Origin of the sequence: Lentzea sp. DG1S-22, from assembly GCF_036321065.1 — a bacterium.
Lineage (GTDB): Bacteria > Actinomycetota > Actinomycetes > Mycobacteriales > Pseudonocardiaceae > Lentzea > Lentzea jiangxiensis.
The window spans coordinates 2,685,552-2,743,222 of record NZ_CP143276.1; the positions used below are offsets into that span (position 1 = coordinate 2,685,552).

Sequence of the window (57,671 nt, forward strand, 5' to 3'; positions counted from 1 at the left end):
GTCTGGTCACCACCGACGTGCTCCCCGACAGCGGGTGGGCGGACCGAACAGCCCGCCGGATCGCTCATCTCTTCCCGTGCCACCACCTCACAGTGCGTCCGGTCGAGGTGCTGTCGCCGTTGACGACGTTGAGCGGAGACCTCGGCTGGAAGCTTTCCCGGGTGCTCGATCTCGGGGACACAGGGGCGTGGAGCCGGCTGCCGGCGTCGATGAGCCACGTGGTCAAGGAAACGCTCGAGTCGCGAGGAGTGCTGAAATGCCCGAGATGACTGACCGGGAGAAGTACGAGTTCGTGCTCGGGGTCTACTTCCGCACCCAGGCGGCCATCGAGAAGTACATGGGACGCGAGCGGCTTCCGGAGTGGACGGCGCACGTGGCGCGGATGAACACCGACGCCACCAAGAAGCGGCTCCCCGAGCGGATCGACCAGGAACGCAGCGTCCTCGGCTCGCTGGCCAAGATGCTGGACGTCTACGATTCGGACGAGACGCTGACCGAAAACGACGGCACGTACCGGCTCGAGGTCCGGCGCTGTGGCATCTTCGACTACCGCGAACGGGCGCGTGACCAGGGCGTGGAGTTGACCCTGCCCGTCCCGTGCGAGTTCTGCGTCGACCTGCGCTATCACACTGCGGCCAACCTGGGCATGGTCGTGTCGCACCAGTTGGGCCACCGGTCTTGCAGCTGGGAGTGTCATCCGAGCCCCGCCGAGGATTCCACCGGTGAGGAAGCGGGTTCGCCGTGACCGCGACCCGAACGGAACCGCCGTTGCCCTACCGGCGAGAGCCGGCGTACCCGTGCAACCCGGCGAGCGAGCTTCGCGAGGCCGCAGCGGGGCAGCCGGTCGTGCGGCTGCCGCTCACGAGCGGGGTTCTGGTGTGGCTGGTGACCGGGTACGACGAAGCGCGGCAGGTGCTGGCCGACCCGAGGTTCAGCAGCAACCTCACGACACCGGGCACGGCGCTGCCGAAGCCGGGGGAGCGGACTCTCGCCGAGGAGTTGCAGGATCGGCAGCCCGGCACGTTCCTCGAGTACGACCCGCCCGACCACACCAGGCTGCGCGGCATGGTGGCCGGTGAGTTCACCGCGGGAGCCATGCACCGGCTGCGGCCGCGCATCGAGGCGATCGTCGAGGAATGCCTCGACGCGACCGAGGCGGCCGGCCCGCCCGCGGACCTCGTCGAGACGTTCGCGCTGCCCATGCCATCCAAGGTGATCTGCGAGATGCTCGGTGTCCCGTACGAAGACGACTTCGACTTCGCCGGGCACACCCTCGTCATGACCGACCTCATGGCCCGCCCGGAAGACACCTTGGAAGCCCGTGATGCCCTGCGCGGGTACATGCGCCGCATCGTCGTGGACCGGCGCCGGAACCCGACCGACGACGTGCTGGGTAGGCTGATCCGCAACCACGGCAACGATGTCACGGACGAGGAACTGGTCGGCATCGGCAACCTGCTGTTGATCGCCGGCCACGAAACCACGGCGATGATGCTCTCCCTCGGCACGCTCGCGCTGCTCCAACACCCCGCACAGCTCGCGATGGTGCGGGACGAACCATCGGTGGTGCCCTCCGCTGTGGAGGAACTGCTGCGGTACACGTCGATCGCGAACCACGGCGCCGTCCGCACCGCCACGACCGATGTCATGATCGGAGATCGGCTCATCAAGGAGGGAGACGCGGTGGCCGTGTCGATCCCCATGGTCAACCGTGATCCCGTCCGGTTCGACGACCCGTACCGGTTCGACGTCACCAGGGACCCCAAGGCGGGGCAACTGGCTTTCGGCTACGGTGTTCACCGCTGCATCGCCGCCCCGATGGCGAGACTGGAGATGCAGATCGCCTATCCCGCGCTGCTGCGCCGGTTTCCGGCGCTGCGCCTGGCAGTACCTCTCGAACACGTCCCGGTCCGCACGTCCAATGCCACCCATGGTCTGCACGCGCTGCCCGTGGCGTGGTGAAGGAGGGCAAATGTCCAACATCACCGAGGTGATCGTGAGGGTGTTCGTCGACGATCTCGACGCGGCGTTGCCGTTGTACTTTCGGCTGGCAGGTGTGTCCGAGGCGAAGCGGTTCGAGTTCGGTGAGGTCCAGCTCGCCGGCGTCGGGTCGTTCCTTCTGCTCAGCGGTAACACCGCGCCATACCGCGACCGCGTCGCGACGCTCGTCGTCGCTGAGATGGAGCAGGTGATCGCCGCGCTGCAGGACACCGGAGGCACGATCCTAGACGGTCCGTCGCCGACTCCCAACGGCAACCGGCTGATCGCACGACACCCTGATGGCTCAGTGTTCGAGTACATCGAGAAGGTCCCGGCGCCCTGACGCGCAGCCCTGTGCCGCTCGAAAAGTCATCGCTGCACGTCATGCGACGTATCTGTGTCATTGATGAGTCCGCCTGGGAACAGGCTGCGCAGCAGCTTGCGGGTTGTGCGGCCGCGGGTCTGTCAAACGAACGGCTCTGTCCATGATTGCGTGATCAACTGACTGTGCCCGGGATCAGGTGTGCGGCGACGGTTTGTGATCATGTTTGGTGTGTGATCGTCAGTGGTTGGACGTGCTCCTGCGCACCTGGCGGGTGTGGTGGCCGAGCGGATCGAGCAGACCGCATCAGGCGTGCTGATCTGGGCGCGCGCCAAGGCGCAGGACGGTGTCCGCCCGTCCTGCGGCAGCCGCTCCCGCCGGGTCCACAGTCGTTGTGACCGTGGGCTGGCCGATGTCGCTGTGGCTGGTCAGCCGGTGGTGCTGCGATTACGCGTGCGTCGGTTCTTCTGCGACAAGACCAGTTGTCCGGCCGCGACGTTCGCTGAGCAAGTCGGCGACCTGACCGCCCGGCACGCTCGCCGGACCTCGTTGTGCCGCAGCGTGTCGGAACAGATCGGGCTGGCGCTGGCCGGCCGAGCCGGATCGCGCCTGGCGGCCAAGCTCGGGCTCGTGGCGAACCGGGGAACGCTGCTGGGACAGGTGCACGCGCTGCCCGATCCGAGGTCGGGACGGTGACGGTGCTCGGTGTCGACGACTTCGCGATCGCGTGGCCGCAAGTACGCGACCGTGCTGATCGACGCGGTCACCCATCGCCGCGTCGACGTGCTGCCGGACCGCAAGGCCGCCACCCCCGCGGCGTGGTTGCGTGAACATCCCGGGGTGGAGGTGGTCTGCCGGGACGGCTCGGCCGCCTACGCCGAGGCGATCCGCCAAGCCGCCCCGCACGCGGCGCAGGCCAGCGACCGGTGGAATCTGTGGCACAACCTGGCCACCGCGGCGGAGAAGACCGTCGTCGCCCGCTCCCCCTGCTGGAACACCACACCCAGCCCGGCGGACTCGGCGGTGGCGGCGCGCACGCGGGAGCGGTTCACCGCCGTGCACGACCTGCTCGCCCAGGGTGCCGGGCTGCTGGAGTGCGCGCGGCGGCTGGGCTGGGTGTTGCACACGGTCAAGCGCTACGCCCGCGCGAAGCGCGCGGAGGACCTGTTGCGACCGCCGCGCTACGGCGCCTGCCTGGTCGACTCGCACCGCGACCTCGTCCGGCAGCGCCTGGCCGAGAAGGTCCCGGTCACCCGGATCCCGGCCGAGATCCGCGAGCACGGCTACACCGGCAGCGCGAACCTGCTCGTGCGCTACGTCAACCAGCGCCGGGCGATCCCGAGTGCGTCGCACCCGCACCACGACACCTGGTCTCCTGGCTCCTGAGCCGCCCCGCGGACCTGCTCGACCATACCCGACGTCATTTCGACGACCTGATCGCCGCCTGCCCCGAGATGACCACCCTGGCCGCTCAAGTGCGCGAGTTCGCCGCCATCCTCACCGGCCGCCGCGGCCAGGACCTTCCCGACTGGATCGCCACCACCCGCGCGAACACGCTGCCCGGCTTCGAGTCCTACCTCAACGGACTGGACAAAGACCTGAATGCGGCGATCGCGGGCCTGACCGTGCCCTACAGCAACGGGCCCGCCGAAGGCGTGAACACGAAGATCAAGCTACTCAAGCGACAAACCTACGGCAAAGCCAGCATCAGTCTGCTACGCAAGAGAATCCTTCTCATCAACTGACCACGCAGCCGCGTCGAGGTCATCCTTGATCACGCAATCATGGACAGAGCCGTTCGTTTGACAGATCCCTCTGCCGAACCGGCCTGGCCGGAATTCGTCAGGCTGTCCGTAACGCTCCGGCAGCCGGTGCGCAACCGAGGGGGCGGCGAACACGAACGATCCCTCGCGGACAGTGTGGCCGCCCAGTTCAAGTTCTTGAGCGGCCACCCGGCCTGGATGTAAGTCACTGGATGCAGGCGCTCGGTCTCGTGCGTTCGTCCGGCGCATCTCGGCATTTGATGACACGATCATCATGACTCGATGACATCGAGCTATGACGTCCAACTCTCCGGCAGAGATGCGGTCAAGTAGTTCTCGGTCGCGAAGGCCGAAGGGGTCAGGTCCGCAGTGACACCGAACGCCTCGATGAGTTGGTGGAGGTGCGGTGCCAGTTCCTCGATGAGTTGCGCGTGGCGGCCCTCCAGCTCCCGTACCTCTGCAGGCTCGACAGTCCCGTGAACGATGTGCCAAGACGCGGTCCGCAGCACTTCTCCGGTTCCGTACAGCTCGGCGACATGCTCCAGCAAGCTTTGAGCACCAGCACGGTCCTGGCAGGTCGAGCGCAATTCATGAGCCGCCCACGCGGCTGCACTCGCTTCTGCGATTTCCATCGCCTGCTGCCCGCCTCGAGAGCCTTGCCTCTCGGCCAGGACACGGGCGCGCAGGTCCAGCAGTCGTTGCCAGGCCGGAACCCGACCGGCCGGCCGAGGGAGCAGGGCCGCCCGATTGGCGGCCAGGGTCAGACCGGCGGCGACCTGGAGGACCTGGTTGTCCCCTTCCGCGGTGATGGCGCCTTGAGTGATCCCGATGTAGTCGACGATCATGTTGGCGCGGAACATGCCCTGTGCGCCCATGCGTTCCCGGCATTCCTGGAGGACATCCAGGGCCGTCCACGTCAACATCGGTTTGGCCAGCATCGCCAAGAGGGAGCTGGCCCCGTCGGGTGAGGTGTTCTCCCCCGGTTCGATCGCTGCCCAGGCCGCGTTGCCCAGCGCAGAAGCGGCGTACACCCTCGCGACGGCTGCGGTGAGCGGCAGGCGGACGTTGTCCCGGTCGAGCATCCACTTGCCGCCGGCGGTTCGGCGCTTGGTCGCGTAGCGAGCCGTGAGCGACAGAGCCGCGCGGGCAGCGGCGACCGTTCCGGTGGCCAAGGCCACGCGCCCGGTCTGCAACTGCCCGATGGTGTGGTGGAAGCGCTTCCGCCGCGATGGCACCGAACTGTGGAACCTGCCGGACTGGTCGAACGATGCGATACCCCCGGACAGCCAGCCGCCTTCTGGCACCACAGCGCCGTCGAAACGCGTGGCGGCGTTGTCCATCGGACAGAAACCTTTTTCCGGCAACCGGTGGGTCTCGACACCCGGAACGGTTCCCGAATGGTCGCGCAGCGAGAACAAGAAGGGGAAGACGCCTTCGTCCCGGCCCTCCACGATCAGACGAGCCGCCACGATCGCGACTTTGGGCACATCGCCATCGGCCACGTTGGGCATGAACTTCACAGCCGCAGGATCCGGCGTGTGCAATGTGAACTGCCTCAGCAGCGGGTCCCATCTGGCTTCGGTCTTCATCTCCAACACGTTGCTGCCGTAGCCCAGTTCCGTGAGCAGGAACACGCCAACGTACTCCGCGTCGTCAAGTCGGGCCAGCGCACTTCTCTGCTCGGAAGAAGCGGTGCCCAATCGCTGAATTGCGCCAGCGGTCAGGACAAAATGGCCACTCAACACGGCGAACAGGTCCGGCGTGACAACAGCCGACCACTCGAACAAACTCCGCACCACGGCCGGATCCATCGCGATCCGGCTCGATGCGCCGAGTTCGGCGACTACAACTCGCAACTGCTCATAAGCTGCCCTGGCCCGGTCCTGATGCGAGCTTGTCGGCTCCACCTTCCGTCGTGCGGAAACGATCGCGGCACGAGCCGGGTTTTCCAGGTCGGCGGAGAAGAGCGCTGATCGTAGTGCTGCGACGGTGTGGTCATCTAGCGCGGTCGGGAGCATTGCACTTGCCCTCTCATAATGATGTGCCAGGGAGAACCAATACTGCTGAGACAGGGCATCGGCGATGCAGGCCCGCATTCCTGGACCGGCTCGTCCGCGGCCATGAGGCCCGGTGGCTGGAGCGGCTCAAGACGCCGCGTCGTGACCGGGCACTGCCGTTGGCTTGCGCGCGCCGACGCCTTTCAGGTCTCGTCAACGCCTACGCCCGCCGGCCCCACCATCCCCCGGCCGGTGATCACAGCAGCACAGCGCATGCTCATGCGGCGACCTTGCGACTCATCAACGCGGCGAGATCGGCGATCGTGACGACCGACGTGATCTCTTCATCAGAGAGGACAGTGTTGTAGCGCTCTCCGATGACCACGCCGAACTCGACCACGTCGAGAGAGTCGGTCAGCACCTCTTCGAGCACGGTGTCCTCGGTGATCGCGTCCGCCGGAACGGCGAACTTGGTGGTGAGGATCTCGACGATCGTGCCATGCAGAGTGGACAAGGCCATTCCTCCTACAGCAACAGGTGCTCGCACAACGGGTGGGCCGTGGCGAGAACCACCCTGCGTCAGGAGAAGCAACCGGAACCTGCGGAGAACCGCAGCAACGGCAACGTGATCCCGCAGCGGCGTCACGCGGCGCTGTGGAGAGATCTCGCTGTTCGGGCCGCCTTCGGCGAACCGCAACACGACCCGCGCCCGCAACGCCAACACCTGCACCGTCTTGCGGGGCCGCGTCCAGCCGTGCAACACGCTCGCCCAGGCCTTGCCCGTCAGCTCACCACGTCCGAACGGCCGAGCCTCGCGCCTGCGCAGGCGGCGTCATCGGGCCTGATCAGCCGGGCGTCCACTGTGGACCTGCCGACCAGTTCCGACAGCACTCCCACTCCAGCTGATGACGCAAGTGCCCTGCGACGCATTGCGGTCGAACGCAGGAGCTGGGCACAACGGATCCATCAACAAGTCCGGATCTCGTTACGGGTTCACGGCCAGGAACAGGAACGCCGCCAGCAGGACCAGGTGCACACCGCCCTGCAGGCGGGTCGCGCGGCCGGGCACCACGGTCAGCACGCTGACGAGGACCGTGAGCAGCAGCAGGATCATCTGCGTCGAGCCGAGGCCGAGCAGGAGCGGGCCGTCCAGCCAGATCGTCGCCAGCGCGATCGTCGGGATGGTGAGGCCGATGCTCGCGATGGCCGAGCCGTAGCCGAGGTTGATGCTGGTCTGGATGCGGTCGCGCAGGGCGGCGCGGGCGGCGGCGATGGTCTCCGGCAGCAGGACCAGCAGGGCGATGACGACGCCGACGAACGACTGGGGGAAGCCGGCGGCGCGCACGCCCGCCTCGATCGCGGGCGACTCGATCTTCGCGAGGCCGACCACCGCGACCAGCGCGACGAGCAGGAGGCCGAGCGAGGTGAGCGCGGCCTTGCCGCTCGGCGCTTCGGCGTGCTCGTCGGCCTCGATCACGCCCGCCTCGTCGACGGGCAGGAAGAAGTCGCGGTGCCGGACGGTCTGGGTGAACACGAACATCGCGTACAGGCCGAGGGACGCGAACGCGGCGAACGCGAGCTGCGGTCCGGAGAACTCCGGGCCGGGCGTGCTCGTCGTGAACGTCGGCAGCACGAGCGTGAGCGTGGCGAGCGTCATCACCGTGGCGAGCGCGCCGCCGCTGCCCTCCGCGTTGAACAGGATCGTGTGGTGCTTCAGCGCGCCGAGCAGCAACGCGATGCCGATGATGCCGTTCGTGGTGATCATGACCGCGGCGAACACCGTGTCCCGCGCGAGGGACGACGCCTCCGGCCCGCCGGACACCATCAGCGTGACGATCAGGGCCACCTCGATGACCGTCACCGCGACCGCGAGGACCAGCGACCCGAACGGCTCCCCCACCCTCAGCGCGACGACCTCCGCGTGGTGCACGGCCGCGAGCACGGTCGCGGCGAGGACCACGGCGACGAGCGCGACGAGCACGCCCCCGAGTTCGCGCCCCCACGTCAGGACGAGCAGGAGCACGCCGAACGCGGGGGTGATGGTCGTCCAGTGGAGCAGCGGGAAGCGCGGAGCGGCGGCCATGATCCAACCCTCGCACACCGGGCGGGCCGCCCGCCATTCGACGGAGCACTGATCCCGAATGCGAGAAAATGTGGAGCGGAGCGCCCCTGCCGCGCCCCGCTCCACATTTTTTTGGTGCCGTGTCCGATCCCTAGAAATCGAAGAGGGCACCGGTGTGCGCCAGCATGACGCACGAGTTCGGGTAGGTGTGCACCTCGTTCACGGGCGCACCTCGCCAGAAACCGAACATCCTCACCTCGACGGGGGCGTAGTGGAACGTGCACGCCCTCCCGTCGGCCTGCATGACCTGCAGGTCGGCACCGGCGGACGCCAGCGTCGCGCAGGCGAGGGCCCCGCGCGGGTGCTGGTCACCTCGTCCGCAGGTCAGGACGGTTGCCTTGACGGCGTTGCCGTCGAAGTCCGAGTACTGCGCGGACAGGATCAGCGCCGTGCCCCGCTGTGCGGGTGGGGCGGACGGAGCGGCCTGCGCCGTGCCGGCGAAGGCGAACAGCGAAACGAGCAGAGCGACGAACGCACAAATGCGGCCGGACATGAAAGCGGTCCTCCTGAGACCTCATGAAAACGGGCCGGTTCTCGGCCGCCGCAGATGTTGCCACCCGGATCGGCGGCGGCGAAAGGGGCCAGAAATCGTTCACTGATCACATCTGCGCACCCCGGTGAAAACCAGGCTGGTCCGAACGGATGTGTCGCTCGCCACATTCGCCGGTACACAGCTGCCGAAGGACTGTTACGGGTTGCTGACAGACACCGCCGCCGTCCGACGTATTATTCGAATCATGTCCAAGACCTCCAGACGCGTCGTGTCCGGCGTTCTCCTGATCGTCACACTCGTGGTTTCCACCGGCGGCGCGCTGGGTTACCTGGGCAGGCTGACGCTCGCGTTCGACCGGCACGCCGGAAAGCCGCTCGCGATAATCGAGGAAGTGCCCGGACCGCCGGGAGGACCGCCCTGCCCGATCGACGCGCGGTACTACGACGAGGCCCCGGAAGGCCTTCGCCCCGAGGTGCTGCAGGCGTGGCTCGCGCTGCGTTCCAAGGCCTCTGAACAGGGCGTTCAGCTCTGCCTGAACGACGGCAAGCGCAGCCGCGGACAGCAGCGGGCCGAGTTCGACGAGGCTGTGGAGAAGTTCGGCACCGAAGAACTCGCGTCGAGGTACGTGCTGAACCCGCCGGACCGCTCGATGCACGTGATCGGATTCGCGGTCGACATCCAGCCGATCGAATCCGCGAAATGGGTCGAGAAGAACGGCGGCACCCTCGGCTGGTGCCGCCGTTACGAAAACGAGCAGTGGCATTTCGAGTACAACTCCGGTTATTCGACCGGAGGCTGCCCCGCCCTCATCCCCAGCGCGACGGGCAGCTGACCCTTGCGCAAAGGTCCAGACGCGTGACATGCGCGGCAGGTTGCGCCGACGTAATCTGACAACCCTAGTTACCAGATGGGAGCACCACCGGTGGCCCGTGCCTACGGCGGCATCTCACCCGAGCAGCGCAAGGCCGAGCGCCGGGCGAAGCTGCTCCAGGCGGGACTCGCGCTCTTCACCGGCACGGGCTTCGCGGCCACCCGGATCACCGGGCTCTGCGCCGAGGCCGGCGTCTCCACGCGCAACTTCTACGAGGAGTTCGCCTCGAAGGAGGACCTGCTGCGCGAGCTGCACGACCTGATCAACGCCACCGCGTTCGAGCGGGTCCGCACGGCGCTCGCCGAGCTGGAGACCGACGACGTGGCCGTCCGGGTCTCGACGCTGCTGGACGCGTTCGTGCGCAGCGTGACGGCCGATCCGCGCGCGCCGCGCCTGAACTACGTCGAAGCCGTGGGCGTGACCGCCGAGATCGAGCAGCAGCACGTCCGCTGGGTGACGACGTGGGCGGAGTTCATCGAGTCGGAGGCCCTGCGCGCCGCGGACGCGGGGATGGCACCGCGCCGGTCGTACCGGCTGACCGCGATCGCACTGGTCGGGGCCATCACGGGGCTGCTGCGCGAGTGGCAGGCGCACGAGCCACCGCTCGACGTGGACGAGATCGCCGCGGAGATCCGGGCGCTGGTGCTGGCGGCGATCACTCGGCCGTGAGGGTGTCCGGCCGCGGAAGCGCCCGTGGCCGCCCCGAGCCGCTCGTACGGTTCGGGCATGGTCGAGACTCCCGGCTCCGCCCGGTGACCCGCCTCGTCACCGCGGTCGCCGTCGTCACCGTCTACGTCGCCCTGGTGCTGACGATCACCGCGAGCACCGAGCTCCGCGTGCGCGACGGCTTCCGGGACGCGCCCGTGCACCACTCGGCCTTCCTCGCCGCCCTCGACCGCGGCTCGGCGCGGGACACCGCCGAGGCCGCCCGCTGGTTCACCGGCAACGGGGCCGCGTCCAGCCGGACCCGCGCCTCGATCTCGCTGGCCACGAGCGCCACCGAGGACGGCGAGTTCGACCTGGCCCGCCGCTTCGTCCGCGACCTGCCGGCGGCCGTCGAGCGCGACCAGGCGAACCTCGACCGCGAGACCCGGCAGGCATGGTCGGCCGCCTGGCCGTGGCTGGTCGTGGGCAAGCTCGGCTGCGCGGCGTCGTGACCGGGCAGTGGACGTCAGCGGTCGTCGTGTTCGGCCAGGACTGGAACCCGCACGTGGAAGGCGTGGGACCGTTTCCCGGCGAGAAGAACGACATCGGCCCGCCGGTGTTCCACATCGGCCGGGCGGTGCAGAGGGCGCTGGCGTCGGTCGGGACGCGCAAGCGGGCACTCGGGCCGCGCAGCAACCGGGCGGTGCTCGCGGTGTTCGCCAAGGCCGCGCTGCTCGTCCCCGCCGGGTTCCTGGCTGTGCACTTCCTGCGGTTCGTCTTCCTGTGGTGAGGCTCGCGCTGAACCGTCCCCCGGCCGCCATCCGTAAGCCCGGGCGTGAGCCGCATCGCCGTCTTCGCCCTGCTCCTCGCCTGCCTCGGCGCCTGTTCGGCCGAACCCCCGCAGGAGACCGCCTCGCCGGAGGCGCCGGAGGCCGCGGCCGGACCCGTCGCGGGCCCGGCGGTCGTGCTGCCGGGCGACATCGCGACGCTGCGGGTGGAGCAGTCGCCGGCGGTGGGTCCCGTCGTCGCCGACCGCCAGCGCTACACGCTCTACTTCACCACCGACGACGGCACCGACCCGCCCAAGCCGACCTGCCTCGAACCCGAGTGCACGCTCGTGTGGGTGCCGCTGCTCGCGAAGGGCGGCCAGTTCGACGCCCCCTCGCTCGACCGGAAGCTCCTCGGCACCGTGCGGCGGCCGGACGGCACGGAGCAGGTCACGATCGGCGGCAAACCGGTGTACCGGCACGTCGACGACGAGCAGGCGGGCGACGCGGTGGGCCACGGCGTCGACGGCAAGTGGTTCGCCATCTCACCTGCCGGAACGCCGGCCGCTCGTTAGCACGTCGAGATCTCGCCACGCCCGGCCGCGACAGCGCGTCACACCCGCACGACACACCGGAACCGGCTGCTCCGCGGAGTAGCCGGTTTGTCGCGTTCGTGTTGCTGGAACGATTCGTTTGTACCGGAAATCAAAAAACCGGTTTCGCCCGGAACCGGTTTCAGGTATCAACTGTGAGAGCGCTCCCATAGACGCTGCCGCCGCACGAGCCCTCTCGGAGACCACATGGATCGCGACGACGTGCCCTACCTCGACGCCACGCTGCCGACCGCGGAGCGGGTCGCGGACCTGCTCGGCCGCATGACACTGGCCGAGAAGGTCGGCCAGATGATGCAGCTGGACTCGAGGGAGGACCTGGACGACCACGTGCTGCGCAAGCACGTCGGCTCGATCCTGCACACCTCGCCCGAGCGGGTGCTGCGCGCCCAGGACCTCACCACCCGGACGCGGCTGCGCATCCCGCTGCTGATCGCCGAGGACTGCATCCACGGCCACTCGTTCTACGAGGGCGCCACGATCTTCCCGACGCAGCTCGGCATGGCGGCGAGCTGGGACCCCGGGCTCGTCGAGCAGGTCGCCCGCGTCACCGCCGTCGAGGCCGCCGCGACCGGCGTGCACTGGACGTTCTCACCGGTGCTGTGCATCGCCCGCGACCTGCGCTGGGGCCGCGTGGACGAGACGTTCGGCGAGGACCCGGTGCTGATCGGCGAGCTCGCGGCCGCCATGGTCCGCGGCTACCAGGGCGACGGCCTCGCCGACGAGACGGCGATCCTCGCGACCGCCAAGCACTTCGCCGGGTACTCCGAGACCCAGGGCGGCCGGGACGCGAGCGAGGCGGACCTGTCGCGGCGCAAGCTGCGGTCGTGGTTCCTGCCGCCGTTCGAGCGGGTCGCCCGCGAGGGTTGCGCCACGTTCATGCTCGGCTACCAGTCCACCGACGGCGTGCCGATCACCGTCAACTCGTGGCTGCTCGACGAGGTGCTGCGCGGTGAGTGGGGGTACCAGGGCACCCTGATCACCGACTGGGACAACGTCGGCCGCATGGTCTGGGAGCAGAAGCTGCAGCCCGACTACATGCACGCCGCCGCGGCTGCCGTGAAGGCCGGCAACGACATGATCATGACGACGCCGCGGTTCTTCGAGGGCGCGCTGCAGGCCGTCGAGGAGGGCCTGCTGGCCGAGTCCGACCTCGACCGCGCCGTCACCCGCATCCTGACGCTGAAGTTCGACCTCGGCCTGTTCGAGAACCCGCGCAGGCCCGACGCCGAACGCCAGCGCACGATGATCAACCACGACGACCACGTGGCGCTGAACCTGCAGGTCGCACGGCGTTCGCTGGTGCTGCTGCGCAACGACGGCGTGCTGCCGTTCGCGAAGTCGAAGGGCAAGATCGCGGTGGTCGGCCCCCTCGCCGACGACGCGCAGACCCAGCTCGGCGACTGGGCGGGCTCGTCCGGCCAGGCCGACTGGCTGCCGAACGGCCACCCGCGCGAGATGATCACGACCGTCCTGGACGGCCTGCGCGAGCTGTCGTCGCAGGAGGTCACCTACGCGCGCGGCGCCGACATCCTCACGCTGGAGCCGGACCCCGAGGGCGACACGTTCCCGGACGGGCAGCCGCGCCCGAAGGTCGTGCGGCCCTGCGCGCCCGACGCCGCGCTGATCGCCGAGGCCGTCGCGGCCGCGCGGGACGCGGACTACGTCGTGGCCGTCGTCGGCGACCAGATCGAACTGGTCGGCGAAGGCCGCTCCACCGCCACGCTGGACCTGATCGGGGGCCAGATCGCGCTGCTCGACGCGCTCGCCGAGACCGGCACGCCGCTCGTCGTGGTGCTGCTCGCGTCGAAGCCGCTGGTCCTGCCCGCGTCGGCGCGCAACGCCGCGGCGCTGCTGTGGGTCGCGAACCCCGGCATGCAGGGCGGCCGCGCGATCGCCGAGGTGCTGCACGGGCTGGTCGAGCCCAGCGGCCGCCTGCCGATCTCGTTCGCCGCGCACGCCGGCCAGCAGCCGACGTACTACAACCAGATCCGCGGCCAGCACGGCACGCGCTACGCCGACCTGACGCAGGAGCCGGCGTTCGCGTTCGGCGAGGGCCTGTCGTACACGACGGTCGAGTACGGCGATCTGCTGGTGGAGACGGCGGTGCTGCGCCCGGACGAGACCGTCAAGGCGTGCATCGAGCTCACGAACACCGGGTCACGGCCGTCGCGGGAGACCGTGCAGGTCTACGTCAGCGACGCCGTCACGTCGGTGAGCTGGGCGGACAAGGAGCTGAAGACGTTCAAGCAGGTCGACGTCGAGCCCGGTCAGACGGTGAAGGTGGACCTGGAGCTCCCCGTGGCCGCGTGCACGATCGTCGACGCGGCGGGCAACCGGGTGGTCGAGCCCGGCGAGTTCGTCCTGCTGGTGGGCCCGAACTCCAAGAACCTGCGCCGCGCCGAGTTCACCGTGAAGCCGCTGTGTTGAAGGGACCGGGAACGATCGTGAGGTAGCGGGGAGGGACCTCCACCGCCTCCGTGATCGCCTTCTTGACCGCCGGGACCAGGTCCGCGTCGACGAGTGCGACAGCGGGCCTGCCCGGCGGGTCGATCAGCGTGCTCGCCCCTCGCGCGCCGGCCAGGAGAGCGGTCCGCACCACGGCGTCCTGCTCCGGGTCCGGGTCCTGGGCCCGGTGGTACGCCGTCAGAGCGGCGCCCAGGTCGCCGAGGTCCGCGGTGAACGGCCGTTCCCGCTGGGGTTCCCCGCGCCTGATCCTGGTGTCGACGACGAGCAGCCGTTGCCCCGGCAGGTCGAGCGCTGCCGCGCGGGGTTCTTCGAACGGCGCGCCCGCGAGGTCGCGCAGTGCCAGCCCCACCGCGGTCCTCAGGGCCTCGGCGGCGGACAGTCCACTCCCCTGCGGCAGGTCCACGCTGCACATCAGCGTGGCGCCGCCGGTGGCGTCCACCCCCGCAGCCCACGCCGGGACGTCGCCGGACGGCAGCAGGGCGCGTTCGACCGGCCGGTTCACCGACACGAGCTCGAGCAGGCCGTCGTCCCGCCCGTCCCCCGCCACGATCGCACCCCACTTGGCGGGCACCTTCACCGCGCCGCCGAGCAGGTTCAGCACCCCCGGTGCGTACCAGACGCCCCGGGCGGGCCTGCCGAACGTGCGCCGGAACGCGTGCGGCACCAGCCTGAGCTCCGGCGCCAGTTCGGGCCTGTCCGCGAGGTCCGTCATACCCGCGGGGTCTTCCGCGCGAGCAGCCGGTAGGCGTTGCCGTTGCCGGTGCGGTGGGCCAGGAACCGGTTCACCGTCTGGTCCAGCAGCATCGCGGCGAAGAACGCCGGGATGCCGAACGTCCACACCAGGAAGCTGCGGGTCCGGCGCAGCCGCACCGCCTCCGGACGCCACGGCGCCGGCGTGCGCGGTGCCCTGTCGCCGAGCCACAGCAGCAACGCGAGCGTGAAGTCGTTGCAGAGGTGGGCTTCCTTGCGCTCGGTGGCCACAGTGGTCAGTCCTCGTTCGGCGAGCGTCTTCTCGAGGTTGCCGATCGGCATCATGTGCTGGTGCTGCGGCTGGAACCACGGCATCCAGTACTGCCCGAAGAGCCTGCCCAGCCGCCATTCCGGGTCCGGCAGCTCGATCAGCAGGTAGCCGCCGTCGGGCAGCACGTCCGCCGCGATGTCGAGCTCCTCCCACGGATCGCGCACGTGCTCCAGGTAGTGGTGCATGCTGATCACGTCGTAGCGGCCTTTGAGCTCGCCCGCGAAGTCCTTGAAGCTGCCGCGGTAGGCGTTCTCGATCCGGCCGAGGCGGGCCGCGTCCTCGATGGCCGCGCCCTGGTCGAGCCCGTCGAAGCTCGTGCCGGGCAGCACCTCCTTGGCCCCCAGGCAGAAGTGCGCGTGCCCGGAGCCGACGTCGAGCCACCGCCCGGGTCGCACGAACGGCTCCACCATGCGCGCCCGGCCGTAGTACGGCTCGGTCTTGCCGGAGAACACCGCCTCCGCCGACGTCTCGCCGAGGCCGTCGTAGAAGTCGCGGTAGTAGAAGCCCAGGCCCTCCTCGGTCAGCCGCGGGTTCTGCCAGACGTGTCCACATCGGACACAGCGGTCCATGGTGAACGTGCCGGGCTTGCGCTGCACCAGATCGTGCGCGGTCACCCAGCGGCGCAGCTCGGTGCCGCCGCACGAGGGGCAGTTCTCGCGCCGCGACTCGTGGAAGTTCCGGTCGCGGTTCTGCTCGTACCAGGGCGCGGCCTGCTCGAGGTGCGCGGCCTGCCGCTTCTCCGCCGTGGACTTCCTGCCGCCCGCCGTCTTGAACCACAGGTAGGGCGTGCGCAGGACCCGCGGCACCCACAGGTCGCGTGGCCGCAGCGGCGTGCCGGCGAACACCAGGAGGGGGTGCGCCGAGTAGGCGGCCAGCGCGACGAGACCCCACCGCCAGTCGGTGACCAGGGCGCCGAGCACGGCCGCGTAGCCGATGACCGAGCCCGCGATCCACAGCGACGGCCTCTTGCCGATCTGCCGCAACGTCGCCGCGCGGCAGCCGAGGTCGTACGGCCCGGCCTCCAGCCCCGGCGCGACCGCGATGTCGACCTCCGCGTGCACGTGGTCCTTGACCCGCCGCACGTACGCGACGAACTCCGTCGGGTCGTCGGGGTTCACGTCCTCCCGGTACTTCTCACGCACCAGCACGGCCTGCGACGCACTGATCCCGCGCGCCCACCGGTCCTCGCGGTACCTGCCGGGGTCGACGGCGCCGAGCAGGTCGAGCGCCGCGACCACCGGCAGGTCGCGGGGCACGAGGTCGACCAGGTCGTCGTCGGTCGCCCACGAGCCCTCCGGGTGCACCCCGGTGGCGGTGAGCAGGGTGTGCTCGCCCGCTCCCCGGGAGAGCACCCGCAGCTTGGACGCGCGGGCTCGCAGGCGCACCACGTCCAGCAGGACGACCAGCACCACCACCACGCTGAGGATCACCCGGCCACCACCTTCTCGAGTCGGTCGGCCGCGGCCGCCGCGCCGCCCGCCGCCAGGAACGATTCGCGCACCGACCCGGCGGCGGCCGCGTACTCCGGCTCGTCCAGCACGGACCGCAGTGCGCTGCGGATGTCCGCCGCCCGTGCCCGCGAGTAGGTCAGCCGGACGCCCGCTCCGGCCGCGACGACCTGGGCGGCGACGGTCGGCTGGTCGTCGCGGATCGGGGCCACGACGAGCGGGAGCCCGTGGGCGAGCGCTTCGCAGACCGTGTTGTGGCCGCCGTGGGTGACGACCGCGTCGAGGTGCGGCAGGAGGGCGAGCTGCGGGACGGACGGGACCACGAGGACGTTCTCCGGGGCGGGCCTCGGCGGCGCGACCACCACGGCCTGCAGGTCCAGTCCCGCGACAGCGTCCAGCGCCTGGTCCACGAAGCGCTCGCCGGCGGGCCCGTTCAGCGTTCCCAGCGAGATCAGGAACCGCCGTCCACCGGCCAGCCGTTCCCACGGGAAGCCCACCCGTTCGACCCGGTGCGCCAGGGCGGGACCGACGAACGCCACCTCGTCGCCGAACTCCCCCGCCACCAACGCCTTCGAGCTGTAGACCAGCACCAGCTCCTCGGAGAAGCGGACGTCCCCGCCCGCGAAGCCGTGCAGCAGGCCCCGCACCCAGGCGTCGACCTTCGGCATCGTCCTGAGCGGGTTGACCAGCTCGGCGGACGTGCTCGCCGACGTCGCCCACGGCAGCCCGGCGCCCCTCGCCACCACCGGCCCGGCCAACGCCTGCTGGTCAGCCACGACGACGTCCGGCCGGAACGCGCGCACCGCCGTCTCCACGCCGGGCACCATCGAGTGCCCCAGCGGGATCAGGAACTCCTCCCAGAAGAACTTGAGCACCGCCATCCCGCGCAACGCGAGCCAGCGCTCCCGTTTCGCGCGGATGCCGGCTTCCAGGACGTCGTCGATGGCCGGGAAGGTCCTCGCCCCGTCCGGGAGCAACGGCGCGAGCGTGCCGGGGTGCCCGACCCACGCGACCTCGTGCCCGCGTGCGAGCAGCTCACCGCCCACCGAGGCGGTCGGGTTGACGTGGCCGGTCAGCGGCGGCACCACGAAGAGGAACCGGCTCATGACGGCAACCAGTCCAGCAGCACGTCGAGCAGCTCGGCGGTGGCCTCGCGCAGCACCGTGTGCCCCAGGCCGGGCACGACGTGCAGCCGGGCCGACGGGATCCGCTCGCACAGCTCCGCAGCGGCGCCGACCAGCTCGGACTCGGCGCCGTAGACGCCGAGCACCGGGCACCGCACCCGCGTGAGGTCGAGCTTCGCGCCGCAGCCGAGGTCGTCGATCAGCGTGGTGCCGTTGAGCAGGGCATCGGCGTTCACGGCGAGCTTCGCGATCTTGCGCTGCCCCAGCGCCATCAGCTGGTCCTGCGTGCGGTCGAACTCCAGGCCCAGCGCCGCGACGGTCAGCGTGTTCGTGATGTCCTCGAACCACGCGTCGCCGACCACTCCCCCGGCCGCCGACTCGACGAGCACGACGCCGCCGACGCGTTCGGGCGCCCGGACCGCCGCGTGCATCGCGACGACGCCGCCGTAGCTGTTGCCCAGCAGGAAGACCGGCTCGGTCACGCCGATCCCGTCGAGCACGGCCACGAGGTCCAGCGCGCTCTCCTCCGGCGTGTACCCGGACGGCGGCCGCTCGGACAAGCCGTGCCCGCGCAGGTCGAACAGCACGGTGCCGAACCCGGCCCGGGCCAGCGGAGCGGCGAGCGTGTAGTAGAAGCTCGACAGGTTGTCCATCACCAGGCCGTGGACGAACACCACGGTCGGCGCGTCCTGGGGCCCGAGCCGTTGCACGTGGAAGCGCAGCCCTCGGGCGTGGACGTCAGACACGGGCCGTGATGTGGTCGACGAGGCGGCCGACGGACATCGCCATGATCTCGTCGATGTCCATGTCCGCCAGGAACGCCACGAGGTCGACGCCGTAGTGGGCGTGGAGCTTGTCCGCCAGCGCCACGAACTCGATCGACTCCAGGCCCAGGTCGTCGCTGAACGTGGTGTCGCGGGTGATCTCCACGCCCAGCAGGAAGTCCGGCCCGACCACCTCGGTGATCAGCTTGGCGACCTGCTGCAGCACCTCGTCCATCACTTCTCCGTTCGCACTCGGGCGGCGGCTCGCCCTGGTTCGGATGTCACGTCGGTGTGCGGGACGGCGAAGGCCCCGCGGACCCGCGTGTCCGCGCCGACGGTCAGCTCCGCCGGGTAGACCGGCCCGGCCCCGCGGTCCCAGAGCCAGGCGCGCACGGCGTCTTTCAACGCGATGACGCGCAGCAGCCAGTCGCGCTGGGCCGGCACGTCCAGTCCGCCGTAGTGCAGCCGTTCGGCGGAGTTCAGGTAGCGGCGCATGATCAGGTCGCGCGTCGCGCTGTCGGACCAGTTCTCGGCGACCCGCAGCCACTCACCGTCCCGTGTGGACAGCATCTCGGTGCCGGGCCGGAGCTTGACCTGCCAGATCCGGTCGTCGGTGGTGAACCGGCGGGTGGTCCAGCCGGTGATGCGGCACCACAGCTCCCCGTCCACCCGCAGCTCGGCGTCGGCGGTCATCGTCTGGGCGGTGACCTCGCGGATCCACGCGGTGCAGTGGACGTCGCCGGCCGGCGCCGGGCCGTGGAAGACGACCTGCTCGATGCCGGTCGGCAGCACGGTCTGGTCCTCGGTGCGGCAGACCTGCATCCAGTGGCCGATCAGCTGCCCGGCGCTGTCGAGCAGCGCACCGGGAGCGGGCAACGGCGTCAGCACCCCCGAGATCCCGTTGTCCGCCAGGCACTCGATCTCCTTGACCCCCGCGAACGCCGGACCGTGGAACATCCAGTTGTCCCGGTACAGCTCGGCGGCCGTCACCGGGGCGTCGCGGACGCCTTCGAGTCGCCTGCCGACCGGCTGGGGTGTCCGCGGTGCGGTCAGCACGACACCTTCGGCGTAGTCGCCGACCTTCACCAGCACGCGGCCGGGTCCTTCCACCCCGGCCGAGATCTTCACCGTCGTCGCGGGCAGCGCCGTGAGCCAGCGCTTGGCCCTGACCCGCGCGAAGCCGTGCACGGTGCCGCCGGTGAGCCGGCGGGCGGCGTCGGCGAAGACCTCGAGCAGCCCGGTCGCGGGCACGATCGGGAACCCGTCGGCGAGGTCGGGCCAGCCGGGCGCCTGCGGGAACACCGAGTGGTCCACGAGCTCGGGCATGGTCCGCAGCGAGAACTCGCGGGTGAAGCCGGCCTCGTTCGGCCTGAGCGCGCTGACGACCTCGCGGGCGACGGCGGTGGTGTGGGCGAGGAGCTTGTTCACGGCCGCGGACATCGGGCTGTCGTCGGCCACGGCAACGGGTTCGGTGCCGAGCGGGTCGAGGTGGATCTTCGGCGTTCCGAGCCGCAGCTTGACCCTGTGCGCGGTGCCGCGCTTGAGCCCGAACGCCCACAGCGCTTCCGGTGCGATGTCGGCGTTCACGGCGAGGTGCGGCCTGTCGTGCAGCGTGTCGCCGACGAAGCCCGGCAGGCTGCCCTGTCCGATCTGGACGAACGCGCGGAATCCACCGCCATGCAGCTTCTCCAGCAGCGGGCGGAAGCGGACCGGCTCGACGAGGTGCCGCAGGACCAGGTCGCGCACCTCCGCGGCGGCCATCGGTTCGAGGGAGTTCGCCGACCACACCGGGATGTCCGGGGTGCGGACCGGCAGGCTGTCGAGCATCTCCCCGGCGCGCCCGAGGTACGGGGCCAGGGCCGGGGTGTGGAAGCCGGTGCGGAACGGCATCAGCTGCGCCATGACGCCGTGGGCCTTGAGGGTGGCGAGGACTTCTTCGAGCCGGTCGAGCGGTCCGCAGATCACCGACTGGTGCGGGCAGTTGTCGTGGCTGAGCGTGACGCCGTCGGCGAGGTGCCGCTCGGCGACGTCCGCGGAGCAGCCCAGTGCGGCGTAGGCGATGTCGACGACCGCGACCGCGCCGGGTCCGAGCGCGGCGACGAACTCGTCGATCGTCGGGTAGATGCCGCCGACGACCATCGCGGTCCACTCGCCCATGCTGTGCCCGGCGAGCGCGCCGGGGGTGATGCCGAGCGCCATCAGCTCGCGGGCTTCGCGCCTGCCGTCCCGGAGGAGCCCGACGGCGTGGTCGACGACCTCGCCGGTGAACTCGCGCTCGAAGCCGGGGAACAGGAACGCGACCTGGTCGGTGCTCGTCAGCAGCGGCTCGGGCGAGAACCAGATGTCGTGCCTGCCGGGCCACGCCTTGCCCTGTGCCAGGACGCGTTCGGCGAGCTCGAGCTTGCGCTCGTCCGGGTTGCCGACGGTGAGCCGGAACGCCCTGTCGGCGTGGGAGGTGCGCCGGTCCCTGAGCGCTTCGGCCAGCGCCTCGGCGGTGTCGGCGGCGAAGGTCATGACCGGCTTGCGGGGCTTCGCGATCGTGTGGCCGTCCAGGACGGCGTGCGCGTTGATGCCGCCGAACCCGAAGGCGTTGACGACCGCGCGGTGCCGCCCGGCCCACTCGCGGGCCTCCCGGACCGGCGTGAACCTGGTGTCCCGCAACGCGGGGTGCGGGTTGTCGACGTGCAGGGTCGGCGGCAGGGTGTTGTGGTGCAGGGCGAGCGCGGCCTTGATCAGCCCGGCCATGCCGGCGGCGGGCATGGCGTGGCCGATCATCGACTTGACCGTGCCGATGCCGATCTCGTCGCCGTGCCCGCCGAACGCGTTGATCATCGTCCGCAGCTCGGCGGCGTCCCCGGCGGGCGTGGCGGTGCCGTGGGCCTCGATCAGCCCCGGCGGGTTCTCGCGGGGGTCGAGGCCCGCGTCGGCCCACGCCCGTCGCACCGTGAGGAGCTGGCCCTCGGGGTTGGGCGTCATCATGCTCGTCGCGCGGCCGTCGCTCGCGGTGCCGATGCCGCGGATCACCGCGTAGACGCGTTCGTCGCCGACGTCCTCCAGCCGCTTGAGCACGACCATGCCCACGCCCTCGGACAGCAGCGTGCCGTCCGCGCTCTCGTCGAACGGCCGGATGCGCTCGGTCGGGCTGAGCGCGCGGAGCTGGGTGAAGACGCTCCACAGCGTCGGGTGGTGGCAGACGTGGACGGCGCCGGCCAGCATGGCGTCCGCGCGGCCCTCCTGGAGTGCGCGGACGGCGTGCTCGACGGCGACCAGCCCGGACGCGCACGCGGCGTCGACCGTGTACGCGGTGCCCTGGAGGTCGAAGCGGTTGGCGATCCGCGACGCCGCGAGGTTCGGCACGAGACCGATCGACGACTCCGGCTGCTCCGGCCCCATGCGGTCGCGGATGGCCCGGCGGACCGCGTCGAGCTCCGCGCCCGCCAGGTTCGGGAAGAGGTCCCCGACCACCGACACGACCTCGTCGGCGAGCCGCACCCGCTGGTCGAGCCGTGCACAGCCGGGCGTGAGGTAGCCGCCGCGCCCGACGACCACGCCGACGCGGTCGCGTGCGGGCAGCGCCGCCTCCCCACCGGCGTCCGCGATGGCCTCCGCGGCCGTGGCGAGGGCGAGCAGCTGGTCCGGCTCTGCTCCGTCCACAGTGGACGGCATGATGCCGAACCGCGTCGGGTCGAACTCCGCGAGGTCGTCGACGAACCCGCCCCTGCGGCAGTAGAACCGGTCGCCGCCGGTGCCGCCCCGGTCGTAGTAGGTGGCCGGGTCCCAGCGCCCCGGCGGGATCTGCCCGACGGCGTCGACGCCACCCGCGATGTTGCGCCAGAACGTCGCCGCGTCGGGGGCGCCGGGGAAGACGGCGCCGATCCCGACGATCGCTACGCCTCCCATCGGTAAACCACCTGCACGTCCTCACCGCCGGCGATCTCGTTCAGCAGCGCGTCCACACCCCGCTCGGGCTCGATCAGCGGGATGCCGCGGCACACGTACTCCCCGGCCAGCCCGACGGCCATGCCCGCACCGGCCCAGGGACCCCAGTCGACGGCGACGACCCGGCGCTGCGCACCCCAGAACCGCGCCATCCGGTCGAGGGCGTCGTTCGCGGCCGAGTAGTCGGCCTGACCGCGGTTGCCGAACACGCCGCTGACGCTGCCGAACAACACGAGGAAGCCGTCTTCGAACGCCTTGGCGCCGTTGACCTTCGTGGCCCAGACGCGGTCGAACGACTCCTGGGTCTTGTCCTCGATCAGCTTGTCGTCGAGCACCCCGGCGCCGTGGACCACGCCGTCGAGGCGGCCGAACCGGGCCTTGACGTCGTCGACGACCCTGGCCACGGCGTCGGCGTCGGTCACGTCGCACTCGTGGTACCGGACGCTCGACGCGGTGGTCCTGAGGCGTTCAAGGGTGGTGCGGACCTCGCGTTCGGCCAGGACCCTGCGCGCCTTGGCCGGGACGTCGTCCCTCTCCCCTTGCTCGAACAGGGCCTTGACGAGCTCGGCCTCGGTGGTGGCGTGGCTGAGCCGGTGGTCCTCGGGCGCGATCGGGGTCCGGCCGAGGAGCTCGACGTGGCACCCGGTGCGTTCGGTGAGTGCCTGCGCCGCGAGGGCGGTGATGCCGCGGGCACCGCCGGTCAGCAGCACCACGCTGTCGGCGTCGAGGCCGAGGGGCTTCGCCTCGAGGTCCTGTTCGACCGCCTCGACGACCTGGCGCCTCCCGGCGTGGTACCCGACGACCGCCGGGCCGGGCCCGATTTCGGCGAGCAGCGCGGTGGCGATGTCGCGGTGGCTCTCCTTGGGGTTGACGTCGACCGAGCGCACGACGAGGTCCGGGTACTCGAGCGCGGCGGTGCGCACCAGCCCGTGCAGGCCGATGTCGGCCGGCAGTTCGTCGGGCTGGTGGTCGAAGCCGAACGTGCCGCCGCCCGTGGTGACGACGAGCAGGTTCACGCCGTTCGTCACGCAGGCCTTGACCTCGCTGAAAGCCTCCGGCAGCCGCGCGCCGAGCCTCACCACGACGTCGACGCCCCGCAGGTCCGCCGGGAAGGCCGGTTCGACGCGGGGGCGGGCGGTGTGGCGTTCGAGGAGGTCGGCGAGCTCGAGCCCGATGCCGTTGTCGTCGATGATCAGGACGGCGGTGCCGGTGAGGTCGGTGGGGGCGGCCGGGTCGACGGGGACCACCCGGGGAACGAGCCGGACCAGGCGTCCTGGGGGCTGCGCGGGGGGCGGAGAGTCAGGGGTTGCGGCTTGTGCGGTGAGCGCCCGTGGCGAGGTGGTCTCTTCACCGGAGGTCTCGCCGAACCACGCGACGATCCCGTCGATGGTCTTGAGCTGCGCCAGCTCGTCCACCGCGCCGGTCGCACCCAGCTCGGCCACCAGCTCGCCGACGATCTCGGTCCGCTTGATCGAGTCGATCGACAGGTCCGCTTCCAGGTCCAGCCCCGGCTGCAGCATCTCCACCGGATAACCCGTGCGCGTGCTGATCGTCCGCAGCACGACCGTCGCCACGTCCTCCCGCGGCGCGGCACCGGCCTGCGAGACAGTCCCGGCCGGAGCGACGACGCCGTCGGGCACCGCCTCGACCACCTGCCGCACCGCCGGTACGTTCCCCGGCACGGAAGCGGGCGCGGTGCCGAGGTAGCTCAGCAGCACGTCCCGCTGAGCGCTGACCGCGTCCCGCATCCCGTCCAGGAACTTCTCGACGATCTCGTCACGCCCCACCCCCGGCCCGACCCCCACCACGGGCATCTCGGTCGCCGGTCGGAGACCACCGGGCAGTGCGTCGCCGTTCGCGTCGCGCACGAGTCCTCCATCCACGTACCAGGACGCCCGTCGCGGCACGGTCGTCGCCGGTTCGGCCCTGTCCTCGAACAGCGGTGCGGTGTCCACCTCGACACCGGCGACCGCCAGTGCCGCCAGCGTGCGCAGGAAGGTCACGTGGCCGTCGCAGCGCAGGGCGGTGTGCGGGCGGTCGCCGAGGGTCTTGGCGACCAGCGAGCCGAGCACGCCGCCGGGGCCCGCCTCGACGAAGATCCGCGCGCCCGCGGCGTACATCGACTCGATCTGCTCGACGAAGCGCACGCGCCCGCAGAGCTGGGCGGACAGTCCGTCGAGCACGTCCACGTGCGGCGCGGCGGACACGTTCGACCACACCGGGAACCTCAGGGAGCCCCAGGACACGCGTCGGAGACGGGCGGCGAAGCGGTCGCGGGCGCCGGCCATCAGCGGGCTGTGGAACGCGGCGGCGACGGGGATGTCCTTCACGACGAACCCGGCGCCCGCCATCACCTCGGCCGCACGACGCACAGCCTGCGTGGTACCGGAGATCACGACCTGCGCGGGCGCGTTGTGGTTGGCCACCACGACGTCCGCGGGCAGCAGGGCCTCGACCTCGTCGAGCGGGGCGGACACCGCCGCCATCGTGCCGGGGTCCTCCCCCACGGCCTCCAGCATCGCCTCGGCGCGGGCGGCGCTGAGCTCCAGCAGTTCGGAGGCGTCGAACGCGCCCGCGGCCGACAGCGCGACCAGCTCGCCGTAGCTGTGGCCACCGGCCAGGTCCGGGCGCACGCCGACGGAGTCCAGCAGCGCGGTGACCATGAGCCCGGCGATGCCGAGCGCCGGCTGGGCGTTGCGGGTGTCGGTGATCTCGGCGCGCTGGCGGGCGACGTCCTCGGCGGTCAGCGCGCCCGGCGGGTACATGACCCGCTCGTAGCGCGCGTCGAGGAAGTCCTGCAGCCGCGGGAAGGCCGTGACGAGGTCGAGCAGCATGCCCGGCCGCTGGCTGCCCTGGCCGGGGTACAGGAACGCGATCTTCGGCCGCTCCCCCGTGCGCAACGACACCACGTCCGACGCGCGCCAGGCCTCGACGTCGGACAAAGCGCGGCGGAGCGACGCGTGATCGCTGACCACGAACGCCGCCTGCACCGTGCCCGAGCCGCACGCCGCCGCCAGCGAACGCAACGGGGTGCGGTCGTCGACCAGAGCCGAGAGGCGAGCGGCTTCCCGTTGTGCCGCGGCGGGATCGGAGCCGCGGACCAGGAACAGCTCGGCGGGCCACGCGGTCAGGCCGTGCCACGGCTCGTCGGCACCGGTGTAGCCGGCCAGGACGGTGTGGAAGTTCGTGCCGCCGAAGCCGAACGCGCTGACGCCCGCGACCCGGTTGCTGCTCGCCCACGTGCGGTGGCCGAACGCGAACGGACTGGTCGCCGCGTCCCAGAAGGCGTTGGGCTGCTTGACGTGCAGCGTGCCGGGCCGGACTCCGGTGTGCACGGCCAGAGCCGCCTTGATCACGCCCGCGAGCCCGGCAGCGCACTTGGTGTGGCCGATCTGCGACTTGACCGAGCCGATCGTGCACGTGCCGGGCTCGACGCCCGCGAACATCTCCGTCAGCGACCTGAGCTCGGTGCGGTCGCCCACCACGGTCCCGGTGCCGTGCGCCTCGACCAGGCCGACCTCGGTGACCGGCACCCCGGCGGAGGCGTAGGCGCGGCGCAGGGCCCGTTGCTGGCCTTCGGGACGGGGTGCGGTGAGGCCCATCGACCGGCCGTCGCTGGACGCGCCGATGCCCTTGACCACGGCGTAGATCCGGTCGCCGTCGCGTTCGGCGTCGGCGAGGCGCTTCAGCACGACCGCGGCCACGCCCTCCCCCAGCGCGATGCCGTCGGCCGCCGAGTCGAACGTGGCGCAGCGGCCACGGGCGGACAACGCCTTCACGGAGGCGAACATCTGGTAGTCGTGCGCGCTGTTGTGCAGGTCCACCGCGCCGCACAGGACCATGTCGCTGGTGCCGCCGACGAGTTCCTTGCACGCCACGTCGAGCGCGGCGAGGCTGGACGCGCAGGCGGCGTCGACGGTGTAGTTCGCGCCACCGAGGTCGAGGCGGTTCGCGACGCGGCCCGCGATCACGTTGCCGAGCACGCCGGGGAACGAGTCCTCGGTGAGCGCGGGCAGGTGGTCGTCCAGGCCGCGGATCCCCAGCGCGGGCAACGCGGTGCGCACGGTGTAGGCGTTCGCGAGGTCGGCTCCGGCCTCGGCGCCGAAGATCACCGACGTGCGCTCGCGGTCGAACACGCGGGTGGCGTAGCCCGCGTCCTCGAGCGCCTTGGCCGACACCTCCAGCGCCAGCAGCTGCGCGGGTTCGATGGACGTCAGCGAGGCGGGCGGGATGCCGTAGGCGAGCGGGTCGAACGCCGTGCGCGGCAGGAAACCGCCTTTGGTGAACGGGCTCCCGTAGCGTTCGGGCGACCAGCGCTCCGGCGGGACCTCGGTGATGGAATCGGTGCCCGCCAGGACGTTCGCCCAGAACTCGGCGACGTCGCGGGCGCCCGGCATGATCGCGGCCATGCCGACGATGGCGACGTCCAGCGGCGCCGAGCCGGTCGGCTCCTCGTCCGTCCCGGGGAGCACGCCGGAGACGATGTCCTCGTGCAGCCGGGCGATCGTGGTGCGCTCGGACCGCAGCGTCGCGACCTGGCCGATCATGAACATGCCCTCGCGGCGCTGCTCGTCCTCGCCGGCCTGCCGGAGCCCGTCGTCGTCTCGGACGAGGCCGCGGCTCGCGAGGCGCAGTCGGCCGAGGTTGAGCTGTTCGAGCCGCTCCCAGCTCTCCTGCTTCGACAGGCCCGACACCTCGGCCCGCGCGCGTTCGAAGGTGTCCACATAGGACGTCTGCGCGCAGCGGACCGCGTGGCCGGGCGAGGTCTCCAGCAGCGCGGTGTCCTCGCACTCCAGCGCGACCTGCTGGAAGACCGGCTGGATCGCGCCGTGCGTGACGGCTTCCTCGGTGAACAGGTAGGCCGTGCCGACCAGGACGCCCACGGCCGCACCCCGTGCCGCGATCGGCGCGGTCATGGCGGAGATCATCGCGGCCGAGCGGGCGTCGTGGATCCCACCGGCGAACAACGCGACGACGTCGGCCTCCCGGCCGCGCAGCACGTCGATCTGCTGCTGCCACAGGGTGAAGCCGGACCGCGGACCGGTGTGCCCGCCGCACTCCGAGCCCTCGAAGACGAACTTGCGCGCGCCCTCGTCGAGGAACCGCCGCAGCAGGGCGGGGGACGGCACGTGCAGGAACGCCTCGATGCCGGCGTCCTCCAGTTCACGGGCCTGCGTGGGCGTGCCGCCGGCGACGATCGCGTACTTCGGCCGCACCGCCAGCACGGCCTCCATCTGCCGCGCCCGCAGTTCCGGCGGCGCGAAGCCGAGCAGGCCGACGCCCCACGGCCGGTCGCCGAGCCTCGCGGCGGTGTCCTCCAGCAGCGTGCGGACGGCCGGACCCTCCATCAAGGCGAGCGCGAGGAACGGCAGCGCACCGCCTTCGGCGACGGCGGCGGCGAACGCCGGTTGGTCGCTGACGCGGGTCATCGGGCCCTGTGCGATCGGGTAGCGCAGGCCGGGGACGCGGTCGCAGAACGGTCCGGCGGGCCGGATCGGGCGGCGCTCACCCGCCAGGGTGAGATTCTCGCGAATCCCGCGCACAATCGCGCCCACGACACCACCGACGGTGCCGTACGAGCTACGGTAGAAATCGGCCAAGCAACCTTCTTGGCCGATTTCGAGCGCGTTTTGACGAACATGCACCCGCACCCCGTCGATCACGACGGTGTCGGCGCCGTCCATCATCCGGATCGCGTTGACAAATTCGCCGGAAATGTGTTTTCGAGCTTCCGCGACGAGCGCGAGCTGCCCTTCCAGCACCACTCCGCGAGCACCGCCGGCGACGGCCGCGGCAGCCGTGTCGGGGCCGATCGACCCGGCCGCCCAGACCGGCAGATCGGTCAGCGCGAGCACCTGCTGGAGCAGCACGAACGCAGGAGAACCACCCGCTCGGCCGCCGGACTCGGCACCCTTGGCGATCAGTCCGGTGGCCCCGTACTCGGTCGCCGCAACGGCCTCCGCCACCGAGGTGACCACCACCAGGACGCGGCGTTCACCCAGCTCAGCGCGCTCGGGCCGGTGCCGGGCGAGATCAACCACCACCGTGTCGACGGCCTCGGGCAGCGGCACTGCCAGCGGTCCGTGCAGCCTGACGCCGAACGCGTGCGGGTGCCGCGCACAGACGCGGTCGAGGTCGGCGGCAGCCTGGGGCCCGAGGTCGAGCACACCGAGCCCGCCCGCTCGTTCGGCGGCGACCACGAGGGCCGGGTTGGGCGTGCCGAAGGGACTCAGGCACAGCACCCGTTCACGATCCGACAGCATGTTCACTGCGCTCACTTCCTCACCCGGCAGGGGTGGGGAGAAAGGAATTCAGCTAGGGTTCCTACTGACCGGTACGGTGACAACGCGCTCACCGTACGCACAAACCCGAGGCGGCGTCGAGAGGGTGCTGAAACTTTCTCACGTACGTAACCTGACGAATGGATCCGGATGGCGGGGCGCCTTACTCCGGTTCGCGGCTAGCGCGATGTGCTATGGCCGCGGGAGCACTTCCGCGACGTCCACCCGGACAGACACCGCCCGTTCACCACGATCAGCGGGCGTCTCCGCGTGGTCGGAGTCGATCCGCACCAACCGAGCGCTTGGCAGGGCGCGGACGACGGCTCGACTACCGGTCCGTCCTCCGCGAACCCGTCGAGTGCGAACGACCCGTCCACAGTGGACTTCAGGCCGAAGGCGCCGGCGGTTCAGCCCAGTTCCCTCGTGGCACGAGGCCGCCTTCCCGGAAGTCGGGAAGGCGGCCTCGTCTGCCGGGACCGGACGCATCCACTTCGTCCGCTACTGGCGCACGCTGCTCACGATGGCGCGCAAACCCTCCACCACCACGGTGTTGAAGTTGAAGAGGAGGACGCTGGCGCCGCGTTCTCGCCACTCGCCGACCTTGCCGGGATGATCCACCAGGGCGCACAACGCGCACTGCGGCGCCGACACCACCGCCTCGACCACCCGGTCGACGGCCGCTCGGTAGTCCGCATGGCCGAAGTTCCCCGGCACGCCCAGGGAAAGCGACAGGTCGGTCGGGCCGATCCACACGGCGTCGACGCCGTCGGTCGCGGCGATCGCGTCGCAGTTCCGGACGGAGTCCCGGTCCTCGGCCTGGACCACGACCACCGTCTCGCGAGCGGCCTCGGCCAGGTGCTCTTCCAGGGTGCGGGTGCCGTGCCGTCCCGCCCGGGTGCTCACCGCGAGGCTGCGAATTCCCCGGGGCGGGTAGTGGGCGGCGCGGACCGCGGCTTCGGCGTCCGCGGCGTCCGACACGTGGGGCACGACGATTCCGGCCGCGCCGGCGTCGAGTGCGTGCAGCGCGGCGGCGGGATCGTTCCCGGCGAGACGCACCAGCACCGGGATGCCGGCGGCCTCGCCCGCCCTGACGTGGTGCTCCACCTCGACGGTCTCGGCGGCCGCGTGCTCGGTGTCGAGCAGCACGAAGTCGAAACCCAGGTGCCCGGCCAGTTCCACCGCGGAGTGGGCGGGGACCTTGAGGATCAGGCCGAGCAGCGGATCGCCGCCGGCCATGCGGGATCGCAAGCTCACCTGCCGCCGCCTGACAGCGGCCGGTTCCACCCGCGCGCCTCGTCTCCGGGTGCTTCCCACCCGTCCTCCGTGACGATCAGGGTGTCTTCCAGCTTGACGATGCCGACCTCGGGGTTGGACAGCGTCGTCTCCAGGGACAGCACCATGCCCACCTCGAGCGGGGCTTCCGCGTGGTCCGCGGGGTAGGGCACCGGACCGGTACCGGTCAGCCGGGGGACCTCGTGCGTGATGAGACCCATGCCGTGGGCGACGAAGAACATCTCGTCCGCGTGAGGACACGCGGCCAGCGCCTTGTCGGCCAGGTCGAAGACGTCTCCGCCGCGCCGGCCGGGCGTCACCGCGGCACGCACGCCCTGCTGCACCGACTCGACTTCGGCGAGCAGGTCGTTCATCAAGCCGGTGGGCTCACCCGCCACCGCCATGCGGGCCAGGTCGCCGATGTACCCCTGGTACATCCCGCCGGAGTCGAGCGAGAGCGCTTCTCCTTCCCGCCACACCCTCGACGACGGCGCGCGGTTGAACTCGCTGCCGCACGACACCAGGCAGTAGTCGAACACCAGTCCCCGATCGGTCTGCTCGCGACGGAACCGCTCGACTATGTCGATCTTGGTGTCGCCGGGCCGCGAGGCGGCGAAGGTGGCCGCCATGGAGTCGATGATCCCCACGGAGGCGGTTCGCACCAGCTCGAGCTCTTCGGGGGTTTTGATCGCCCGGATGGCTTCGAGGACCGGATGAGCTTCCACCAGCGCCGCCCCCGGCAGCGCGGCGCGCAGCACCTCGGCCGCGTCGAACGGCAGGAAGGCCTTCTCCACCGCGATGACCGCGTTGTCCAGGCCGCGCTCCCGCAGCCCGCCGACGATCGAGTTCGCGGTGTCCACGCTCGACCACGACCGGTTGCGGACATCGGGGACCCACAGCGGGAAAACGGAGGTTCCCCACTCCTCGTTGCCGCACCCGATGTAGAACGAATTCTCCGGCGAGCCCTTGACGTACACGAGCGCCGGAAGATATCGGGACACGCCGATCGCGTCGAGGTTGGCGAAGAAGAAGTACCGGTATCCGCCGAGCAGGTGCTGGATGGAGAAACGGGTCGTCGCGATCACCACATCGGCGCCGGCCTTTTCCATCAGCGCGTCCATGCGGCTCTGGTCGAACGGTAGGTCCATGACACTCCTCGAATTAATTCTGCCGCAACGCGGCCAGGATCTGTATAGTGTCGAGCGACTAGTTTCCCATCGGCCCAGAAACGAGTGCAGACATGGACGAAATTTCCGGCGACGCCCAGTCTCCTGCCGCGACCCGTTCAATCTTGGACCGGTTCCGGCTCACCGGCAGAACGGCTCTCGTGACCGGGGCGGGACAGGGCATCGGACGCGCGTTCGCGCACGCCCTGGGCGAAGCGGGCGCCCAGGTGGCGGTCGTCGACCTCAGCGCGGAACGCGCGGAGGAGGTCGCCGGCGAATTGCTGGAAAAGGGCGTGAAAGCGATCTCGATCCAGGCCGACGCCGCCGACGAAAGTTCCGTCGAAAGCTTCGTGCGCACGACGGTGGAGCAGTTCGGCCGACTCGACATCGCGGTGAACAATGCCGGCATCAACCTCAACTCCGCCGCCGAGGAAACAACGCTCGAAGAGTGGGACATGGTGCACAACCTCAACTTGAGGGGAGTGTTCATCGCCTGCCAGCACGAAGCGAAGGCGATGTTCCCGCACGGCTACGGAAAAATCATCAACACCGCCTCGATGGCGTCGATGATCGTGCCTCATCCGCAGAAGCAGGTCTCGTACAACGTTTCCAAGGGGGCGGTGGTCAGCCTGACCCGGACGTTGGCCGCCGAGTGGGCCGACCGCGGGATCCGGGTGAACTGCATTTCGCCGGGAATCATCAGGACCGCCTTGATCGAGGAGTCCGAGGCGCTGGCGCCCCTGGTGGACGAGTGGGTGTCGAACATCCCGGCCGGACGGCTGGGTGAGGTCAGCGACCTGCAGGGCGCCGCCGTCTACCTGGCCAGCGAGGTCTCCGACTACATGACCGGCCACAACCTCGCGATCGAGGGAGGCCAAACCTTGTGGTAGGCCTCGCCCCGCCGGGCCTCACGCAACCTCCGCCGAACTGCCCGCGGCCATGTCCCGCTGGAGTTCGATGGCCGCGACCAGTTCCTCGTCCGAGACGTCGTTGACGAAGACGGTGTTCCCGATGCCGACGGGCAGCGGCAGTCGTTGCTGCCCGTCGCGCCGCCGGACTGTCGCGTGCAGCGCGTGCCCGAGGACCTCCGGCGTGTGCAACGGGCTCCAGGTGGGCAGTTCGAGATCGGACATCACCGCGAACACCCGTCGGCACTCGTCCTCGCTCACGAGTCCGCGCCGGTGGGCGAGGACGGTGCTCAGTGCCATGTCGAGGCACACCGCTTCGCCGTGCAGCATCGTGGGAAGGCCGAGCATCTCGACCGCGGGGCTGAAGGTGTGCCCGTAGTCCATGCTGCGTTCCAGCGTTTCTTCCCACAGGTTCGGCTCGAGCTCTTCCAGCATGCCGGTGATCGCGGCTTCGAGGATGGCGGTGGCGGCGTCGGCCCCCTCCGGCGACCGTCCCTGGAAGTTCTCGTCCAGGACCAGCCGGCCGTGCCGCTCGAGGAGGTCGAAGAGTGCTTCGTCCTTGATCAGGCCGACCTTCAGGATCTCGGCGAGCCCGTTGCTGATGTGCCGGCGGCTCAGCGTCGCGAGGAAGCCGCGGTCGAGCAGGGTGAGCGTCGCTGCCGAATACGTGCCCAGCTGGTTCTTGTGACCGTTGAAGTTCACCCCGGTCTTCACGCCGACCCCGGCGTCGACCAGACCGACCAGGGTCGTCGGCACCCTGATGAACGGCGTTCCGCGCCGGTAGAGGCTGGCGGCGAGTCCCACGATGTCCATCACGACACCGCCGCCCACCACGATGACCGGCTCGCGCCTGCGATCGATTCCGAAGGCGTCGAGCCGCTCCACGAAACGCAGTACGACGTCGATCTCCTTGCGCACCTCGCCCGCCTGGACCACCATGATCTCGCAAGTGACGCCGTGGTGCTCGAAGTACTGTCTCATGGCTGTTCCGTACAGCCTGTCGACGGTTTCGTCGACGACGACGAACCGGCGGCGTGTCCGGTGTCCGTCCGGGCTGCCCGCGTGGAGCAGATCTGTGCGGTTCGGGTCGAAAACGCCCTGGCACAGACGGACTTCGTAGTTGACCGGCTGCGAAGCCTTGACGTGCCAGGAAGATTCTTCCGTCGTGGCCGCAGCACTCGTTGGCGTGGAGGGCTTCCGCGGTGCGGGTGACGCGACGACCTCCAGTGCACTGCCATCTTTCTCATGATCGGCGGAAATCAGCGAATTGCACATGTTCGCTCTCTTCTTGACGAGTACGATGAGATCAGCTCGACGCCAACCTGAAAACACGCGGGAACAACGGAGGAGTTCCGTTGTGGTGTCGGTGTCGTGAACGAAGGTCTGTCGTGCCCCGGCCGACCTGGAAGCCGGCCGCGCGAGGTCATCACCAGATCAAGACCGGATCAGGTCGCTCCCGGCCGCCACGGCGATCAAGGACCGGGCGTAGCGCGCCGCCGCCTCCGGGTGGAGGTGGAAGAACTTCACAGGTGCCACCGATTCGATCTCCAGGAGCAGCAGCCTGCCGGTGACGGGGTGGCGCAGGAAGTCGAGCCGTACCGACACCGGGTGGACCGGAACGGTCTTCAGGTAGGCGTCGTACGCGGTGTGGATGTCGGTGAGGTCGTCGCCGTGTTCGACGTGGCCGGCACGGGCGTTCGGGTGGAACTGCGTTCCGACGCGGCCCGGCGCGAGGATGGCGTCCTTGGTGATCGCGTGGGAGACCTCACCGTCGATCATGATGATCCCGCTTTCCCCCAGCGAATCGATCGTGGAGACGTAGGGCTGGACGCACGCGGTCACGCCGGCTTCCTCGAAGGCCGCGAGCCTGTCGACCAGGTCCTGCTCCTCGGTGACCCTGGCGGCGCCGAGCGTGCCTCCCGACGAGACGGGCTTGACGACGACGGCGGCCTCTCCGAACTCACGTTCGGCGTTCGCGAGCGCTTCCGCCGCCACAGCACCGATTCGCTCCCCCGGCCGGACCACCGTGGTCGGGATCGTCCTGGCACCGTGCTGCTCGACCTCGGGGAGGTATTCCTTGCTCATACCGCTCACGATGACGGCGTGCGGGTTCGCCAGCCGCACGCCCTGCCGGTGCAGGGAGTCCACCCAGTCCCGGAACTGCGCCAGCTTGAGCCACATGCTCCACGGGGACTGCACGGCGACCACGTCGAACGCGGTCCAGTCGACACCGTCGGAGTCGTCCCAGGCGAGGATCTGCGTCGTGCAGCCCTGTTCCTCCAGGCAAGCTCGCAGGACGGGGGTGTCGCGATCCGACCAGTCGCTGCCGGGAAAGGCGCTGGAGGTCACGAGTGCGATGTTCACGGGATGCCTCTCGATAGTTCACAGAACAGCCGCGTGCACCACTCCACGAGTCGTCCGCCGACAATTCCCGGAGGTGCGGTCACGGTCCAACTGCGACACAGACGATTTCCTGCCGATCAGTCCGTGCCCCGGACGACGCCCGCTGCCGGGTTTTCTTCCTCGTCGTCGAACCAGTCCGGACGCAGCGGGACGCTGCACAGCGTGGGGAAGTCGTCGAGATCCGGTGCGCCGCCGCGCAACTGCTCTTGAACGCTCATGGTCACTCCTGGTGAAGTCCCCCGCTGGCTTTCCTGAACGACAGCAGGGAATCTAAACCAAACCAGGTGTGACCCAGATCGCTGAGTTCCACGGTGCGGAACGTAGTCTCCCCGGCTGGGGAAGGGGCCTGAACGACCAGGCGGGGCCGTTCCCGGCCCCGCCGATCAGTCCGGCAAAGCGACCTACCGCGTGGGCACGAGGAAGCGCGACACGCTGCGCAGCTTCTCCCGGGTCTCCTCCAGCTCCCGTTCCGGAGTGGACTGGGCGACGATGCCCGCGCCCGCCCGCAGCCAGATGTCGCCGTGGCGGCGGAACACGCTGCGGAGGATGAGAGCCGCGTCGATGGCGCCGTCCGGTTCGACGGTCAGCACGGCGCCGCTGTAGAGGCCGCGCGGCTGCGTCTCGGCGCGCCGGATCAGCTCGCAGGCGGGTGCCTTGGGGATGCCGGAGGCCGTGACCGCCGGGAAGAGAGCGGCGAACGCGTCCCAGCCGGTGCGGTCCGGTGCGAGTGAACCCGAGAGCTGGGAGGCGAGGTGCTGCACGCTGCCGCGTTCCTTCACGCTCATGAACTCCTCGACGCGGACGGTCGACGGCGTGCACACGGTCGACAGTTCGGTCACCGCCAGGCGCACCGAGATCGCGTGTTCGAACACCTCCTTGGCATCGCGGTAGAGCTCGTCACGCCGTACCTGGTCGGCTTCGTGATCGCCGAGGAAGGCGCGCGTGCCGGCCAGCGGCTGCGTGACCACCTCACCCCCGGAGCTCACGCTGATCACGATCTCCGGGCTGAACCCGAGCGCCTCCCAGCCCCGCAGGCGCAGGAGGAACGACCTCGCCGGGCTGTTGGCAAGCCTGCCGGTGAGGTACGTCGTGGGCATGTCGATGTCTTCGGGCACCGGCACCACACGGGAGAGGATCACCTTGTCCAGCGCGCCGGAGCGGATCTCCGCGATGCCCGCCGCGACCGCGGCCCGGTAGCCCTCCGCGTCGTGGCCGTCGACATCGACCTCGACACGCGCCTCCGCCGGCTCGATCCCGCCGCTCAGCACGGCATCCGCGAGCCGCGACTCCAGCGCGTCCAGGTCCGCCGCGGTGAGCGCGCGCAGGAGGACGGTGCCGTTCTCGAAGCGCACTTCACGCCGCGGGATCATCAAGGTGACCGTGTCGGCCGCCGGCGCGTCGTCCAGTCCGTACAACGCGTAGGACAGCTCGAAGGTGGCCCAGCCGTAAGCGCGCCAGTCCTCGACGTCGACCTCCGCGAGCCGGGTGGCGACCACCGACAGCGGTTCGTCCGCCCGCGTGGTCACGGTCGCGTAGGCGCCCTCACCCCAGCAGATCGACCCTTGGTTCTCGTAGAGCACGTTGTCCTCGGCCGATGTCGCCGCGAGCGTGGCGGCCACGCGAAGAGGATCGGCCGGCGACGCGACGTGACGCTCCCAGTACTTCAGTGCAGTTCTCCTTGATCGGGCTGGTTCCGGTTGCCTGGCAGAAGGACCCGGTCGCGTGCGTGGTGGTGGCTCAGGCGGGGGAAGGGTTGTCCACCCACAGCTGCACGGGGCCGCGGAAACACGCGTTTTCGTGGTACCGCACGACTTCATCGGCCGCGAGCCGGAGGTGGGGCAGGCGTGCCGTGAGTTCCTCCAGCATGACCCGCATCTCCAGCCGGGCCAGCGGAGCGCCGAAGCAGGCGTGGATTCCCCTGCCGAAGGTGAGGTGCTGCTGGGAGTTGGACCGGTGGACGTCGAACTGGTCCGGGTCGGGGAACCGTGCCGGGTCGTGGTTCGCGGAACCGATGAGGAGCAGCAGCTTGGCCCCCGCCGGGACGGTGACCCCGCCGATGTCGACCTCCCTGGTGGTGATCTTGCGCCAGGTGTGCAGGCTCGGGTCGAAGCGCAGCCCCTCCTCGACCGCGTTCGGGATCAGCGCGGGGTCGGCGCAGATCTCCTCCCACTGCTCCCGGTGCGTGAGCAGCCGCTGCAGCGTGCTCGACGACGCGTTGGTCGTGGTCTCGTGGCCGGCGAAGCTCACCGCGTGGATGACGTTGACGATCTCCTCGACCGACAGCGCGGCGGGATCCGCGAGGTGTGAGCGGAGCAGGTCGCTGGTGAAGTCGTCCCGCAGGTCCTCCTTGCGCGCGGCGACGAAGTCCGTGCAGTACCGCCAGTACTCGACCATCCTTCCCGCGATCCTGACCTGTTCGTCCTTCGTGGACCGCCCCCAGGTGAAGGCCATGCGGTTGAGGGCGAGCGCCTTGAGCGCTTCCGAGTCCGACTCGGGGAAGCCGATCAGGCTGAACACGATCTTGGCGGGCAGTGGTGCCGTCAACTCCCGCACCAGGTCGAACCGCGACCTCGAGGCGACACCGTCGAGCAGTTCGGTGGTGTAGGCGCGGATGACCGGTTCGAGCCCTGCGACCCTCCTGGCGGAGAAAGCCTTGACGTTGAAGGCTCGGACCCTGGTGTGCTTGGGCGGGTCGCAGTTGGAGACGGTCGGGGTCGCGTGGAACCCGGCGTCGAGGATCTCCTTCGCCTCCTCCGCGAGCGGGTAGAAGGGGGTCTGGGTGATCGCACCGGAGAAGCTCTCGTGATCGGTGAGGATCCGCTTGACGTCCTCGTGCCGGGTGACCGGCCACATGTCGAGCTGCGGCTCGTAGAAGACCGGGGCTTCCTCGCGCAGGGTGGCGAGCGCCGGGTACGGGTCGGCGATGTAGCCGGGAGCCAGCGGATCGAATCGCCCCTGCACGGGGCAACGGCCCGTGCTGCTGTTCAGCATCTCATCTCCACGGATTGACTGGGTGAACCGGAAGCTCAGGGGAACGGCCGCTGAGGCGCCCTCACAGCCGCCTGCCGAGCATCTCGGCCTCCCGGATCGACGTGAGCATGGTTCCCGGCGCGTACGCGTCCCCGATGACGTGGACGGGCACTCCGCTCGCCGACAGCGGACCCGACAGCTCGTCGACCGGCTGGCGGGGGGTCGACCAGGTGAACAGGGCCACGTCCTCGATCTCGGTGAGCCGCCCGGTGAAGACGTTCGCGCAGCGCAGCACGTGGTCCTTGTACAGCAGCGGTTCGGTCGACAACTCGATGCGCACGCCCGCCTCGTGCAGTCTCCGGTGGACGCCCAGGCGGCTCACGTACGGCACCGCGTCGCCCAGGGACGTCCTGGGCGTCATGAGCACCACGTCGCGGTAGCGCCGCACCAGGAGGTCGGCGACCGCGTAGGTCCCGGCCGAGTGGTCGAAGTCGAACAGCACCGCTGTGCCGTCGTCCGCTCCGCTGTCGTCGCGGAGCAGGTAGTCCCGCACGCTGACGCCCTCCTCGCTGTGGGCGTCCAGGGTGGGCGGTCGCATCATCCGCGCCCCGGTGGCGATGACGACGATGTCGGGACCGGTCGCGAGGACCATCTCCGCCGTCACGCGCGCACTCTGCTCGACGCGCACGCCGTTGCGCTCCACCAGCCACCGCTGGTGCTCCAGGGTGGCCGCGATGTCAGCGCGTCCCGGCAACAGCGACTCCACCCTCGCCTTGCCCCCGAGGTGCGGTCCGGCCAGCAAGGTCACCCGGTGCCCGTGCTCGGCCGCCGCCGCGGCGGCCTGAAGGCCCGCCACCCCGGCGCCGACCACGGTGACCTCGCGCTTCCTGGACGCCCCGCGGACCCGGCGAGCGGCTTCACCACCGGTGCCGAGGTCGGGGTTGACCACGCAGGCGATCGTGCGGCCACTGGTGACCTCTCCCCAGCACACGTTGCAGTAGAGGCACGGCCGCACCTCCCGCTCGCGGCCCGCCCGCACCTTGGCCGGGAAGCCGGGATCGGCCACCAGGAGGCGTCCCAGGCCGACCAGGTCACCGATGCCGTCCCGGACGACGGCTTCGGCTTCGGCAGCGGAGGTGACGCGGCCGAACGCCAGGACCGGGAGGGTCACCGCCGCCCTGAGGTCGCGCTGGATCCCGAGGTACGGGCCGGGCGGGTAGTGCATGTCGGGCACGTGGTCGCCGAAGCTGAGCGAGGAGTTGCCCTGGCCGAACGCGAGGTAGTCAGGCGGAGTCTCCCGGCTCACCCGGTTCGCGATGCGGGCCGACTCCTCCGCGGTGATGCCTCCCTCCACCAGTTCGTCGCCCGGCATCTTCAAACCCAGCAGGAAATCCGGCCCGCACACCGATCGGATGCCGGCCAGGACCTCGCGCAGGAACCTGGTCCGCCCGTCCAGGTCGCCGCCGTACTCGTCCTGCCTGGTGTTCGACCACGGCGACAGGAACTGCGTGATCAGGTGACCGTGCGCCGCGTGCACCTCGACGCCGGAGAACCCCGCACGCTGCAGGACAGCGGCGGAAGCCACGAACGACTCGGCGATCATCCGGACCTCCGACGTGGACATCACGTGCGGAACCGTCCAGCTGTACGGGTCCGGCAGGGGCGACACCCCGATCGAGCTGTCCGACACCGGACCCCGCACCTGCTGCCTGCCCGAGTGCAGGAGCTGACCGACCATCCGGCAGTCGTGTTCCTCGACCGCGGCCGCGAGGCGCTCGAACCCCGCGGCGTTGGCGGGTTCGTACGCCGCGAGACCCGTCTGCGGGGGTACCGAGCTCGGGTGGACGAACAGCGCCTCGGAGACCACCATCGCCGCACCACCGGCGGCGCGCTCGGCGTAGAAGGTGACCGTGCGGTCGGTCACCAGTCCCCGACGCGCGTAGTTGTTCATGATCGCCGGGAACACGATCCGGTTCTTCAAACGCGCGCCGCCCACCTCCAGCGGGGAGAACAGGTGCGGATACCGGTCCTGTCCCTCGGCGGTCACGCCAGGGTGCCTTCGCCCGCCGCGGAGACGATCTCGCGCAGTTCGCGGCCGATCTTGCCGATGTCCGGCTCGGCGCCGTCGAACAGCGCGCCGCCGTCGGCGTCCACGAAGATGGTGTTGATCTGGTCGCGGTGGATCGACCGCAGGGGTGCGGCGTAGGGCGACATCGCGTGGATCGCGGTCTCCTGCCGGCTGGCCTCGCCGACGGCGAGGATCGTGATGCTGCCGTCGAAGCCGGTCGGGGGGTCGTAGGTGAGCATCGCCGAGAGGTTCGCCTTGTAGATGGCCATCCGGTTGCGGAAGACGTCGAGGTCCATTCCGGACAGCAGGTCGTGCTCGTCGACGTAGCGGACGACGAACTCGACCTGTGCTCCTTCGTCGAGCTCGTTCAACTCGTCCCACGGCAGGTCGATCCGCACGGCCAGCAGGCGTTCGATGATGTAGACGTAGTCCATGATCGCCCGCTGCTGCAACGAGGCGCTGTCGACCGGCAGCTCCTTCCAGGGGCGGTTGAAGTTCGGCATCAGGTGCAGGACGAGGCCGGTCCGCTCGCCCTGTTCGTGGAGCTGGCGGGCCGTCTCGTACGCGGGCAGTCCGCCCATGCAGTTCCCCGCGACGTAGTAAGGGCCCTCCGGCTGGACGCGGCGCATCTGGCGGATGCCGTGGGCGGCCAGCTCCTCGACCGTGCGGTAGGGCGACTGCTCACCATCCATGCCGGGGGTCTGCAAGGCGTACACGCCCCAGGCCTCGGGGATGTGCGGCAGGTAGTTGTTCATGTAGCTCACGCTGCCGTCCGTGGCCGGGTAGAGGAACAGGATCGGGGCGCCCTCCCGCAGCACCTTGACGTTCGACCCCTCCAGGGTGAGCAGCCGGTCGTTCCCGATGTTCTTGTTCTCCAGCAGCCGCAACAGCGCCAGCCGCTTGGTGTCGGACAGCTGCTGGAGCCGGTCGGTCGTGTTCACACTGTCTCCTGGTTCGCTGGTTCGTCAGTTGAGGTCGTCGAGCAGGCGGGCGACTTCCTCGTCCGACATCGACTCGAGCTGGTCGAGCGCGGCGCTGATGGCGAGGTCGTCCCCGGCACCGCGGGTGAGGTCGTCGTCGATCCGTGCGGCGAGCGCCGACACCGTGGGGTGCGCGAAGAGGTTCTGCAGCTCCACCCGCACGCCGAAGCGCTCCTCGACCTGGAACAGCGCCCTGGTGGCCAGCAGGGAGTGCCCGCCGAGTTCGAAGAAGCCGTCGTGCCTGCCGATCCCGGTCCGGCCGAGGAGGTCGCCGTAGATCTCCGCGACGACCGTCTCGGTCTCGCCGACGGGCGGTTCGTACGCGGTGGCGGCCGGAGCCGACTCCGGCACCATCGACGAAAGCGCCGTGCGGTCGATCTTTCCGTTGGGAGTCATCGGAAGCGCCGTGTGCACTACGAAGCGCTGCGGCACCATGTAAGCCGGGAGGACAGGAGCGAGCAGTTCTCTGAGCTGTTCCGCGGAGACGGTGTCGCCGTCGTGCGCGGCCAGGTGGGCGACGAGCACCCCGTCCGCTGTCAGGGTGACCGCGGCGTCGACGACGGCGGGGTGCTGGCGCAGCGCGTGTTCGACCTCGGCGGCCTCGACGCGGTGACCGCGCACCTTGAGCTGCTGGTCCGTCCGTCCCAGGAAGGTCAGGGTGCCGTCCGCCAACTCGCGGACCAGGTCACCGGTGCGGTAGACGCGCTCGGGCACCTCCGCCAGGTCCACGAATCGCCGCTCGGTCTCCTCCGGCCGGTTCAGGTAGCCGTTCGCGACGCCCTCACCCGCGATGCACAGCTCGCCCGGCACTCCGGGTGGCACGAGCAGGCCGCGTCCGTTGACGACGTAGAACCGGGTGTTCTCGATCGGCTCTCCGATGCGCACGGGATCGGACGCGTCGACCTTCCAGCGGGCGGACCAGATCGTCGTCTCGGTGGGACCGTAGAGGTTCCACACTTCCTTGCACCCGGCCAGGAGCTGGTCGGCCAGGTCGCGGCTCATGGCCTCCCCGCCGCACAGCGCGGTGAGCCGGGACAGGCCCTTCCAGCCGGAGTCGAACAGCATCCGCCACGTGGAGGGCGTCGCCTGCATGATGGTGGCACCGCTGGTGTCCAGCAGATCGGCCAGGCGAGCCGGGTCCGTCGCCTCCTCCGCGGTGGCGACGACGACCGCCGCACCGGTGACCAGCGGGAGCAGCAGCTCCAGCAGCGAGATGTCGAACGACAGGCTGGTCACCGCGAGGAACACGTCGTCCTGCCGGATCCCCGGCTTCACCGCCATCGCGTGCAGCAGGTTCAGCAGGTTGTCGTGCCGCACCTCGACACCCTTGGGCCGGCCCGTCGACCCGGACGTGTGCAGCACGTAGGCGGGACTGCCGGAGGCGGGTGGTTCGAGCGGCCCGCCCGGCGTCGCGCCCGGTGACCCGTCGACCGGCAGCGGCCGGACCCGTTCGGGCAGGCGGACGGCGACGTCCGACCGCGTGACCGCCAGGGACATGCCGGTGTCCTCGACGATCCAGGCCATCCGCTCCTCGGGCAGATCGGTGGCCAGCGGGACGAAGACCGCGCCCGCGCGGAGCGCCGCCAGCACCGCCACCACCATCTCGGGGCCGCGGTCCAGGAAGATCCCGAGTCGCCGGCCACGGCCTCCCGCGGCGTCGATGCGGCAGGCCAACGCCGACACCGCGCGGTCGAGCTCCGCGTAGCTGAGCTCACGGCCGTCGCAGAGGACGGCGACGCGCTCGGGGTCGACCTCGGCCCACGCCGCCACGAGCCGGTCGACCGTCGTGTCCCGTGCGTGGTTCGACGCGGTGCTGTTGCGCCGGCGGAGGTTCCGGCGCTCCAGCTCGGTCATCAGGGAGACGTCACCGATCGGCAGGTCCGGGGAGCCGATCAGCGACGCGGCGAGGTGCTGCCAGCGACGGGCCATGGCCTCGATCGTCGACCGCTCGAACAGTGCCGTGTCGTAGTAGAAGCTCCCCAGCAGTTCCCGTTCGTCGATGTCGGGGTGGAAGTGCAGTTCGAGGTCGAACTGGACGCTGCCGGTGTCGAACGGGCGCAGCTCGGCTGTGGCGCCGGGCAGCCTCAGCGGGTGGAACGCGTCCTGGAAGGCGAAGAACGCCTGGAACAGCGGGCTGCGGCTGAGGTCCCGGTTTCCGGCCACCTCGCTCACCAGCTTCTCGTACGAGTAGTTCTGGTGGTCCCAGGCGTCGGCGCACACTGCGGCGGTCCTGCGCACCAGCTCGCGGAAACTCAGCTCGGAGGACAGACCGACGCGCAGCACCAGGGTGCTGACGAAGCACCCGGCGGTACGCTCGAACCCGGGGTCCAGCCGGTTGGCGTACGGCGTGCCGATCGAGATGTCCTCGCGCTCGGTGGAGTGCCACAGCAGCACGAGGTACACGGCGAGCAGCGTGGCGAACCGGGTTGCCGCTTCCTCCCTGCCGAACTCCGTGAGCCGGGCGGTCAGCTCCGGTCGCAGGACGAAGTCGACCCGCGCGCCGGCGTGGCCGCGCCGGGGCGGGCGCGGGTGGTCCAGCGGCAGTTCCAGCGGAGTGCTTCCCGACAACGCCCCCACCCAGTGGTCCAGGTTCCCGGCTGAGGCGGGACTGTCGGCGTGTGTGCGCTCCCACTCGGCGTAGTCGGTGTAGTCCAAGCCCTCGACCGCACCGCTCTCGCCGTTGAGGATCTCGGAGATCTCCCGCACGACGAGCCCGGTGGTCCACCCGTCGGCGACCAGGTGGTGCAGGGTCAGCCCCCACACGTGCTCCCGTTCCCCGGTGCGCACGAGCACCGAACGCATCAACGGGCCACGAGCGAGGTCGAACGGCGCGATCAGGGCAGCTCGCAGCTCCCGGTCGATCTCCTCGTCAGTGGCGTCGAGGAGATCGGCGGTCCTCAGCACGGGGTTCGACTCCGGCTCGATGAACTGGACCGGCACTCCCCCAATCTCTTCGAAGGTCGCCCGCAGACCGGGGTGGCGGTGCCAGACGGTCTCCAGTGCGGCGGCGAGCGCCGACGCGTCGACCGGTCCCTCGATCCGGTAGGTGACGGTGAACGTGTACGCCACTCCCGTCGGGTCGAGCCTGTCGAGGAACCAGATGCGGTCCTGCACACCGGTCAGCCGACAGGCCGAGCGCCCGCCGAGCAGGTCCAGGAGCTCGGACTTGTGCTCCCTCACCGCATCCCGCTCGGCGGGGTCGAGGGTTCCCGCAGCGGCCCGCAGCCGCAGCCGGTCCCCGGCGGGCGTCAGCTGCACGCCCCGCCCCAGCAGTTCCACCAGTGAGGTCATCGCGTTCACAGCTCCATCCAGTCCATCGATCCCACGACCGTCGCGGCGCCGGGAGCCGCCTGGCCGGCACCGACCGACGTCTGCACCTCGGCCGCGAGTGCGGACACCCCGTCCGCCCGCAGCACTCGTGAGACCGGGATCTCCACGGCCAGATCGCGCAGAACCAGGTTGCGGAGTTCCATTGCCATCAAGGAGGTCATGCCCAGCTTGCTCAGCTGGACGTCCCGCCGGACCTCGTCCTGCCGCAGGCGCAGCACCCAGGCCACCCGGTTCGCCAGCCGGTCTTCGAAGGCCGCACCGTCGTCGATGCTCCCCGCGGCCTCCTGCGGGACGACTTCTTCCGGCTCAGACCGCGCACCGTCGTCGATCGCGCTCGTCCTGTCGCGTCGAGCGCCACGAACGCGGTCGAGCCAGTACGGTTCGCGCTGCCAGGGATAGGCGGGCAGCGGAACCGTGCGGCCACCGGCGGGCTGCACCCGGTCCCAGTCGACCTCGCACCCCGCCGTGTACAGCGCCGCGACGGCTTCCAGCAGGCCCGTCCGCTCACCCCGCTTCCTGTGCGCCTTGGCGATCGTGGTGGCCGTCGCGCCGACCGAGTGCAGCGTCGCGTCGATCGCCGGGCCGAGCACGGAGTGCGGGCTGATCTCCAGGAACACCTGGTGTCCCTGCTCGGCGAGCAGGGCGACGGCCGGCCCGAGCATCACCGGTTCGCGCAGGTTCCGCAGCCAGTACGACGTCCCCAGCTCCTCGCCCGCGCTCATCGCGCCGGTCACGCTGGAGCAGAACGGCACCGAGGTCGCGGCGGGCCAGACCCCGCGCAGCTCGGCGCGCAGTTCGCCGAGCAGCGGCTCCACCTGCTGGCTGTGCCCGGCCACGTCGACGACCATGCGCCGCCCGAACACGTTCGTGCGCTCGAGCTCGCCCAGCACCTCTTCGACCGCCTCGGGACTCCCGGCCAGCAGCGTCGAGGACGGACTGTTGCTCGCCGCGACCTCGACCTGGCCGTCCCACCGGCTGATGAGCGTCCGCGCCTCCTCGAGGCCGAGCTCGACCAGCGCCATCGCGCCCTGCCCGCGGATCGACGCCAGAAGTGCGCTCCGGCGGCAGATCACGAGTGCGGCGTCCTCGAGGGACAGCGCGCCGGCGGCGTGTGCCGCGGCGATCTCCCCCATGCTCTGCCCCACGACCGCGTCCGGTTCGACGCCCCAGGACCTCCACAGGGCCGTCAGCGCGACCTCCATCGCGAACAGGGCGGGCTGCACCTCCTCGATCAACGGGATGTCCGCTTCCCCGTTCCCCCGCCGCAGGTACTCGAGGACGGAGAACCCGCTGATCCGCCGGATGGCCGCGTCGCAGTCCTCGAGTGCGTCCCTGAACACCGGCTCCGTCGCGGCGAGGTCCAGGCCCATCCCCGGCCAGGCGGCACCGTGCCCGGGGAAGACGAACACGACGGACGGCTTCTTCCACGTCGGGGCCAACGGCCGTTCCGCGGCTCCTTCGAGCGCATCGGCCAGTTCGGTCCGCGAAGCACCCACGACGGCCAGGCGTCGCGCGTGCGGAGAGCGACGGGCGGCCGTGTAACCGATGTCCGCGAGATCCGCGGCGGTCCGCACGACGTCGGCGAGTGCGGTGGCTGCGTCGGCGAGCGCGGCCGGGGTGTGCGCGGACAGCGGCAGCACCACCGGCTCCCGTTCCTGGCCGTCCAGCGCGTGCGGGCGTTCCGCCGGCTCCCGGCCGGTCCTGGCGTGCACACGGGCCCAGTTCACGTCCTGCCCCAGGCAGTACAGGCGGCCGAGGGAGTCGAGCAGCACCGGGCGGCTCGGCTCAGCGCGCCGGGAGGACGGCAGCACGTGACCTTCGCGGCCGGCCTCCGCCAGGCACTCGGTCACGTCGTGCACGAGGAGCGGGTGCGGGTTGACGTCGATGAAGTCGCGCCGCCCCTCGGCGACGAGCAGCCGCACCACCTCCGCGAAGAGGACCGGCTCGCGCAGGTTGTCGCACCAGTACTCGGCGTCCAGCTCGTCACCGGCCACGTCCTGGCCGACAACCGTGGAGTAGAAGGGGATGACACCGCGATGGGGACGCACGCCGCTCAGCGCCGATCGCAGCTCGGGCAGCAGCGGATCCATCTGCGGGGAGTGCGACGCGTAGTCCACCTGGATCGGCCGCAGCGTGATCCCCGACCGCGCGAGCTCGGACGAGAGGTCCCGCACGGCGTCAGCCGCTCCGGAGATCACCGTCGAGTTCGGACCGCTGCTGACGGCGATCGAGATCTCGTCCGCGCGGCTCGCGATCACCCGGCGAGCCTCCTCGGCCGGCAGCTCGACCACGGCCATCGCGCCCGAGCCGGACGCGGCGCCGTGCACGATCCTGCTGCGGACGCAGACGATCCGCACCGCGTCCTCCAGGCTCAGGCACCCCGCCACGTGGGCTGCCGCGATCTCACCCAGGCTCTGCCCCACGACGGCACCGGGGTGCACTCCCCAGGAGCGCCACAGAGCGGCGAGGGCGACCTGCACGGCGAAGATCGCCGGCTGCACCAGCCGCAGGTCCTCGAGCCAGGCCGGGTCGTCCGCGAGCACCACGTCCAGGACCGACACGTCGAGGTGGGAGCGCATCGCGCGGTCGCAGCGCCGCAAAGCGGCCAGGAAGGCCGGTTCGAGCACCAGGTCCCTCGCCATGCCGAGCCACTGCGATCCCTGACCGGCGAAGAGGAACACCGGGTTGGCGCGATCCGCTTCCACGAGGCCCGTCGCCGTGCCGGGCAGGGGGCGGCCGTCGAGGTGCGCGGTGAGCCGCCTCGCCAGATCGGCGGGGTCCTCCGCGGTGACCGCCAGCCGCTGCCCCTCCCCGACTCCCCGGGCCACGGCACCGGAACGCAGCGCCGGCATCGTCGCACCGGGTCGCCCGCACGCCTCGAGGAGCTCTGCCGCCGCAGCACGAAGCCCGTCCTCGTCCCGGGCCGACAACGGCACCAGGTGCGACCCGCCCGTGCCCGCTTCCTGCAGGACCACGTGGCAGTTGGTGCCGCCGAAACCGAAGGCGCTCACCCCGGCGAGCCCGGGACGGTCGCGCCGTGGCCACGGCGTGCGCCGCGCAGCGACCCGCAGCCGCAGGCCGTCGAAGTCGATGTGCGGGTTCGGGGTCTCGAAGTGCAGGCTCGGCGGGATGGAACGGTGGCACAGCGCCAGAACGGTCTTGATGAAGCCCGCCATCCCCGCGGCCGCCTCGAGGTGGCCGATGTTGGTCTTCGCCGAGCCGAGCACCAGCGGGCGGTCGGCCGGGCGGCCCGCCCCGAGCACCGCGCCCAGCGCTCCCGCCTCGATCGGGTCGCCGAGCATCGTCCCGGTGCCGTGCGCCTCGACGTAGTCGACGTGCGCGGGGTCGATGCCGGCGTTGGCGTAGGCGTCTCGCAGGACCTCCACCTGAGCGGCCGGACTGGGTGCGGTCATGCCGTTGCTGAAGCCGTCGTTGTTGATCGCGCTGCCCCGGATGACGCAGTAGACGGGATTGCCGTCGGCCAGTGCGCGGGACAACGGTTTGAGCACCACCACACCGCCGCCCTCACCCCGCACGTACCCGTTCGCCCTGCTGTCGAACGCCTTGCACCGCCCGTCCGGCGCCATCGCGCCGAACCGGTCCATCGCGACCATGCTGTCCAGCGCGAGGATCAGGTTGACCCCGCCGACGAGGGCGAGCGACGACTCGCCGAGCAGGAGGCTCTGCCGTGCCTGGTGGATGGCGACCAGCGCGGACGAACAGGCGGTGTTCAGCGTGATGGCGGGTCCGCGCAGCCCCAGGAAGTAGGAGATCCTGGCGGGGATGATGCTGAGGTCCTGACCCGTCGCGGTGTGCTGCGTGGTCCCCGCGAAGTCACCCGCGGCCAACTGGGCGTAGTCGTGCCACATGGCGCCGAAGAAGACGCCGGTCCGGGTGTCCCGGAGGCTGTGGGGCGCTATGCCCGCGTCGTCGAGCGCCTCCCACGACAGCTCCATCGCCAGCCGCTGCTGCGGATCCATCTCGGCCGCTTCACGCGGTGAGATGCCGAAGAACTGCGGGTCGAAACCATCGACCTGGTCCAGAAAACCACCACGCCAGCTGTCGGCGCGGTCGTCCACCGCAGAGGCCTCGACCTGAGCCGCGCCGGCATGCCAACGCCGCGCCGGCACGCCGCTGATGGCGTCCACCCCGTTCGACAGCAGCGACCAGTACGCGTCGACATCACCTGCGCCCGGGAACCGGCAGGACATGCCGACGACGGCGATGGGGTCGTCGGAGCGGGCGCCGCGCGTGGCCGGGGCGGGAGCCGGGCTCGGCTCCTCCTGCCGCGCGGAGGCGCTCACCGCCTGGGCGAGTGACCTGACGGTGGGGTTCTCCCACATCATCGTGGGCCGCAGCGTCCTGCCCAGTTCGGTCCCGAGATCGGTCAGCAGGCGGACCATGTGCACCGAGTCGCGGAGGTAGCGGTTGATCCGCTCGTCCACGTCGACGAACTGAGCAGGTGTGCCGGTGAGCTCCGAAAGGCGTTCCACGAGCCACTTCTCGACCGCGGTGGCGGAAAGTTCCAAGTCGGAAGACATCACGTGGTTCCTCAGCTCTCGATGGGTCGCAGACACTTCCCCACGTGATCCACTCTGGAAGTGGATCATGAACCGGTCAACGAACCGTCCCGCGCACCGGAACGCGGCGGCGGGATCGAGCCCGTTATTCCGCATGGCACGGAAACCGTTGCCATGGCTGGGAAATCGTGCTCTGAACCAGAACCTCCAGGCAGAACGGGGAGCAGCCGCACGCTCTGGCGCACGCGGAGTTTCCTCGGATGAGTGGGCCTGCCGCCGCAGAACGTCTCGAACTCCTTGCGCTCCAATCTTTTCAGAGCCGCGCTGTGCGCTCCCGGAAGACGGCGAGTTGCCTCTCCGCGGCGTGCTCGCCGGTCAACGGAGAGGCGCGCCGTCGCTGACCGGCAGGGCGGGGAAGGCATGGGCACCGCGACAGCGCTGGGCCCGGTCCCGCACTTCCGAGGAGGTGGCGTGGTCGCCTTCGCAGCCGCGAGCACAGGTCGGCGTTCGTCACCACCTCGGGGGCAGCCACGCGCCCAGTCCCGTGACGACCGCACTCCTCGACACGTGAGCACCTCGAAACTCGACGAATTCGAAGAGAGGAAAGGACTTCCGGATTCAGGGGCGGAACACCCCGGATCATCCGCCGGGCAATTCGATGCCGACATGCGAAATCTGCCGAACGGCGGTCGTTTGGCACAACCGGCCGTTCCGCCGAACGGAACAGCGACGTGGCCTGCAGATCGGAGCCGGTGCGATGACCGGATCCGGCAGAATCATGTCCACAGAGGACTTCGCCCGCGTCGTGCATCGGCTCGAGCACTTCGCTGATGCCGGAACTGGCGGGTGGCGGTGTCCGGGGAAGGGCTCGTCGATCGTCGGGCTCGGTGCGTGGGTGTCTCTGCGCAGGACCGTTGCAGGGCGCGCAAGTGCACGCCGCGGTGGATCGTCAGGCGTCGCGGATGTGGATCTGCTCTCCCTGAGGGCTGAACAGCGTCAGGATCTCGGACGCGGTGTCGCCGCTGCCGGTGATGCTGTGCGGCTGCCGTGTGTCGAACTCGGCGGCGTCGCCTTCGACGAGGGTCGTGACCTGCGTCCCGACGACGAGGTCGACCGAGCCGCTCAGCACGTAGAGCCACTCGTACCCGCCGTGGGTCGACTGCTTCGGGGGTTTTCCGTCCCGGCGGGGCGGGAGGACGACCTTGAACGCCTGCACGGGGGCACCGGACCGGGTCAGCGGCAGGTACACCCGCCCGTGCCGCCGGATCGGCTTCAGGTGGATGCGAGGGTCCCCCGTGGGTGGCGCGCCGACGACGTCGTCCAGGGCGACCCGGTAGACCTGGGCCAGGGGGATCAGCACGTCCAGGGTGGGACGGCGGTGGCCGGACTCGAGCCGCGAGAGCGTGCTGGTCGAAAGCCCCGTCGCCTTCGCGACGTCGGACAGCTTCAGCTGCCGTCGCTGCCGCAGATCGCGCAGCCGTGGCCCCACGGCTCCGAGCATGCTCTCGACGAGCTCTTTCGGCTGATCGGCGGGCTTCGGTGACGTTTGCACGTTTCGCAAGTCTAGTTGCTGTTCGCGGCAGCGACCGCTCAAGGAGCCGGCCGCTTGCGAAAACCGCAAGAAAGTTTGCGGTTTTGCCGTGCGACTCCGAACCTGGGAACGAGGCGGCGCCGCTGCCGGAGCACGAGAGGACGAGTACAGCCAATGACGAGGTACGACGCGGAGTTCTGGGAGCAGCACTACCGCACACTCGACCCCACGTGGGGCACCTCCCCCAACGAGGCGACGGTCGAGACGATCACCAAGCTCTTCACCGGCGCGGGCACGGCCTTGGAGCTCGGCGCCGGGCACGGTGGGGATGCGCTCTGGCTCGCACGCCGCGGATGGACCGTGACGGCACTCGACGTGGCGCAAACAGCGCTCGACAGAATCGCCGCCCAAGCCGCAGAACACGGAGTCTCGGACCGGGTGCGGACGATCCGCCGGGACGCCGCCACGCAGCCGCTCCCGGACGGGCCCTTCGACCTGGTCTTCGGGAGTTTCTTCTACGCCCCGGGCCGCGACGACATCTGGCGGCGGGCAGCCGGGACGGTCGAGCCCGGCGGAGCGCTGGTCATCGTCGACCACGGCTCCAACGCCCCGTGGTCCTGGAACCCCACTTCACACGCCCACCCGACCCCCGAGCAGGTCGCGGGCGCACTGGCCCTCGGCCCGGCGTGGGACGCCGAGATCCTCGACAACCGCAGCCGCCTGGCCACCGGCCCGGGCGGACAGCGCGCGGAGGTCACCGACACGATCGTCGCCCTGCGACGGAAGGCGGCATGACATGAGCACTCCGACCACCTCGCGACTGTGGCAGCCCCTCGGCCTCGGAGCCGTGAAGCTCGAGAACAGGCTCGTACTGTCCCCGATGACACGCCGCCGTGCAGCCGCGAACGGCACACCGACGCCGCTCATGGCCGAGTACTACGCGCAGCGGGCCGGGTTCGGCCTCGTCGTCACCGAAGGCGTCTACCCCAGTCGGGAGGGACGCGGCTACCCGAACCAGCCGGGACTCGTCGACGACGAGCAAGAACACGGGTGGGCCGCCGTCACCGCCGCGGTGCACGCACACGGGACACCGATCTTCGCCCAGCTCATGCACGCCGGCCGGGTCACCAACCCCGAGGTCACGGGCACCGGCACCGTGCTCGCACCCTCCGCGATCCCCTTCGAGGACCACCACGGCCACCACTCCGCGCAAGGCACGACCGCCGCGACTTCCCAGGACATCGCGCAGCTCGTCCAGGCTCACGTCGAGGCGGCCAGGCGCGCACGCCGCGCAGGTTTCGACGGCATCGAGCTCCACGCCGCGAACGGGTACCTCCTCCAGCAGTTCCTCGCCCCCGCCTCGAACCACCGCACCGACGGGTACGGAGGGACGCCGCACCGCCGGGCGCGGTTCGTCGTCGAGGTCGCCGAGGCCGTCGCCGATGCGATCGGCGCGGACCGCGTCGGCATTCGCGTCTCGCCCGGCGCCAACGTCCAAGGCGCCCTGGAGCTCGACGAACAGGACGTGTCAGCCACCTACGCCGCGCTCTTCGACGGTCTCCGCCAGTGCTCTCTGGCATACGTGAGCATGATCCACGCTGAGGCCGGCAGCGCCTTGGTCCAAGACCTCCGGCGCATTTCCGGCTCACCCATGATCGTCAACACCGGGTTCTCCGCGGTCACCGACCGGAAGACCGCCGCCGATCTCGTCGACACCGGACAGGCGGACGCGGTCGCCGTCGGACGCGCCGCGATCGCCAACCCCGATCTGCCCCGACGCTGGCAGGCCGATCGCCCGGAAGCCTCCCCCGACCAGGCGACGTTCTACACGGGCGGCGCGACCGGGTACACCGACTACCCGATCGACGACGCGCCGCAGGAAAGCCTCGCGGCGGGCCGACCGCACCGATGAACGCGTTGTGAGACCGGGCACGTCGACGTCGTGCGGCACCGTCACGTCGCGACGGATCGAAGCGGTGAATCCCGCAGACCCAGCGCGGCGTGGTGCGCGAGCCGTCGCAGTTGCGGAGCCACTGCTCGCATGTCGACCCTGACGGAGGGACCGACCACCGTGATCACGGCGGGCGCGGCTCCCCAGCCCCGCAGCGCGACCGCCAGGCTCGTCACCCCGAGCCGCCACTCGTTGACGTCCGCCGCGATGCCGCTGGCCCGCGCCGAGACCAGTTCCCGCTGGAGCTGCCCCCTGTCGGTGATGGTGAGGTCGGTGTAGCGGTGCAGCTCGAGATCTTGTTCCGCCCGGGTCCCCGCGTGCGCCAGCAGCAGCTTGCCCGCGGCCGTGCAGTGCAGCGGCAGCGTGTCGCCGAGGTGGGTCGCGAACCCCGCGGTCCGGCTGCCGCACACCCGCTTGACGACCCGCGCGACGCCTCCCGCACGGACGACCAGCAGAACCGGGTGCTTGACCGTCTCGTGGAGGTCCGTCAGATACGGCAGGACGCGGTCGTAGAGCCCGGGGTCGACGTCCGTGCCGGAAGACGACAGCCTCGCGACCTTGACCGTCAACTCGTAGCGCCCGGCAGCGGTCTTGACGAAGCCCTCATCGCAGAGGAACCCCAGCATCCGATGCGTCGTCGACTTCGGCAGCCCCGCCTTCCGCGCCAACTCGGCGACGCCGACCTCGCCCTGGCAGAGGCTGAAAGCCTCCAGAACGGCGAGCACCTTCGCCGCGGCGGCCTTGCCGGTCACAGCGTCCCCGTCCACTTGGCGGCTGTCACCCCCAGCCTGCGAACCCGTGCACGACGTGCTGATCGACAACACCGCCACCACCCCTCACCACCTCCTCGACGCGATCTGCGGAGGACCGGTGCTCGACGGTATGGAATCCCGGTTGGGGCGAACCTGCGGAACTCCGCAACCATCCAGAGCGCCGCAGTGCGGTTTTCCGCAATCACCGCGACAGACCGAGGGCCCCGCCGTTACCCGATCGGGTGAGTGCACCGGTGTGCGGACAGCGAGAATAAATTCGCAGTTCAGCCACTGTTCGCAGAGGGTGAATTCCACACTCCCGCTTGCTTCGGGCACCGCGGCGCTTTGCACCGGTCGAGCGGGAGCACGGACGTGACGAGGCCTGCTCACCGAAGAGTCTGATCTCCCGCCGTGGACAGATCACCGGCGCGCAGGACGGACGACCACGCCGTTCCACAGGGCGGAATGGCGCCTTGTTGACCACCGGCGGGGCCGCGATATTTCGGGCACAGCACACCGACGAGGGAGTTTTGTGAACACGCAAAGCGCCGACCCGGTTTTCCTCTTCGCCGGCCACGGCGGTTATCTCCCGGGTGGCCTGCACGAGTTCGCGGACGACTTCGCGGGACTGCCCGCCGTGCTGGAGCGGATCACCGCAGCGTCCAGGGCCGCGGGCGGACCCGAGGTGGCCGAGTTGCTCACCGACCGCACAGCGCCGACGCTGGAAAGCCTGGTCGAGGACAACCCCGGCAGGCTCCACCTGGCGATCTTCGCGACCGAGATCTGCCTGTACGACTTCTACACCCGTTGCTGCGGCCTGTCGCCCGCCGTTCTGGTGGGCCACAGCCTCGGCGAGTTCGCCGCTCTCGTGGCCTCCGGATGTGTTTCGCTCGAAGACGCGGTCCGGCTGATCATCGCGCGCGACGAGGCACTGCGCGGAGCAGGTCTGCCGGGCGGCGGCATGGTCGCGCTGCGCACCGACAGACGACACGTCGACGAGCTGCTCACCGGGCTCGCCGATCGGCGGACCGTGCTCGCCGTCGACAACAGCACCGAGCAGGTCGTCGTCTCCGGCCCGGCGGAACCGCTGCAACGCCTGGAACACCTCGCCGCGGCGGCGGGCATCGAGACGACCCGGCTGCACGTGTCCTATCCGTTCCACAACGCGCTGCTCGACGAGGCCGCAGCCCGGTTCTCCGCCGTGGTGGACACGGTCACCTGTGCCGCACCGAGCATCCCGGTCCACTCCCCTGTGCTGGGGCGGCGGGTCGTGCGTCCGGCGGATGTCCGCGAAGTGCTGGCATGTCACCTCGTGCGCCCGGTCGCGTTCCTGGACTCCCTGCTGACGCTCGGAGCCGAGGGGCACCACACCTACCTCGAGTGCAGCGTCAGATCCGTGCTGATGAAACTCGTGCGAGCTGCCCGCGGCGACGCACCCGCGATCGTCCCTGCTTGAGCAGGCCGGCGATCCGGGTTCCTCCGACCGAGCCGGTGACCCGCGGGTCGTCACGCCTGCGCGTCCAGGTCCGCGCACATCACCTCCCCGGCACTGTCGTGTCCTTCGCGGACACCCACTTCCCACGTCGCTGGTCCTGTTCTGGTGACCGATCTTCTCTTCGAGATTCTCTTCTGGAGGTCAACGCATGACGCGCGTGGTCATGGCAGCGATTCCCTTTCCCGGACACGTGAACCCGCTGCGCCCCATCGCCGCCCACCTGGTGGCCCGGGGTCACGACGTCACCTTCGTCACCGGCACCAACCTGCGCGACGCGGTCCTCAGCACGGGTGCCACCTTCCACCCGCTCAAGGGGCACGCCGACTACGACGGCCCGAACGTGTACCAAACCGTCCCGGAACTCGTCGCCGCCGCACCGGGGGTCGAGCAGATCGCCGTCTACCTCACCGAGGTGCTGGCCAAGCCCATGCGGGAGCAGCACGAGGCCGTCCAGGAAGTTCTCGCCCGGCAACCGGACACGCCCACGGTCGTGCTGCACGAGATGTACTTCAACGGGCTGTGGCCGATCCAACTGGGCGCACCGGGCATCCGGCCCGCGCGGGTACTCGGCCTCGGCGTCACGGTGCTTCCCCTGTACAGCGTGGACACGGCGCCTTTCGGCATGGGGCTGCTGCCCGACGCGTCACCGGCCGGACGGGAGCGCAACGCCCGGCTCAACGCGGAGGTGCGCGAGGCGTTCTCCGCCGCGCAACGCCTCGCGGAGCAGCTGGTCCGCGACTGCGGCGGCACCGGCACGCTGCCCTCCTACTTCGACGCCCAGGTCGTGGTGCCCGACGAATGCCTGCACCTGTGCATCCCCTCCCTGGAGTACCCGCGCAGCGACCTCCCCGACTCGGTTCGCTTCGTGGGCGTGCCGTGGGAGGCGGACCACCAGGACGTGCCGCTGCCGCAGTGGTGGGATGACGTGCTCAACGCCGAAAAGGTGGTTCTCGTCTCGCAGGGCACCGTCAGCAATGACGACTACTCCGAGCTGATGCTGCCCACGATCGAGGCCCTGGCCGGCCAGGACTGCCTCGTGATCGCCACGACCGGCGGCCGGCCGGTGAGCGACCTCGGAGCCCTTCCGGACAACGTGCGTGCCGCGGAGTACATCCCGTACACGCAGCTGCTCCCGCATGTCGACGTGTTCGTCAGCAACGGCGGGTTCGGCGGGATGCAGATGGCCCTCAGCCGTGGTGTGCCCCTCGTCCTGGCGGGCGAGACCGAGGAGAAGAAGGACTCCAGTGCGCACGCCGCGTGGACCGGCGCGGCCATCAACCTCGCGACAGGCAGGCCGCGCGCCTCCGACATCGGTGCGGCGGTGAGCAAGGTGCTGGGTGACGACAGCTACCGCGCCGCCGCGCAACGGCTGCAAGCGGAGTACGCGGAGTACGACGCGCTTCGCACCATCACCGACATCGTCGAAAGCGCGGGCGAAACCCCGGTGTCGCAAGGAAGCGGCGCGGTCGGCGACCTCCTCCACTCCTGAGGCGCGGGACTCGGGAAACGTCCTCGCAGAACCGGCGCGACAGGTGGGGCCGCCTCGCGGAGCACAAGGCCGGGGTGGTTCCACGACTTCGACAGAGCGCCTCTCCCACCACTCGGCAGAACGGCATGTGAAGATGCACATCTCGCGCACCAGCGAGCGTCAGCGGCGGAACCTGCTGGCGGAACTGCTTTCCGACGACAAGAAGCTGATCACGGCGTTGGAGACGACTCTCACCGAGAGCGACGTCGCGGGCAACGTCGAGAACTTCGTCGGCGCCGTACCGGTCCCCCTCGGGCTTTGCGGTCCCGTGCTGGTGAACGGACAACACGCCGTGGGCGAGTTCGTGGTGCCCATGGCAACGCTGGAGGGCACCCTGGTGGCCTCGTACAGCCGCGGTGCGAAGATGCTCAAGGCGTCGGGAGGCTGCGAAGTCGTCGTGACGGCCGACCGCTTCCTGCGGGGCATCCACTACCGCGTGAACAGCCTCCGCGAAGCGCAGGACCTCGTGATGTGGTGCCGAACCCAGGAACAGGTGCTTCTCGCCGTGGCGGAGAGCACCAGCGGTCATCTGCGTGCGCAACGGTTCCACTACGAGCACGTCGGCTCCACCGTGCTGGTTTCAGTGGAGTTCACCACCGGTGACGCGATGGGCAGCAACATGGCGAGCAAAGCGATAGCCGCGGTTTCGGAGCACATCGTCCGGCACAGCGGCATCGAGTTGGAGGAGTTCCTGCCGTACCCGGAGGACAAGAAGCCCATCCCGGCACGCCTCAAGGGCAAGGCGGTGACCGCCCGGGCGGTTCTCCCGGCGGACGTCGTGGCCTCTCAGGGGCGGACGGACGTGCTGCGGCTGGACCGGTACGTCCAGGCCTACCGGAGCACGCTCGCGCTGCACGGCAGCTCCTCGCTCAACATCCACGTCGCCAACGGCATGGCCGGCCTGTTCCAGGCTTTCGGGCAGGACATGGCCTACCTGGGCGAGTGCGCCAAGGGAATCGTGGACTCCCGCGTGACGAGCAACGGCGACCTGGAGATCTCCCTGACGCTGCCCACGCTCATCGTGGGAACGGTCGGTGGCGGGACAGGCCTCCCGGCCTTCCAGGCGACGCTGGGCATGGTCGGCTGCGCCGGCACCGGCAAGGTGGCCAAGCTCGCCGAGATCATCGCCGCCGTGTTGCTGGCGGGCGAGATCGGGTGCGCGGTCGCCCAGTGCGCGAGTGAGTTCATCTCCGCGCACGAGTCCCTTGGACGCAACCGTCCGGACGAGTCGGACTGAGCTTCCACGCCCGGTCTCGGTTTGTCCGGCCGTCGGTGTGTTCCACAGAGGTCTGCGGGCGTGGGTGGTGACCGGCTTCGCGGTCACCACCCACGCCCGGCCCCCTCATCGCTTCGGCACGACTTCGAACTGGCCCATCATCGAGTGGGTCGCGTGGTCGAGGAAGTGGCAGTGGAAGGGGTACCGGCCGAGGTGGGAGTCGAACGTCGCCTGGATGCGGACCACGTCGCCGGGGAACAGGCGGACGGTGTCCTTCGGGTAGGAGTCGTGGGCCGGCTCGGGCTTGCCGTTGCGGTCGAGGACCCTGAACTGCACGAGGTGCAGGTGCAGCGTGTGCTGGATGCCGAGAGCGGCGTCGTCGTTCACGATCTCCCAGATCTCGGTCGAGCCGTGCTCGATCGTCGCGTCCACGCGGTCCGGGTCGAACCCCTGGTCGTTGATGACGAACTGGCCCTTCGCGAGATCGAGGCGCAGGACGAACCGCCGGGTTTTCGTGACCCGGCCTCGCAGCACGTTGTTCGCCGGCCATCCCGGGATCTGTCCCCGCACCAGCGGGACCCGCCCGCGGGACCAGCTGGGGATGGCGATCTCCGGCTTGGCCCACGAACCCCCGTCGCCGACCCGGAACTGCAGGATGTCGCGCTTGTTCTCGGACAGGGCCGCCGCGTTCTCCAGCGCGATGGCGGTGCCCGGCGGAACCGACCGGAAGTCCACCAGGACCTCGGCACGCTCCGCCGGCCAGACGTCGATCTCCTGCCGCACCGCGGGCACGCGCAGGAAACCGCCGTCGGACGCGATCTGCAGGAACGGCGCTCCGGTGGAGAGCCGGAACTTGAACATCTCGAGGTTCGAGCCGTTGATCAGCCTGAGGCGGTACAGCTTCCGCTTGACCTCGAAGTAGGGCTGCGGCCGTCCGTTGACGAGCACCGTCGGCCGGTTCAGG

General features: G+C 70.3%; 44 protein-coding genes (2 of these 44 cut by a window edge). 19 read left to right on the top strand and 25 right to left on the bottom strand.

The genetic code is table 11. The annotated features are described in order from the left end of the window. The 7 genes from V1227_RS11595 to V1227_RS11625 form a co-directional block, all read left to right on the top strand. On the top strand, nt 1-269 hold the 3' portion of the coding sequence (locus tag V1227_RS11595; protein ID WP_329792518.1) for a phenylacetate--CoA ligase family protein. Its footprint begins 1,045 nt before the window's first position; only the last 269 of its 1,314 coding nucleotides appear in the window; its start codon lies beyond the left edge, outside the window; the stop codon is at nt 267-269. Next, on the top strand, nt 257-745 hold the full coding sequence (locus tag V1227_RS11600; protein ID WP_329792519.1) for a hypothetical protein: 489 nt from the start codon (nt 257-259) through the stop codon (nt 743-745). The genes V1227_RS11595 and V1227_RS11600 overlap by 13 nt, the downstream gene beginning before the upstream one ends. Continuing rightward, complete coding sequence (locus V1227_RS11605) at nt 742-1,962, top strand: cytochrome P450 (RefSeq protein WP_329792520.1); 1,221 nt, start codon at nt 742-744, stop codon at nt 1,960-1,962. Before V1227_RS11600 ends, V1227_RS11605 begins: the two co-directional genes overlap by 4 nt. Before the next feature lie 28 nt (nt 1,963-1,990). Then, the gene (locus V1227_RS11610; protein WP_329792521.1) at nt 1,991-2,323 is read left to right on the top strand and encodes a VOC family protein; all 333 of its coding nucleotides are present in this window, start codon (nt 1,991-1,993) and stop codon (nt 2,321-2,323) included. A gap of 258 nt (nt 2,324-2,581) precedes the next feature. Continuing rightward, nucleotides 2,582-2,998: a transposase family protein gene (locus tag V1227_RS11615; RefSeq protein ID WP_329792522.1), complete on the top strand. Its 417-nt coding sequence runs from the start codon at nt 2,582-2,584 to the stop codon at nt 2,996-2,998. A 9-nt stretch (nt 2,999-3,007) separates the two neighbouring features. Further along, nucleotides 3,008-3,688: a transposase gene (locus V1227_RS11620; protein ID WP_329792523.1), complete on the top strand. Its 681-nt coding sequence runs from the start codon at nt 3,008-3,010 to the stop codon at nt 3,686-3,688. Between the two features lie 50 nt (nt 3,689-3,738). Continuing rightward, complete coding sequence (locus tag V1227_RS11625) at nt 3,739-4,047, top strand: transposase (protein ID WP_329794002.1); 309 nt, start codon at nt 3,739-3,741, stop codon at nt 4,045-4,047. Between the two features lie 311 nt (nt 4,048-4,358). On the opposite strand, the gene V1227_RS11630 is transcribed toward V1227_RS11625, so the two are convergent. The 4 genes from V1227_RS11630 to V1227_RS11645 form a co-directional block, all read right to left on the bottom strand. Next, the gene (locus tag V1227_RS11630) at nt 4,359-6,161 is read right to left on the bottom strand and encodes an acyl-CoA dehydrogenase family protein (protein WP_329792524.1); all 1,803 of its coding nucleotides are present in this window, start codon (nt 6,159-6,161) and stop codon (nt 4,359-4,361) included. 178 nt (nt 6,162-6,339) lie between these two features. Then, nucleotides 6,340-6,783, bottom strand: coding sequence for an acyl carrier protein (locus tag V1227_RS11635; RefSeq protein WP_329792525.1), 444 nt, complete (start codon nt 6,781-6,783; stop codon nt 6,340-6,342). Between the two features lie 264 nt (nt 6,784-7,047). Further along, entirely contained in the window at nt 7,048-8,145 is a 1,098-nt protein-coding gene (locus V1227_RS11640; RefSeq protein ID WP_329792526.1) for a calcium:proton antiporter, read from the bottom strand. 130 nt (nt 8,146-8,275) lie between these two features. Next, nucleotides 8,276-8,677: an SSI family serine proteinase inhibitor gene (locus tag V1227_RS11645; RefSeq protein ID WP_329792527.1), complete on the bottom strand. Its 402-nt coding sequence runs from the start codon at nt 8,675-8,677 to the stop codon at nt 8,276-8,278. A 124-nt stretch (nt 8,678-8,801) separates the two neighbouring features. On the opposite strand from V1227_RS11645, the gene V1227_RS11650 reads away from it, so the two are divergent. The 6 genes from V1227_RS11650 (at nt 8,802) to V1227_RS11675 (ending at nt 14,001) form a co-directional block, all read left to right on the top strand. Continuing rightward, complete coding sequence (locus V1227_RS11650; RefSeq protein ID WP_329792528.1) at nt 8,802-9,509, top strand: D-alanyl-D-alanine carboxypeptidase family protein; 708 nt, start codon at nt 8,802-8,804, stop codon at nt 9,507-9,509. A gap of 90 nt (nt 9,510-9,599) precedes the next feature. Beyond that, nucleotides 9,600-10,217 (top strand): TetR/AcrR family transcriptional regulator, encoded by a 618-nt coding sequence (locus V1227_RS11655; protein WP_329794003.1) that lies wholly within the window; start codon nt 9,600-9,602, stop codon nt 10,215-10,217. Nucleotides 10,218-10,300: 83 nt separating this feature from the next. Next, complete coding sequence (locus V1227_RS11660; protein WP_329792529.1) at nt 10,301-10,705, top strand: hypothetical protein; 405 nt, start codon at nt 10,301-10,303, stop codon at nt 10,703-10,705. Next, nucleotides 10,702-10,983, top strand: a complete 282-nt coding sequence (locus V1227_RS11665; protein ID WP_329792530.1) for a hypothetical protein — start codon at nt 10,702-10,704, stop codon at nt 10,981-10,983. The genes V1227_RS11660 and V1227_RS11665 overlap by 4 nt, the downstream gene beginning before the upstream one ends. Nucleotides 10,984-11,028: 45 nt before the next feature. Then, nucleotides 11,029-11,535, top strand: a complete 507-nt coding sequence (locus V1227_RS11670) for a COG4315 family predicted lipoprotein (protein ID WP_329792531.1) — start codon at nt 11,029-11,031, stop codon at nt 11,533-11,535. Nucleotides 11,536-11,760: 225 nt separating this feature from the next. Next, the gene (locus V1227_RS11675) at nt 11,761-14,001 is read left to right on the top strand and encodes a glycoside hydrolase family 3 N-terminal domain-containing protein (protein ID WP_329792532.1); all 2,241 of its coding nucleotides are present in this window, start codon (nt 11,761-11,763) and stop codon (nt 13,999-14,001) included. Here the strand turns inward: V1227_RS11675 and V1227_RS11680 are convergent. The 9 genes from V1227_RS11680 to V1227_RS11720 all read right to left on the bottom strand — a co-directional run bounded on the left by V1227_RS11680 (nt 13,979) and on the right by V1227_RS11720 (nt 31,037). Continuing rightward, the gene (locus tag V1227_RS11680) at nt 13,979-14,752 is read right to left on the bottom strand and encodes a hypothetical protein (RefSeq protein ID WP_329792533.1); all 774 of its coding nucleotides are present in this window, start codon (nt 14,750-14,752) and stop codon (nt 13,979-13,981) included. The two genes, V1227_RS11675 and V1227_RS11680, sit on opposite strands and share 23 nt — an antisense overlap. Beyond that, complete coding sequence (locus V1227_RS11685; RefSeq protein ID WP_329792534.1) at nt 14,749-16,491, bottom strand: class I SAM-dependent methyltransferase; 1,743 nt, start codon at nt 16,489-16,491, stop codon at nt 14,749-14,751. The genes V1227_RS11680 and V1227_RS11685 overlap by 4 nt, the downstream gene beginning before the upstream one ends. Beyond that, nucleotides 16,488-17,615: a glycosyltransferase gene (locus V1227_RS11690; protein ID WP_329792535.1), complete on the bottom strand. Its 1,128-nt coding sequence runs from the start codon at nt 17,613-17,615 to the stop codon at nt 16,488-16,490. Before V1227_RS11690 ends, V1227_RS11685 begins: the two co-directional genes overlap by 4 nt. Next, nucleotides 17,612-18,379 (bottom strand): alpha/beta fold hydrolase, encoded by a 768-nt coding sequence (locus V1227_RS11695; protein WP_329792536.1) that lies wholly within the window; start codon nt 18,377-18,379, stop codon nt 17,612-17,614. The genes V1227_RS11690 and V1227_RS11695 overlap by 4 nt, the downstream gene beginning before the upstream one ends. Continuing rightward, nucleotides 18,372-18,632, bottom strand: a complete 261-nt coding sequence (locus V1227_RS11700) for an acyl carrier protein (RefSeq protein ID WP_329792537.1) — start codon at nt 18,630-18,632, stop codon at nt 18,372-18,374. Before V1227_RS11700 ends, V1227_RS11695 begins: the two co-directional genes overlap by 8 nt. After that, nucleotides 18,632-22,297, bottom strand: a complete 3,666-nt coding sequence (locus tag V1227_RS11705; RefSeq protein WP_329792538.1) for a beta-ketoacyl synthase N-terminal-like domain-containing protein — start codon at nt 22,295-22,297, stop codon at nt 18,632-18,634. Before V1227_RS11705 ends, V1227_RS11700 begins: the two co-directional genes overlap by 1 nt. Further along, nucleotides 22,285-28,614, bottom strand: coding sequence for an SDR family oxidoreductase (locus V1227_RS11710; protein ID WP_329792539.1), 6,330 nt, complete (start codon nt 28,612-28,614; stop codon nt 22,285-22,287). Before V1227_RS11710 ends, V1227_RS11705 begins: the two co-directional genes overlap by 13 nt. Nucleotides 28,615-29,115: 501 nt before the next feature. Continuing rightward, nucleotides 29,116-29,871, bottom strand: a complete 756-nt coding sequence (locus V1227_RS11715) for an HpcH/HpaI aldolase family protein (protein ID WP_329792540.1) — start codon at nt 29,869-29,871, stop codon at nt 29,116-29,118. Beyond that, nucleotides 29,868-31,037, bottom strand: a complete 1,170-nt coding sequence (locus tag V1227_RS11720; RefSeq protein WP_329792541.1) for a Xaa-Pro peptidase family protein — start codon at nt 31,035-31,037, stop codon at nt 29,868-29,870. Before V1227_RS11720 ends, V1227_RS11715 begins: the two co-directional genes overlap by 4 nt. A 92-nt stretch (nt 31,038-31,129) precedes the next feature. Between V1227_RS11720 and V1227_RS11725 the strand changes: the two genes are divergently transcribed. Continuing rightward, the gene (locus V1227_RS11725; RefSeq protein ID WP_329792542.1) at nt 31,130-31,945 is read left to right on the top strand and encodes an SDR family NAD(P)-dependent oxidoreductase; all 816 of its coding nucleotides are present in this window, start codon (nt 31,130-31,132) and stop codon (nt 31,943-31,945) included. Between the two features lie 18 nt (nt 31,946-31,963). On the opposite strand, the gene V1227_RS11730 is transcribed toward V1227_RS11725, so the two are convergent. The 10 genes from V1227_RS11730 to V1227_RS11775 form a co-directional block, all read right to left on the bottom strand. Next, nucleotides 31,964-33,070, bottom strand: coding sequence for a sedoheptulose 7-phosphate cyclase (locus tag V1227_RS11730; RefSeq protein ID WP_329794004.1), 1,107 nt, complete (start codon nt 33,068-33,070; stop codon nt 31,964-31,966). Nucleotides 33,071-33,397: 327 nt separating this feature from the next. Beyond that, nucleotides 33,398-34,327, bottom strand: a complete 930-nt coding sequence (locus tag V1227_RS11735; RefSeq protein WP_329792543.1) for a hypothetical protein — start codon at nt 34,325-34,327, stop codon at nt 33,398-33,400. Nucleotides 34,328-34,443: 116 nt separating this feature from the next. Beyond that, a complete protein-coding gene (locus V1227_RS11740) occupies nt 34,444-34,584 on the bottom strand; it encodes a hypothetical protein (RefSeq protein ID WP_176959729.1) in 141 nt (46 codons plus the stop codon). A 183-nt stretch (nt 34,585-34,767) separates the two neighbouring features. After that, a complete protein-coding gene (locus tag V1227_RS11745) occupies nt 34,768-35,985 on the bottom strand; it encodes a salicylate synthase (protein ID WP_329792544.1) in 1,218 nt (405 codons plus the stop codon). Between the two features lie 118 nt (nt 35,986-36,103). Next, nucleotides 36,104-37,357, bottom strand: a complete 1,254-nt coding sequence (locus tag V1227_RS11750; protein WP_329792545.1) for a cytochrome P450 — start codon at nt 37,355-37,357, stop codon at nt 36,104-36,106. Nucleotides 37,358-37,418: 61 nt separating this feature from the next. Beyond that, entirely contained in the window at nt 37,419-39,383 is a 1,965-nt protein-coding gene (locus V1227_RS11755; RefSeq protein ID WP_329792546.1) for an oxidoreductase, read from the bottom strand. Next, nucleotides 39,380-40,345, bottom strand: a complete 966-nt coding sequence (locus V1227_RS11760; RefSeq protein WP_329792547.1) for a thioesterase domain-containing protein — start codon at nt 40,343-40,345, stop codon at nt 39,380-39,382. The genes V1227_RS11755 and V1227_RS11760 overlap by 4 nt, the downstream gene beginning before the upstream one ends. Before the next feature lie 24 nt (nt 40,346-40,369). Next, nucleotides 40,370-43,675, bottom strand: a complete 3,306-nt coding sequence (locus tag V1227_RS11765) for a non-ribosomal peptide synthetase (protein WP_329792548.1) — start codon at nt 43,673-43,675, stop codon at nt 40,370-40,372. 5 nt (nt 43,676-43,680) lie between these two features. Then, nucleotides 43,681-48,255, bottom strand: a complete 4,575-nt coding sequence (locus V1227_RS11770) for a polyketide synthase (RefSeq protein WP_329792549.1) — start codon at nt 48,253-48,255, stop codon at nt 43,681-43,683. A gap of 928 nt (nt 48,256-49,183) precedes the next feature. Next, on the bottom strand, nt 49,184-49,786 hold the full coding sequence (locus V1227_RS11775; RefSeq protein WP_329792550.1) for a helix-turn-helix domain-containing protein: 603 nt from the start codon (nt 49,784-49,786) through the stop codon (nt 49,184-49,186). A gap of 153 nt (nt 49,787-49,939) precedes the next feature. Here V1227_RS11775 and V1227_RS11780 point away from each other — a divergent pair, with 153 nt between their 5' ends. Together V1227_RS11780 and V1227_RS11785 are read left to right on the top strand one after the other, a co-directional pair. Beyond that, nucleotides 49,940-50,560: a class I SAM-dependent methyltransferase gene (locus V1227_RS11780; RefSeq protein WP_329792551.1), complete on the top strand. Its 621-nt coding sequence runs from the start codon at nt 49,940-49,942 to the stop codon at nt 50,558-50,560. 1 nt (nt 50,561) lies between these two features. Beyond that, nucleotides 50,562-51,677 (top strand): oxidoreductase, encoded by a 1,116-nt coding sequence (locus tag V1227_RS11785; RefSeq protein ID WP_329792552.1) that lies wholly within the window; start codon nt 50,562-50,564, stop codon nt 51,675-51,677. Between the two features lie 41 nt (nt 51,678-51,718). Here the strand turns inward: V1227_RS11785 and V1227_RS11790 are convergent, their stop codons facing one another. Then, complete coding sequence (locus V1227_RS11790; protein WP_329792553.1) at nt 51,719-52,483, bottom strand: IclR family transcriptional regulator; 765 nt, start codon at nt 52,481-52,483, stop codon at nt 51,719-51,721. 517 nt (nt 52,484-53,000) lie between these two features. Here V1227_RS11790 and V1227_RS11795 point away from each other — a divergent pair. The 3 genes from V1227_RS11795 to V1227_RS11805 all read left to right on the top strand — a co-directional run bounded on the left by V1227_RS11795 (nt 53,001) and on the right by V1227_RS11805 (nt 56,728). Next, nucleotides 53,001-53,924, top strand: a complete 924-nt coding sequence (locus V1227_RS11795) for an ACP S-malonyltransferase (protein ID WP_329792554.1) — start codon at nt 53,001-53,003, stop codon at nt 53,922-53,924. Between the two features lie 187 nt (nt 53,925-54,111). Continuing rightward, nucleotides 54,112-55,452, top strand: coding sequence for a glycosyltransferase (locus V1227_RS11800; protein WP_329792555.1), 1,341 nt, complete (start codon nt 54,112-54,114; stop codon nt 55,450-55,452). Between the two features lie 133 nt (nt 55,453-55,585). Beyond that, nucleotides 55,586-56,728 carry a hypothetical protein gene (locus tag V1227_RS11805; protein ID WP_329794005.1) on the top strand — a complete coding sequence of 381 codons (1,143 nt, stop codon included), beginning with the start codon at nt 55,586-55,588 and terminating at the stop codon, nt 56,726-56,728. Between the two features lie 105 nt (nt 56,729-56,833). Here the strand turns inward: V1227_RS11805 and V1227_RS11810 are convergent, their stop codons facing one another. Further along, nucleotides 56,834-57,671, bottom strand: the 3' portion of a protein-coding gene (locus V1227_RS11810) for a multicopper oxidase family protein (protein ID WP_329792556.1). The gene runs 644 nt beyond the window's last position; only the last 838 of its 1,482 coding nucleotides appear in the window; the start codon falls outside the window, past its right edge; it ends in the stop codon at nt 56,834-56,836.

Excerpts from the sequence above, each read along its gene's own strand:
- V1227_RS11740 (WP_176959729.1), bottom strand. The coding sequence starts at position 34,584 with ATGAGCGTTCAAGAGCAGTTGCGCGGCGGCGCACCGGATCTCGACGAC.
- V1227_RS11640 (WP_329792526.1), bottom strand. The coding sequence starts at position 8,145 with ATGGCCGCCGCTCCGCGCTTCCCGCTGCTCCACTGGACGACCATCACC.
- V1227_RS11720 (WP_329792541.1), bottom strand. The coding sequence starts at position 31,037 with ATGGACCTACCGTTCGACCAGAGCCGCATGGACGCGCTGATGGAAAAG.
- V1227_RS11630 (WP_329792524.1), bottom strand. The coding sequence starts at position 6,161 with ATGCGGGCCTGCATCGCCGATGCCCTGTCTCAGCAGTATTGGTTCTCC.
- V1227_RS11805 (WP_329794005.1), top strand. The coding sequence starts at position 55,586 with ATGCACATCTCGCGCACCAGCGAGCGTCAGCGGCGGAACCTGCTGGCG.
- V1227_RS11750 (WP_329792545.1), bottom strand. The coding sequence starts at position 37,357 with ATGCTGAACAGCAGCACGGGCCGTTGCCCCGTGCAGGGGCGATTCGAT.
- V1227_RS11680 (WP_329792533.1), bottom strand. The coding sequence starts at position 14,752 with ATGACGGACCTCGCGGACAGGCCCGAACTGGCGCCGGAGCTCAGGCTG.
- V1227_RS11765 (WP_329792548.1), bottom strand. The coding sequence starts at position 43,675 with ATGACCTCACTGGTGGAACTGCTGGGGCGGGGCGTGCAGCTGACGCCC.
- V1227_RS11800 (WP_329792555.1), top strand. The coding sequence starts at position 54,112 with ATGACGCGCGTGGTCATGGCAGCGATTCCCTTTCCCGGACACGTGAAC.
- V1227_RS11675 (WP_329792532.1), top strand. The coding sequence starts at position 11,761 with ATGGATCGCGACGACGTGCCCTACCTCGACGCCACGCTGCCGACCGCG.
- V1227_RS11785 (WP_329792552.1), top strand. The coding sequence starts at position 50,562 with ATGAGCACTCCGACCACCTCGCGACTGTGGCAGCCCCTCGGCCTCGGA.
- V1227_RS11645 (WP_329792527.1), bottom strand. The coding sequence starts at position 8,677 with ATGTCCGGCCGCATTTGTGCGTTCGTCGCTCTGCTCGTTTCGCTGTTC.
- V1227_RS11725 (WP_329792542.1), top strand. The coding sequence starts at position 31,130 with ATGGACGAAATTTCCGGCGACGCCCAGTCTCCTGCCGCGACCCGTTCA.
- V1227_RS11690 (WP_329792535.1), bottom strand. The coding sequence starts at position 17,615 with ATGAGCCGGTTCCTCTTCGTGGTGCCGCCGCTGACCGGCCACGTCAAC.
- V1227_RS11705 (WP_329792538.1), bottom strand. The coding sequence starts at position 22,297 with ATGGGAGGCGTAGCGATCGTCGGGATCGGCGCCGTCTTCCCCGGCGCC.
- V1227_RS11700 (WP_329792537.1), bottom strand. The coding sequence starts at position 18,632 with ATGGACGAGGTGCTGCAGCAGGTCGCCAAGCTGATCACCGAGGTGGTC.
- V1227_RS11600 (WP_329792519.1), top strand. The coding sequence starts at position 257 with ATGCCCGAGATGACTGACCGGGAGAAGTACGAGTTCGTGCTCGGGGTC.
- V1227_RS11780 (WP_329792551.1), top strand. The coding sequence starts at position 49,940 with ATGACGAGGTACGACGCGGAGTTCTGGGAGCAGCACTACCGCACACTC.
- V1227_RS11770 (WP_329792549.1), bottom strand. The coding sequence starts at position 48,255 with ATGTCTTCCGACTTGGAACTTTCCGCCACCGCGGTCGAGAAGTGGCTC.